38 protein-coding genes and 1 riboswitch (2 of these 39 cut by a window edge) are annotated in these 57,671 nt (G+C 71.4%); of the genes, 18 read left to right on the forward strand and 20 right to left on the reverse strand.

Annotation, left to right across the window (positions count from 1 at the left end; all coding sequences use genetic code 11):
* Both ACZ402_RS11740 and ACZ402_RS11745 read right to left on the reverse strand, forming a co-directional pair.
* Positions 1–1,185 carry the 5' portion of a glycerophosphodiester phosphodiesterase family protein gene (locus ACZ402_RS11740; RefSeq protein ID WP_375825003.1) on the reverse strand. Its footprint begins 705 nt before the window's first position, so 1,185 of the gene's 1,890 nt are visible here — the first part of the coding sequence; it begins with the start codon at positions 1,183–1,185; its stop codon lies off the left edge, out of view.
* Positions 1,186–1,312: 127 nt separating this feature from the next.
* The gene (locus ACZ402_RS11745) at positions 1,313–2,116 is read right to left on the reverse strand and encodes a MerR family transcriptional regulator (RefSeq protein ID WP_375825004.1); all 804 of its coding nucleotides are present in this window, start codon (positions 2,114–2,116) and stop codon (positions 1,313–1,315) included.
* 36 nt (positions 2,117–2,152) lie between these two features.
* Here ACZ402_RS11745 and ACZ402_RS11750 point away from each other — a divergent pair, with 36 nt between their 5' ends.
* A complete protein-coding gene (locus tag ACZ402_RS11750) occupies positions 2,153–2,611 on the forward strand; it encodes a DUF6194 family protein (RefSeq protein WP_375825005.1) in 459 nt (152 codons plus the stop codon).
* 102 nt (positions 2,612–2,713) lie between these two features.
* Here the strand turns inward: ACZ402_RS11750 and ACZ402_RS11755 are convergent, their stop codons facing one another.
* Positions 2,714–3,388 carry a histidine phosphatase family protein gene (locus tag ACZ402_RS11755; RefSeq protein ID WP_375825006.1) on the reverse strand — a complete coding sequence of 225 codons (675 nt, stop codon included), beginning with the start codon at positions 3,386–3,388 and terminating at the stop codon, positions 2,714–2,716.
* 229 nt (positions 3,389–3,617) lie between these two features.
* A complete protein-coding gene (locus ACZ402_RS11760) occupies positions 3,618–4,883 on the reverse strand; it encodes a hypothetical protein (protein ID WP_375825007.1) in 1,266 nt (421 codons plus the stop codon).
* Between the two features lie 138 nt (positions 4,884–5,021).
* On the opposite strand from ACZ402_RS11760, the gene ACZ402_RS11765 reads away from it, so the two are divergent.
* The 6 genes from ACZ402_RS11765 (at position 5,022) to ACZ402_RS11790 (ending at position 16,274) form a co-directional block, all read left to right on the forward strand.
* The gene (locus ACZ402_RS11765) at positions 5,022–5,672 is read left to right on the forward strand and encodes an RNA polymerase sigma factor (RefSeq protein WP_375825008.1); all 651 of its coding nucleotides are present in this window, start codon (positions 5,022–5,024) and stop codon (positions 5,670–5,672) included.
* Positions 5,669–6,778 (forward strand): hypothetical protein, encoded by a 1,110-nt coding sequence (locus ACZ402_RS11770; protein ID WP_375825009.1) that lies wholly within the window; start codon positions 5,669–5,671, stop codon positions 6,776–6,778. Before ACZ402_RS11765 ends, ACZ402_RS11770 begins: the two co-directional genes overlap by 4 nt.
* A gap of 139 nt (positions 6,779–6,917) precedes the next feature.
* Positions 6,918–7,784 carry an alpha/beta fold hydrolase gene (locus ACZ402_RS11775; RefSeq protein ID WP_375825010.1) on the forward strand — a complete coding sequence of 289 codons (867 nt, stop codon included), beginning with the start codon at positions 6,918–6,920 and terminating at the stop codon, positions 7,782–7,784.
* Positions 7,785–8,355: 571 nt separating this feature from the next.
* Positions 8,356–9,519, forward strand: coding sequence for a multicopper oxidase domain-containing protein (locus ACZ402_RS11780; RefSeq protein ID WP_375825011.1), 1,164 nt, complete (start codon positions 8,356–8,358; stop codon positions 9,517–9,519).
* A gap of 182 nt (positions 9,520–9,701) precedes the next feature.
* Positions 9,702–13,634 carry a ThuA domain-containing protein gene (locus tag ACZ402_RS11785; protein WP_375825012.1) on the forward strand — a complete coding sequence of 1,311 codons (3,933 nt, stop codon included), beginning with the start codon at positions 9,702–9,704 and terminating at the stop codon, positions 13,632–13,634.
* A 168-nt stretch (positions 13,635–13,802) separates the two neighbouring features.
* A complete protein-coding gene (locus ACZ402_RS11790) occupies positions 13,803–16,274 on the forward strand; it encodes an OmpL47-type beta-barrel domain-containing protein (RefSeq protein ID WP_375825013.1) in 2,472 nt (823 codons plus the stop codon).
* A gap of 232 nt (positions 16,275–16,506) precedes the next feature.
* Here ACZ402_RS11790 and ACZ402_RS11795 read toward each other — a convergent pair whose 3' ends face one another.
* Entirely contained in the window at positions 16,507–17,142 is a 636-nt protein-coding gene (locus ACZ402_RS11795; RefSeq protein WP_375825014.1) for a glycosyltransferase, read from the reverse strand.
* A 51-nt stretch (positions 17,143–17,193) separates the two neighbouring features.
* Between ACZ402_RS11795 and ACZ402_RS11800 the strand changes: the two genes are divergently transcribed.
* From ACZ402_RS11800 to ACZ402_RS11830, 7 genes are all read left to right on the forward strand, one after another.
* Positions 17,194–17,712, forward strand: a complete 519-nt coding sequence (locus tag ACZ402_RS11800; RefSeq protein ID WP_375825015.1) for a hypothetical protein — start codon at positions 17,194–17,196, stop codon at positions 17,710–17,712.
* 47 nt (positions 17,713–17,759) lie between these two features.
* Positions 17,760–18,293: a nucleotidyltransferase family protein gene (locus ACZ402_RS11805; RefSeq protein WP_375825016.1), complete on the forward strand. Its 534-nt coding sequence runs from the start codon at positions 17,760–17,762 to the stop codon at positions 18,291–18,293.
* Positions 18,294–18,507: 214 nt separating this feature from the next.
* Positions 18,508–18,894, forward strand: a complete 387-nt coding sequence (locus ACZ402_RS11810; protein WP_375825017.1) for a hypothetical protein — start codon at positions 18,508–18,510, stop codon at positions 18,892–18,894.
* Between the two features lie 46 nt (positions 18,895–18,940).
* Positions 18,941–20,026 carry a hypothetical protein gene (locus ACZ402_RS11815; RefSeq protein ID WP_375825018.1) on the forward strand — a complete coding sequence of 362 codons (1,086 nt, stop codon included), beginning with the start codon at positions 18,941–18,943 and terminating at the stop codon, positions 20,024–20,026.
* 239 nt (positions 20,027–20,265) lie between these two features.
* Positions 20,266–21,120 (forward strand): hypothetical protein, encoded by an 855-nt coding sequence (locus ACZ402_RS11820; protein ID WP_375825019.1) that lies wholly within the window; start codon positions 20,266–20,268, stop codon positions 21,118–21,120.
* Positions 21,121–21,131: 11 nt separating this feature from the next.
* Positions 21,132–21,247: riboswitch (SAM riboswitch) on the forward strand.
* 66 nt (positions 21,248–21,313) lie between these two features.
* Positions 21,314–21,919, forward strand: a complete 606-nt coding sequence (locus tag ACZ402_RS11825; RefSeq protein WP_375825020.1) for a hypothetical protein — start codon at positions 21,314–21,316, stop codon at positions 21,917–21,919.
* A 62-nt stretch (positions 21,920–21,981) separates the two neighbouring features.
* Positions 21,982–23,667, forward strand: coding sequence for a nuclease-related domain-containing DEAD/DEAH box helicase (locus ACZ402_RS11830; protein ID WP_465272289.1), 1,686 nt, complete (start codon positions 21,982–21,984; stop codon positions 23,665–23,667).
* Between the two features lie 27 nt (positions 23,668–23,694).
* Here ACZ402_RS11830 and ACZ402_RS11835 read toward each other — a convergent pair whose 3' ends face one another.
* Both ACZ402_RS11835 and ACZ402_RS11840 read right to left on the reverse strand, forming a co-directional pair.
* Complete coding sequence (locus tag ACZ402_RS11835) at positions 23,695–25,965, reverse strand: 3'-5' exonuclease (protein ID WP_375825022.1); 2,271 nt, start codon at positions 25,963–25,965, stop codon at positions 23,695–23,697.
* Positions 25,966–26,030: 65 nt separating this feature from the next.
* Complete coding sequence (locus ACZ402_RS11840) at positions 26,031–32,528, reverse strand: DEAD/DEAH box helicase (protein WP_375825023.1); 6,498 nt, start codon at positions 32,526–32,528, stop codon at positions 26,031–26,033.
* A 178-nt stretch (positions 32,529–32,706) separates the two neighbouring features.
* Between ACZ402_RS11840 and ACZ402_RS11845 the strand changes: the two genes are divergently transcribed.
* The gene (locus ACZ402_RS11845) at positions 32,707–33,966 is read left to right on the forward strand and encodes a GTPase (RefSeq protein ID WP_375825024.1); all 1,260 of its coding nucleotides are present in this window, start codon (positions 32,707–32,709) and stop codon (positions 33,964–33,966) included.
* Positions 33,967–33,979: 13 nt separating this feature from the next.
* Here ACZ402_RS11845 and ACZ402_RS11850 read toward each other — a convergent pair whose 3' ends face one another.
* The 10 genes from ACZ402_RS11850 to ACZ402_RS11895 all read right to left on the reverse strand — a co-directional run bounded on the left by ACZ402_RS11850 (position 33,980) and on the right by ACZ402_RS11895 (position 51,124).
* The gene (locus ACZ402_RS11850) at positions 33,980–34,396 is read right to left on the reverse strand and encodes a hypothetical protein (RefSeq protein ID WP_154797648.1); all 417 of its coding nucleotides are present in this window, start codon (positions 34,394–34,396) and stop codon (positions 33,980–33,982) included.
* Positions 34,383–34,889, reverse strand: coding sequence for a helix-turn-helix domain-containing protein (locus ACZ402_RS11855; RefSeq protein ID WP_216609982.1), 507 nt, complete (start codon positions 34,887–34,889; stop codon positions 34,383–34,385). The genes ACZ402_RS11850 and ACZ402_RS11855 overlap by 14 nt, the downstream gene beginning before the upstream one ends.
* A 52-nt stretch (positions 34,890–34,941) precedes the next feature.
* Positions 34,942–35,436, reverse strand: coding sequence for a hypothetical protein (locus tag ACZ402_RS11860; RefSeq protein ID WP_154797649.1), 495 nt, complete (start codon positions 35,434–35,436; stop codon positions 34,942–34,944).
* Between the two features lie 91 nt (positions 35,437–35,527).
* A complete protein-coding gene (locus tag ACZ402_RS11865; RefSeq protein WP_375825060.1) occupies positions 35,528–36,277 on the reverse strand; it encodes a PP2C family serine/threonine-protein phosphatase in 750 nt (249 codons plus the stop codon).
* 24 nt (positions 36,278–36,301) lie between these two features.
* Positions 36,302–36,985: a vWA domain-containing protein gene (locus tag ACZ402_RS11870; protein WP_375825025.1), complete on the reverse strand. Its 684-nt coding sequence runs from the start codon at positions 36,983–36,985 to the stop codon at positions 36,302–36,304.
* Positions 36,966–39,644 carry a CFI-box-CTERM domain-containing protein gene (locus tag ACZ402_RS11875; RefSeq protein ID WP_375825026.1) on the reverse strand — a complete coding sequence of 893 codons (2,679 nt, stop codon included), beginning with the start codon at positions 39,642–39,644 and terminating at the stop codon, positions 36,966–36,968. The genes ACZ402_RS11870 and ACZ402_RS11875 overlap by 20 nt, the downstream gene beginning before the upstream one ends.
* Positions 39,637–40,014, reverse strand: a complete 378-nt coding sequence (locus ACZ402_RS11880) for a hypothetical protein (RefSeq protein ID WP_375825027.1) — start codon at positions 40,012–40,014, stop codon at positions 39,637–39,639. Before ACZ402_RS11880 ends, ACZ402_RS11875 begins: the two co-directional genes overlap by 8 nt.
* Before the next feature lie 267 nt (positions 40,015–40,281).
* On the reverse strand, positions 40,282–43,047 hold the full coding sequence (locus tag ACZ402_RS11885) for a GmrSD restriction endonuclease domain-containing protein (protein ID WP_375825028.1): 2,766 nt from the start codon (positions 43,045–43,047) through the stop codon (positions 40,282–40,284).
* Positions 43,048–43,139: 92 nt separating this feature from the next.
* Entirely contained in the window at positions 43,140–48,086 is a 4,947-nt protein-coding gene (locus tag ACZ402_RS11890; protein ID WP_375825029.1) for a class I SAM-dependent DNA methyltransferase, read from the reverse strand.
* Positions 48,086–51,124 carry a helicase-related protein gene (locus ACZ402_RS11895; protein ID WP_375825030.1) on the reverse strand — a complete coding sequence of 1,013 codons (3,039 nt, stop codon included), beginning with the start codon at positions 51,122–51,124 and terminating at the stop codon, positions 48,086–48,088. The genes ACZ402_RS11890 and ACZ402_RS11895 overlap by 1 nt, the downstream gene beginning before the upstream one ends.
* A gap of 257 nt (positions 51,125–51,381) precedes the next feature.
* Here ACZ402_RS11895 and ACZ402_RS11900 point away from each other — a divergent pair, with 257 nt between their 5' ends.
* Entirely contained in the window at positions 51,382–51,768 is a 387-nt protein-coding gene (locus ACZ402_RS11900; RefSeq protein ID WP_375825031.1) for a hypothetical protein, read from the forward strand.
* Between the two features lie 41 nt (positions 51,769–51,809).
* Entirely contained in the window at positions 51,810–52,361 is a 552-nt protein-coding gene (locus ACZ402_RS11905) for a hypothetical protein (protein WP_375825032.1), read from the forward strand.
* Positions 52,362–52,449: 88 nt separating this feature from the next.
* On the opposite strand, the gene ACZ402_RS11910 is transcribed toward ACZ402_RS11905, so the two are convergent.
* On the reverse strand, positions 52,450–54,846 hold the full coding sequence (locus tag ACZ402_RS11910) for a HelD family protein (protein WP_375825033.1): 2,397 nt from the start codon (positions 54,844–54,846) through the stop codon (positions 52,450–52,452).
* Positions 54,847–54,956: 110 nt separating this feature from the next.
* Complete coding sequence (locus tag ACZ402_RS11915; RefSeq protein ID WP_375825034.1) at positions 54,957–55,796, reverse strand: HNH endonuclease; 840 nt, start codon at positions 55,794–55,796, stop codon at positions 54,957–54,959.
* Positions 55,797–56,024: 228 nt separating this feature from the next.
* Between ACZ402_RS11915 and ACZ402_RS11920 the strand changes: the two genes are divergently transcribed.
* Positions 56,025–57,272, forward strand: a complete 1,248-nt coding sequence (locus ACZ402_RS11920) for an ATP-binding protein (RefSeq protein WP_375825035.1) — start codon at positions 56,025–56,027, stop codon at positions 57,270–57,272.
* 18 nt (positions 57,273–57,290) lie between these two features.
* Here ACZ402_RS11920 and ACZ402_RS11925 read toward each other — a convergent pair whose 3' ends face one another.
* Positions 57,291–57,671: the 3' end of an FAD-dependent monooxygenase gene (locus ACZ402_RS11925; RefSeq protein ID WP_375825036.1), read on the reverse strand. 930 nt of this gene lie beyond the right edge of the window; the window shows 381 of its 1,311 coding nt (coding positions 931–1,311); its start codon lies off the right edge, out of view — the gene reads right to left on this strand; the stop codon is at positions 57,291–57,293.

The raw sequence follows: 57,671 nt of genomic DNA on the forward strand, positions 1-57,671 counted from the left end.
GCGCGGGATCTGCGGCGCGTGCTCGCGCGCGGACCGCAGCGCGGCGACGTCGAACGACTGCAGGACCACGCGGTCCTCGAGCCCGGCCTCGACGACCATGTCCACGACCCGCTCGACCTCGGCGGACGTCTCCGGCCCCTTGATCTCCAGCAGGAGGGTCGACGAGCCGGTCTCCAGGAGGTCGAGCACCTGCGCGAACGTCGGCAGGTGCTGACCGGCGAACGCGGGGGAGAACCACGACCCGGCGTCGAGCGCGCTGACCTGCGCCCCGGGCAGCACGGCGACGTCGCCCGAGCCCTCGGTCGTGCGGTCCACGGTCTGGTCGTGGAGCACCACGGGCAGGCCGTCCGCGGTGGTGTGCACGTCGATCTCGACGTACTCGGCGCCGCTGCGCATGCCCGCTGCCACCGCGGCGAGCGTGTTCTCCGGCGCGACCGACGAGTACCCGCGGTGCGCGACCGTGACGGGGAGCTCCCCGTCGCCGCCGACGTAGGACGCGGGCTCGATCTCGGTGACGGTGACGTCGTCGACGCTCACGGTCGCGCCCGCGGTCACGAAGCCGAGCGCGCCGTCGCGGGACCGGTCGATCCGCCCCTCCAGCAGGGTCTTCCCGTCGAGCGCGTAGGTGACCGAGGTGCCTTGCACCTCGACGGAGAGGTGCACGTCGCGACCCGTTGCCGCGTCCGCCGGGGCGGACGCCGTGTACGGGACGTTCCACGCGTCCGCGGCCGTCCGCTGCGCGATCTCGACGCCGTTGTGCGCGGTCGTCGTGCTGCGCAGGACCGCCTGCCACCACGGGACCGCGCCGTCGGGCGCGACGTCGAGGATCGCGCCCGCCCAGCGCGACGCGTTGTCCACGCTCTCGAAGCGCAGCGTCGCGTCGAGGCGGTAGTTCTCCGCCGACCGTCCGAAGACGATGCGCGCGGGCGACGACCCGTCGGGCGCGTCGCCGACGAGCCGGCCGTCCCGCACCTGCCAGTCGCCCAGCACGGGTGTCCAGCCCTTCGGGAGGGTGTCGCCGTCGAACGACTCGGTGAGCAGCACGTCGCCCGGCTCGGCGGCGGCCGGGGCGGCGAACGGGACGGTCGCGGTCGTGGCCGCCGCGGCGACGAGCGTGCTCGCGAGCAGGGTTCCTGCCAGCGCGGCGGCGGTACCGCGCACGGCGCGGCGTCGGGTGGTCGTCATCGGTTCCTCCGAACGTCGGGACGGTTGCCCCGGCGACGCTAGGAATGCCGCGTGACGGTCCGGTGGACTCCGGGCGACGCCGGAGGGACGGGCAGGTGTCGGGTGCCCGTGGGGGCCGCCGCGAGGGTCACGCGGGCGGCGGCGTGCCCGTCAGCAGGCGCGCGACGTCGTGCCCGGCCTCGAGGAGCGCGACGGTCCGGCGCGCGATCGTGTCGAGACGGCCGTCCAGCGCGGCGAGCGGGTCGGCCACGTCGACCGGGCCGGTCGTCCGCCGCAGCGCGTCGATCGCGCGGCGGACGTCCGGGACCCGGTACCCGGCCGCCCGCAGAGCCGCGACGACGCGGGCCTCACGGACCGCGGCGGGCGGGTAGCGGCGGGCCGAGACCGACCCCGCGCGCGACGCGACGCGGTCCGGCGCGAGGAGCCCCTCGCGCTCCCAGAACCGGAGCGTCGACGCGTGCACCCCGAGCGCGGCCGCGAGCTGCGTGATCGTGAGGACGGACGCGTGGGCGTCGCCCGGTCCCGCGGTCGGGTCGCCGCCGGCCGGGGCGTCGTGCTCCGCCCGGATGGCGAGGAGCGCGTGCCGGGCGGCGAGCGCCTCGTCGCGCTCCCTCGCGAGGGTCACGTGCAGCGCGCCGACGAGCGCCGTCGCCTCGTCCCGGGGCAGCGCGCGCACGGTGCGCAGCACCTGCCGCGCCTCGACCGGCCCGACGGCGGCCGCGAGACCGCGGTACGCGCGCAGGGCCAGGACGTGCTCGTCGCCGAAGGTGCGGTAGCCGTTCGCGGACCGGCCCGCGGGCGGCAGGACGCCGAGCGCCTCCAGGTCCCGCACCTGCTGGACGGACCACCCGGTCGCGCGCGCGACGTCGGACGTCCGCAGCGGGGCACCACCCACCCCGCCGGACGGATCGCTCCGCGACTCCTCCGTCACAACCCTCCACATGGACTTCAAGCCCACACTCGAACCATGAGTATGGAGCAGATCCTCGACACGGTCCGGTCCCTCGACGGCGTCCTCGTGCTCTCGCCCGGCCCCGGCAGCGAGTTCCCCGAGCTGGCGTGGGGCGACCACTTCTTCTACCACGCCCCCGACGGCGTGATCCCGCACGGGCAGCCGTACGGCACGGTCGTGACGAAGGACTACCCCGACGACACCACGTCGCGCCTCGACGAGGAGGGCCGGTGGAGGGTCAACGTGCACGTGGGCCGCGACCGGTTCCGCGAGCTCGTGGGCGACGACCCGCGCGACGGCGAGCCGACGGAGACGAGGGCGACCGACGTCGTCGTGCCGCACCCCGTCTACGGCGCGCTCGGCTGGGTGTGCGTCGTCAACCCGGGCGAGCGCACGACCGCGCTCGTCCTCGACCTGCTGCGCGCCGCCCACGACGACGCCCGCGCCCGCGCCGCCCGCCGCACCGCGCGGTAGCGACGAGCGTCGGTCGACCACGAGGTCGCACCGTGCCGACCACGGGGTTGCTGTCGTTCTCGACCGGATATCGACAGCAACCCCGTGCTCGGCGGGAATGGCTCAGACGGGGACGGCGGCGCCCGACGGCGCGGGGCGTGCGGCGACGCGGCCGTGCCCGGCGACGTCGACGCCGACCGCGAGGACGCGCGGGACGCCGTCGGTCACCTCGACGGTGGACACCGACGCGTTGGGCAGCGCCGCGAGGCCGGACGGGTCGAGCGTCGCGAGCCACGCGCCGAGCGTGAGACCGTGCCCGACGACGAGCACGTGCCGGTCGAGCACCGCACCGGGGCGGGACGCGTCGTCGTGCGCGGCGACGACCCGTGCGAAGACGTCGCGCACCCGGGTCATGAAGTCCCTGCCGGGCTCGCCGCCGCCGACGCCGGGGTGCGTGCCGGCGAGCATGCGCGGCACGAGCTCGGCCCACGGCTCGACCGCGTCGAGGTGGGACTCCGGGCGCCGCTCGTACGAGCCGAACGACAGCTCGCGCAGGTCGTGGTCGACGGTCAGCGGGAGGTCGGGGTGGTGGCGCAGGATCTCCATCGCCGTGAGGACCGCGCGGCCCTGCGGCGAGGAGTACGCGGCCGCGAAGTCGTGCCGCGCGAGGTGCTGCGCGGTGACGCGCACGCCTGCGCGCCCCGTGCGGGTCAGGGGGGAGTCGCACGACCCCTGCAGGTGGCGCCGTGCGTTGAGGTAGGTCTGCCCGTGTCGTACGAGCGTGATCGTCAGGGTCATCGTCGCTGTGCCCCTCTCCGGTCGTCCCGGTCTGCTGGTCACGGCCGACGCTAGGTGGTCCCGGTGTCGTGACGACGACGTCCCGGTGACGAACGCGTGGCCGACGCCGGAACGCCGCGGGCCGGACGCGCCGCGGCACGGTGGCGCAGCGGCGCACCGGCACCGCCGCACGGCGGCCTTGAGGACCGGCGGCTGGGCGGACTGGGCGAGCCTCGCGACCCGGCGACCGTCACACGGACGCGGGGACCTCGTCGCGCTCGGGGCGCGCCGCCCGCTCGCGATCCGAGCCGTCGGAGCCGTCCGAGCCGTCCGAGCCGTCCGAGTCGGTCGAGCCGTCGGAGCGGTCGGCCGCGTCCGCGGGCTCCGTCGACGACCCGCCCGCGCCCGGTGCGGCGCCGTGCTCCTCCGAGTGGGCCGCGGGCGTCGCGGCGGGTGCGGGCCACGGCTCCTCGGCGTCCCCGGCGGCGTCCGGCACCGCGCCGGCCGCCCGGTGGACGACGACCGCGAGCGGCGCGACGAGCACCCCGCACACCAGGCCCCACGCCAGGCCCGCCTGCAGGACGGGGAGGACGCGCCCGGCGTCGGGCAGGACGCCGCCGGAGGTGACGGTCGAGACGACGACGGGCACCGCTGCGGCGAGCGCCGCGCCCGCGACGCACGCGAACCAGGCGGAGAGCAGGAGCGCCCAGCGGCCCTCCGCCGGGGGCAGGCGGCGCGCGGCGAGCGCGGTGAGCAGGCCCACGGCCAGCCCGACCCCGAGCGGCAGCACGAGGTGCACCGGGTCGGCGAGGAGCGCGTCCCGGTCGACGGCGAGCCGTGCGGAGGGCAGCAGCACGACGTCCCGGGCGACGCCCCACGGGGACTGCGGGTCGGACGCCCCGGGGAGCAGGGTCCGCCCGACGCCGGCGGCCGCCCAGAGCACGCCCGTCGCCGTGCCTGCCGCGAGGGCGGCGGGCCAGGCGCGCACCGTCGCGGGGGCGCGGGTGTGCCGCGTGCCCGCCGGGTCGTCGCGGCGGTCGGTCAGCGCGCGCGTCACGACGACCGCGAGCCCGACGAGCAGGCCGTTCACGAGGCCCCACCACCCGCCGAGCGCGGTGGCGACGAGCTCCGTGATCGTGTCGGCGCGCCACGGCAGCGTCACCCCGGCGAACCACGCGGCCGTCGCGGCGAGCGCCGACGCGGCGACGACGGTGAACCAGACGCCGAGGAACGTCGCCCAGCGGCCGGTGCCCGACGGCAGGCGCCGCAGCACGAGCTGCGTGCCGGCGGCGACGATCGCCCCCGCGAGCGCCGCCGTGAGCAGCGTGCTCCCGGACACGGGTGCACCGCCCGCGACGGACGCGGTCGGGTGGGGGAGCAGCGCGCGGACGACGGCGCCGGGGACGGGGAGCGACGCCCCGGACAGCCAGTCCCCGAGGCGGCCCGTGACCACCCAGAGGACGGCGGTGAGCGTTCCGGCGACGACGACGGCGGGGACGGTCCTCGATGACGGCATCCTGCGAGGGTAGTGGCACCGTGCCGCCGGCCGCACCGACCGGTTCGTCCCGGCTGTCATCCTGGGCAGCCTGCCGGACATCCCCTTGCGGAGCGCCGCGCGGGGCGGCGTCGAGGACGACGACAGGAGCGAGGGCGGATGTCCCCACCCCCCGAGGCGGAGGCGCGCGAGCGCCTCGACCGCCTCTACCGCGACCATGCGCGGTCCGTGTACCGGTGCGCGGCGACGCGGCTGTCCCCGCAGGACGCGGAGGACGTCGTGTGCGAGGTCTTCGTGGTGGCCTGGCGCCGGATCACGGAGGTGCCGCCGTACGAGCTCGGGTGGCTCCTGCGGGTCACGCGCAACGTCATGGCGAACCACCTGCGCGCGGGCTCGCGCCGGGCCGCGCTCGCCCGCCGCGTCACCGGTGTCCTCCCGGCGAGCGTCCCGGACCATGCGGGCGACGTCGTCGGGCAGGACGCCGCCGAGCGGCTGCTCGCGCAGCTGCCCGTGCGCGACCAGGAGGTCCTCCGGCTCCTCGTGCTCGAGGACCTGTCCGTCCCCGAGCTCGCCGAGGCTCTCGGGTGCCGGCCCAACACCGCGTCCGTGCGGGTGCGGCGCGCCAAGGAGCGCCTCGCGCGCCTCTACGCCGAGCTCGACCGGTCCGCGGCCACGCCGAGCCGGTCACCGAGCCGGACCCCGAGCCGGTCCGTGCCGCGACCGTCACCGGCCGCGCCGTCGTACGCCACCGCGACGGCGGCCACGGCCGGCACCACCGTCGACTCACCCCGAGAAGGGACGACCCCGTGAACGACCCGATCCACCGCCTGCGCACCGAGAGCGCCCGCCCCGACGCGGACGTCCCGTTCGACGCCGTCCTCGCCGCCGTCCACGCCCGCACCGCGGGCGAGCGCCCCGGGGCGCTGAGCCGGAGGCGCCGGACCGTCCGTGTCGCGGCGGTCGGTGCCGTGGGTGCCGGCGCCGTCCTCGCGGGCGCGCTCGCCCTGCCCGGCCTCACCCCGGGGTCCGGGCCCGACGCCGAGCCCGTGGCCGCGCCGTCGCCGACCGCGGAGGTGCGGGACGGCGTCGTCGGGGAGGACCCGGGCACCGACGGCACCGTGGTGGCCGCCGTCGCGTACGTCGAGAGGGCGCGCACCGCCGTCCAGGACGTCGACCTCTCGACCCTCGTGCTGGAGGTCGGGTCGACGTTCGGCGTCCAGCACCCCGGGGAGAGCGAGCTCGACACGTCCGCGGACCGGACCTTCACGGCCGGCGACGGGAGCGCGACCCGCTGGGTCTCCGAGCAGGACTCCGCGGCGTCGGTCGCCGCCCCCATGGTGGGCGTCGAGGAGGTCAAGCACGCCGACCCGGCCGGGCCGGAGGGGCAGATGACGTACTGGTGGGTGAGCCCCGCGGCCGGTGTCTACACGCGGTTCACGCTGCCGGTCGAGAACTGGGACGACATCCAGGAGGGCACCATCCGGGAGCAGCTCACCGCGCAGATGACGGACCTGGCTGCGCAGATGGACGCGATCCAGGCGCTCGCCGACCAGCCGGGCGTCGTCACGAGCGGCCCCGAGGCGCGGACGGTCGGTGGGCGCGCGGCGACGTGCTTCGAGCTCTCCGGTCCCGGGTCGGCGGCTCCCGCGGGCGAGGCGTCGATGTGGGTCGACGGCGCGCCGGGCACCGTCGACTGGACGCGGGCCGCGTGCTTCGACGACGAGACGCACCTGCCGCTGTCCGACGAGCGGACCGAGCACTACCTCCTCGACGGCGCCACGGAGCCGAGCCTGTCGGTCACGACGTCGGACTACACCTGGCACCCGCGGGACGACGCGTCGCTCGCCCTCCTCGAGCCGTCGGTCGCGGGCCTGCGCGAGGTCTCGCAGGACGAGTTCGCGCGCCTGACGAGCTGAGCAGCGACGGCTGAGGAGTCGGCGGCGGCGACGGCCCGAGCGGTCGGGCGCCGCCGCCGATGAGTTCTCGGTGCGGCGGTCGTCAGAAGGCACGGGAGCCCCGGTGCACGGCCGCGGGCGCGACGACACGGAGGACGCCATGAGCGAGCGCACGACCTACACCCTGGACGTGCCCGGAGCCGTCGTCGCCTACGACGTCTGGACGCCGGACGTCGCGGGCGACCGGCGCCCGGTCGTCGTCATGGGGTCGCCCATGGCGGCGTCCGGGTTCGAGCAGCTCGCCGGGCTCCTCGACGACCGGGTGGTCGTCACGTACGACCCGCGCGGCACCGAGCGCAGCACGCTCGCGTCCGACGGGGAGGTCCCGGTCGAGGCGCACGCCGACGACCTGCACGCGGTGGTGACGGCGGCCGGCCTGGGCACGGTGGACGTCTTCGGGTCGAGCGGGGGCGGCGTGGTCGGGCTGTCGTGGGTCGAGCGGTACCCGGGGGACGTGCGGACGTTCGTGTCGCACGAGCCGCCGATCACGCCGCTCCTCGAGGACGCCGCGCTCGCGACCACGGTCCAGGCGGACATCGTCGCGACGTACGGCCGGGACGGCTTCGGTCCCGCGATGGCGAAGTTCGTCGCGCTCGTCAGCCACGTGGGCCCGCTGCCGGCCGACTACCTCGGCCGGCCGGCGCCGGACCCGGCGATGTTCGGCTTCCCCACGGCCGACGACGGGTCGCGGGACGACCTGCTCCTCGGCAGGAACCTCGCGACGATGCCCGCCTGGGCACCGGACGGCGCGGTGCTGCGGGCGTCGGGGACGCGGGTCGTGCCGGCGGTCAGCGCGCAGGGCGAGGGCACGCTCGCCTGGCGGGGCGGCGCGGCGCTCGCGGAGCTGCTGGGCGTCGAGGCGGTGACCTTCCCCGGCGACCACGGCGGTTTCATGGTCAGCGAGTGGTCGCCGCACAACGACCCGGCGGCGTTCGCCGCTGCCCTGCGCGAGGTGCTCGACGCCTGACCCGCGCGCGTCGCGCGCCCCGAACGACCCCCGAGCACGGGGTGGTCGACCGCCTCCCCGAGGCGCGGTCGGCTGCCCCGTGCTCGGTATGTCTCCGGCCGGTGTCACCGAGAAGTGTCGACTGACTCGGGACTTTTGCTTGTTGTCGACACAACTTTCGACCAACTGTTGACATCCACCCCTGACTGCGGTGTCATAAACCTCGTTGCCCCTGGAACCGACCAGGGGACCGGACGTCGGGCAGGGGAGCGCGGCGTCCGGACCGACAGCCGACGGCGCGCACCGACGCGTGCCCCGGCGGGACCACGGCGGTCCCGGACCTCGCCCCACGGTCGGTCTCCCACCGGCTGCGAGACGAGCCCCGCACGACCGAGCACCTCACTCGACCCTCTGCGACGCGGGACACCCCCGCACGACCCAGTCCTGCCCACAGTGCACCCCCCCACAGCACCACCCGGGGAGACTCCGCGCGCCCACGTGGCGCCGGTCAGCGTGACGGCGAGCGCCGGCACGCCGGTCCGGCGCGCCCGCGAGCCGCCCGGACGACCCCGTACGCCCGGAAGGAGTCCCCATGCCCGACCAGACGACCGAGACCGAGACGCCCGCCAGGCCGCTCTCGCGACGGGCGCTTCTCGCGGGGGCAGGCGTCGTCGCCGCGAGCCCCGCGGCCGCTCTGCTGCTGGGCGCCGGCGGCAGCGTCGCCGCGGCACCCCCCGCCGCCGCCGCGACGACGACCGGCGCGGCCACCGGTGCGGTGGCCACCGCCGTGGGCGACGTCCGCAAGATCACCATGTACGCCGAGCGGATCTCCGACACGCTCGTCGGCTACGGCCTCGAGCGCGGCAAGGCCACGGTCCCCGGCCCGATCCTCGAGATGTGGGAGGGCGAGACCCTCGAGATCACGCTCGTCAACACGACGGACAAGCGCCTGTCGATCCACCCGCACGGCGTGAACTACGACGTCAACAGCGACGGCAGCGCCTTCAACAACTCCTTCAACGAGCCGGGCGAGACGCGGACGTACACCTGGTCGACCGTCAAGATGGCGCGCGACCGCGGTATCTGGATGCCGGGCAGCGCGGGCTACTGGCACTACCACGACCACGCGTGGGGCGACCACGGCACGCAGGGGATCGCCGCCGGGCTCTACGGTGCGCTCGTCGTGCGCCGCATCGGGGACGTCCTGCCGCAGAAGCAGTTCACGATGGTCTTCAACGACATGACCATCAACAACAAGGTCGCCCCGGACACGCCGATGTACGAGGCCAAGCTCGGCGAGCGCGTCGAGTTCATCTGCATCGGCCACGGGAACCAGCTCCACACCTTCCACCTGCACGCGCACCGCTGGGCGAACAACCGCACCGGCCTGCTCGCGGACCAGTACGACACGAGCCAGGTCGTGGACAACCGGGACCTCAACCCGGGCGACGCGTTCGGGTTCCAGGTCGTCGCCGGTCTGGGCGTCGGCCCGGGGGCGTGGATGTACCACTGCCACGTCCAGTTCCACTCCGACGGCGGGATGGCCGGCATCTTCCTCGTGCGCAACGCCGACGGCTCCATGCCGCCGGGGGCGCAGGAATCCATCGACCGGTTCCAGGGTCACGGCAGCCACACCATGTCCGCGCCGTCGGGCGGGACCGCCACGACCGACGGCGCGGCGGCCACCACCGGTGGTGCCGCGGCCGGAGGGACCGGGCCGGCCGTCGTCGACCTCACGGGGCACGCCGGCCACTGAGCCGTCGGCTGATCCAGCACCGACGGGTCGCGGGCTCGCCCCGCACCAGCACCACCCGCCAGCACGACCCGCTCCCGGCCCGGCCGGGAGCGCCGCACCGATGACGAAGGAGTTGGAGAGTGCTGTCCAGACGATCGACATCCCCCACGAGGGGACGCTCCCGACCAGGAGCACTATTGGCCATGACCGTGGGCCTCACGAGCGTCGCGCTCGTCGCGAGCGCCGCCGTGATCCCGGCGTCCGCCCAGCCCGTCGCGACGGCGCCGAGCAGCGCCGTCGCCTCGAGCGGCGCGCTCGCCACGGCTCCGGTCGCCACCGCCGCGGCCACGACGGCCGTGCGCGTCCTCGTGTTCCACGGCGCGCCCGACGAGCAGACCGACCCGGTCGTCGCCGCGACCGCGGCGCTGACCGAGCTGGGTGCCGCGAACGGGTTCGACGTCGAGGCGACGTCCGACCCCGCGATGCTCAGCGAGGCGACGCTCGGCGAGTACCGCGGCGTCGTCATGCTCTCCTCGGAGGGCATCGAGCTGAGCGGCGAGCAGGAGGCCGCGCTCCAGGCGTACATCAACAAGGGCGGTGGCTTCCTCGGCGTGCGCGACGCCGCGCGCGCCCAGTCCGCGTCGAAGTGGTTCGAGGGCCTCGTCGGCGCCCGGATCCAGGGCGCGACGATGACGTCGGAGAAGGTCGCCGAGGCGACCGGCACCGGCCGCAGCCCGGCCGCCGAGACGCCGGCCAAGGCCGTCGACGGCGACCCCAACACCAAGTGGCTGACGTTCGCCCGCACGGGCCAGCTCACGCTGCGCATGGAGCAGCCCGTCGCGCTCGTGAAGTACGGCATCACGTCGGCGAACGACTCCGCGGGCCGCGACCCGAAGAACTGGAAGGTCCAGGGCTCGACCGACGGGCAGACGTGGGTCGACCTCGACACGCGCACCGACGAGGACTTCCCGCAGCGCTTCCAGCCGCGCACGTTCGACGTCGGGAACGAGACCGAGTACGGCTGGTACCGCCTGGACGTCACCGCGAACTCGGGCGACGCCGAGGTCCAGCTCGCCGAGTTCTCGATCTTCGGCCCCGACTCCGTCGAGCAGCCCGACCCGGAGATCCCGCTCGAGGAGCGCACGGTCGACCTGGTCGACCGCCAGCACCCCGCGACGGCGGACCTCCCGCTCACGTGGGACCGCGAGGACCGGTGGCTCGACTGGGCCGACGACCCGACCGGTGACGTGCACACGGTCGCGACGCTCGAGCCCGGCCCCGAGGCCGGCCCGACGACGAACCCGTTCCAGCCCCTCTCCTGGTGCCGTGACTACGACGGCGGCCGGTCGTTCTTCACCGGCATGGGCGGCACGCCGGAGAGCTGGCAGGACGCGACGTTCCGCGAGCACCTGCTCGGCGCGCTGCAGTGGACGACGGGCGTCGTGCGCGGCGACTGCCAGGCCACGATCGCGTCGAACTACAAGGCCGAGCGCCTGTCGAAGGTGAACACGGCGGGCACGCTCGACCAGAACGGCGAGCAGCACGGCCTGACGATCGCGCCCGACGGCACGGTCTTCTACATCGGCCGCGGCGCCTGCGCGACCGGCCCGATCGTCCCGTGGAGCGACCCGAACGTGGGCCTCGGCTGCGGCACGATCCACCAGTGGGACCCGGAGACGGGCGAGGCGAAGCTGCTCACGACGCTCGACGTCATGGGCAACCGCGGCAGCGGCGACGAGCTCGTGAAGAACGAGGAGGGCCTGCTCGGCATCGTGCCCGACCCCGACTTCGCGACGAACCACTGGCTGTACGTGTACTGGATGCCGCACGAGAACATCGACCGTGAGCGTCGCGTCGGCTACCGCACGGTCTCGCGGTTCACCTACGACCCGGCGACCCCGACGATCGACCAGAGCACGCGGGTCGACCTGCTCGAGTGGGAGACGCAGATCCACAGCTGCTGCCACGCGGGCGGCGGCATGGCGTTCGACAGCAAGGGCAACCTCTACGTCGGCTCGGGCGACAACAACTCGTCCGGCGGCTCGAGCGGGTACTCCGGCAACAACTGGACGCAGGAGTACGCGGGCCTGAGCTTCCAGGACGCGCGCCGCACGGCGGGCAACACGAACGACCTCAACGGCAAGATCCTGCGGATCCACCCCGAGGACGACGGCACGTACACGATCCCCGAGGACAACCTGTTCCCGGTGGGCGAGTACCCCGCGGACAAGACGCGTCCGGAGATCTACGTCATGGGCGTGCGCAACATCTCGCGCCTGCAGATCGACCCCGACACGGACTGGCTGACCGCGGCCTGGGTCGGCCCGGACGCGACCCTCCCGAACCCGGACCTCGGCCCGGCCAAGTACGAGACCGCGACGATCATCACGTCCGCGGGCAACCAGGGCTGGCCGTACTGCATGGGCAACGGGCAGCCGTACCGTGACCGGAGCAACGAGGACGCGAGCGTCCTCACCGACTGGTACGACTGCGACAACCTGAAGAACACGTCGCCGCGCAACACGGGCCTCGTGGACCTCCCGCCGGTGCGCGACAACATGATCTGGTACTCGCCCTCGGGCGGCGGGCCGGTGTTCCCGGACCGCGGCAACGGCATCCCGTCGTACGTCGACAGCGAGGCCACCTACACCATCCCGTGGCTGCGGGGTGGCGGCCAGGCCGTCATGTCCGGCCCGACCTACCGCCAGTCGCAGGTCGACCCCGACTCGGACGTCGCGTGGCCGTCGTACTGGGAGGGCAAGTGGTTCATCGGCGACCAGTCGAACTCGAACAACCGCGTCGCGGTGACGGTCGACCCGGAGAACCTGGACGCCCCCGTGTTCATGGAGGACCTGCGCCAGATCATCCCGGGCGGTCGTGGTGACGGGCTGCTGCAGAGCTGGATGGACGCGAAGTTCGGTCCGGACGGCGCGCTGTACCTGGTCGACTACGCGGGGGGCTTCTTCAGCCTCGACCCGAACCAGAAGCTCATGCGGATCACGTACCAGGGCGGGGCTCCGACCCCGGCTCCGGCGGCGTCCGCGACGAGCATCCAGGGCGACCCGCTGACGGTGCAGTTCACCGGTGCGCGTTCCGGTGGCGTCTCCTACCTCTGGGAGTTCGGCGACGGCTCGACCTCGCGTCAGGCCAACCCGAAGCACAAGTACCCGCGCGTCAAGAACTACGAGGCCAAGCTCACCGTCACGTACGCGGACGGGACGACGGCCACCGTCACGACCGACGGCTCGCCGTCGTGCACCCTGCCCGACGACCGCGAGACCGTGTTCTTCGGCGAGGTCGACTCCACGGTCGAGAACCGCGACCTGGGCGCCTGCAACATCGCCGACCTGTTCCAGGACGAGAAGGAGTGGCGCTCCCACGCCCGGTTCCTGGCGCACGTCGAGTCGGTGGCGAAGAGCCTGTACGACGACAGCCGCATCAGCGACCGCGAGCGTGCTCGCCTCGTCGACGCGGCGGCCCGGTCGCAGATCGGCGCGTACCCCGGCGGGTACCGCACGATCTTCGACGGCACCGAGGCGTCGCTGTACGACTGGTTCCAGGCTCCGGGCGGCAAGTTCACGCTCGAGCCGGGCGGCTCGCTCAAGTCGAGCGGCGGCCTGGGGATGCTCTGGTACGCGGGCGAGGAGCTCGGGGACTTCTCCGTGAAGCTCCTGTACCGCGACGTCTCGGCGGGTGACCACTACGCCAACACCGGCGTGTTCACCCGGTTCCCGAACCCGAACGACCCGGGTGACGCGCAGTGCGCGAACAACCAGTCACCCGCGTGGGTCGCGATCTACTGCGGCCACGAGATCCAGATCTACGACGGACCCACGGGCGAGCCGCAGAAGACGGGCTCGGTCTACAACTTCGACCCGGTCGGCCTGAACACCGGCGGGGAGAAGCCCAAGGGCGAGTGGAACGAGTACGAGATCCGGGTCGTGGGCCAGCACTACACGATCATCCGCAACGGCGTCGTGATCAACGAGTTCGAGAACGCGCCGGGGATCCAGTCGTCCCGTGCGGGCGACCCGCCCACGGACCTGCGCCAGTTCGACAGCGGGTTCATCGGGCTGCAGAACCACGGGAACTCGGACCTCATCGAGTTCCGTGACGTCCGGGTGGCGGACCTGTAGCACCGCCCGGCGGGGACGGCCCAGCCGGCCGTCCCCGCCGACCCGGGGCCGCCGTCGTCCCGCACGACGGCGGCCCCGGGGCAGGCCGCACGGCCCGCCCGACCCGCGCCCGACCAGCCCGAACCCAGCCTGACAGAACCCCAGACACCCCCGGAGGAGTGCACCCTCATGGAACGACGTACCAGTCCCGGCGGCTCCCGCCGCCGCGGCCCGCGGCGGCTCCTCGCCGCCACGGTCGCCGGACTCACCGCGACGACGGTCCTCACCGTCGCCCCGGCCTCGGCGACCCCCACCGCACCGGCGACGGCGTCGTCCGCCGTCGTGTCCGCCGCCGACGCCACCGTCGCCGCCGAGCAGGTCCTCACCTGGACCGCGGACAACAGCGTGACCGACTACAAGACCTTCCCGGCCACGGCCGAGGCCGGCCCTGCGACTCTCGTCTTCGAGAACAGCATGGCGACCGGCAGCACGTTCGGCATGAGCCACACGCTCACGTTCGACACGGGGACGGCCGGCTACAACCACGACGTCGACGTCAACATCCTCGCGAGCCCGTTCGACGCCAACGGCGGGCGCCACGAGGTCCAGGTGAACCTCACGCCGGGCACGTACCGCTACTTCTGCGCCATCCCCGGGCACGGGGAGATGTGGGGCGAGCTCGTCGTCACCGACGGCGGCGGGGGCGACGACACGACGGCCCCGTCCGTGACCGCCCAGGTCACCGGCGAGCAGGACGGCGACGGCGCCTACGTGGGCGGCGCGACCGTCACCCTCGCCGCGACCGACGACGACTCGGGCGTGGCCGGGGTCGAGTACGACCTCGACGGCGCGGGCTGGCAGGCGTACACCGAGCCGTTCCTCGTCGACGCCGTCGGCGCGCACACCCTGCAGTTCCGCGCGACCGACACGGCGGGCAACACGTCCGAGGCCCAGACCGCGGAGTTCACCGTCGTCGAGGGCGACGTCGAGGAGGACACGACCGCGCCGACCGTCGAGCCCATGGTCATGGGCCAGCAGGACGAGAACGGCGCGTACATCGGCACGGCCGCGTTCATGCTCCACGCCTCGGACGAGGGGTCGGGCGTCGCGTCGGTCGAGTACCAGGTCGACGGCGGCGCGTGGCTGCCCTACACGACGACGGTGCCCTTCACCGACCTCGGTGAGCACACCGTCTCCTTCCGCGCGACCGACGTCGCCGGCAACGTGTCCGAGGTCGGCTCGGTGACCTTCACGGTCGTCGAGGACGGCGAGCAGGACACGACCGCCCCGACCGTGACCGCGGAGGTCACGGGAGAGCAGGACGACAACGGCGCGTTCGTCGGGTCCGCCACGGCGACGCTCACCGCGACGGACGACGCGTCCGGCGTGGAGAGCGTCGAGTACGACCTCGACGGCGCCGGCTGGGCCCCGTACACCGAGCCGCTCGTCGTCGACGAGCCCGGCGAGCACACGCTCGTCTACCGGGCGACCGACGCCGCGGGCAACGTGTCCGAGGAGTCCGTCACGGAGTTCGTCGTCGTCGCCGACGCCGGCGAGGACACGACGGCCCCGGTCGTCGAGACGCAGCTCAGCGGCGCGCAGGACGAGGACGGCGCCTACGTCGGCTCCGCGTCCGTGCAGCTCACCGCGACCGACGACGGCTCCGGCGTCGCGTCCGTCGAGTACGACCTGGACGGTGCGGGCTGGACCGAGTACACCGAGGCAGTCGTCGTCGACGAGCCCGGTCGGCACACGCTCGCCTACCGCGCGACCGACGTGGCGGGCAACGTCACGGAGCCCGCGAGCCTCACGTTCGACGTCGTGGCCGGCCAGGGCGGCGACACCGTCGCCCCCACGGTCGACCACCGCGTGATGGGCGGGGCGAAGAACGAGGCCGGCGAGTACCTCTCGACCGTCTTCCTGCGCCTCCTCGCGACGGACGCCGACTCCGGCGTCGCCTCGGTCGAGTACCAGGTCGACGGCGGGGAGTGGCTCCCGTACGCGAAGCAGATCTCCGTGCGGACTCCGGGCGCGCACACCGTCACGTACCGCGCGACGGACGTCGCGGGCAACGTCTCCGCCCTGAAGACGGCGACGTTCGTCATCGCGGGCGGCGAGGAGCCGGGCGACACCGACGGCCCCGTCGTCACGGCCGCCGTCAGCGGCAGCCGGACCCGTGACGGCGACTTCGTCGCCAGCGCCCGGGTCACGCTCACCGCGGTGGACGAGGAGTCGGGCGTCGACCGCATCGAGTTCCAGGCCGACGGCGGTTCCTGGCAGCGCTACGCGGCCCCGGTCGCGTTCGCGGCCGACGGCCAGCACGTGGTCCGCTACCGCGCCGTCGACGGCGTCGGCAACGTCACGACCGGCGAGGTGACCTTCACGGTCCTGCAGCTCGTCCGCGACCGCTGCGTGGGCTCGGACGTCCGTCCGACCGTCGTCATCGACGGCCACGACAGCACCGTCCAGAACTACGACGACGGCACGGGCTGCACCGTGAACGACTACGTCGCCGAGACCGACGAGTACTCGACCCACCGCGAGTTCGTCGACCACGTGAGCCTCGTGACCGAGGACCTCGTGTGGGACGGCGTGCTCGACGACGCCGAGCGTGAGCTCATCATCGCCGCGGCCGAGCTGTCCGACATCGGTCGCCGCTGACCGACGCCTGACAGTCCGACCGAACCAGTCCGATCGACGACGGCCCGACCCCGCACCCCCCCAGGTGCGGGCTCGGGCCGTCGTCGTACCCGGACCACCCCAGCTGCCGCCCTCCCGTTCCCGCGCCGAACACGACATGAAGGTCGTTATCGGTCGTCTGGCGACTCTCATGTCGTGCTCGACGGCGGGTGAGGTCGTGTTCGGCGCGTGGCTGCCGACGTCGGCGGCCGGGTCAGGCGGGCGGGTCGCCGTAGACCGGGCGCGCGAACGCGAGGACGATGCCCACCCCGCCGCGCTGCGCGAGGCGCGCGCGGTCCTCGGGGTGGTCCAGCAGGTGCCGCAGGACGCGGGCGACCGCCTCGGCGTCCGCGACGTCGACCGTGTCCGGGTCCGGCCCGTTCGCCGGGCGGACCTGGAGCAGGTCCTCGCCCTCGGCGTGCCGGGCCCGCGCGCCGTCGTGCAGCTCGACCCGCAGCGTCGGGCGCCGCTCGCCCGGCTCGACCCGCACGGCCGCGACGTCCTCCCACCGCACGACGACCCGGACCACCTCCGCACCGCCCACCGGCAGCTCGACCTCGTGCGGCCGCAGCACGACCGCCGCCTTCGACGGCCCGCGCACGTAGGCCACCAGCCCGCCGCCGAAGGCGACGGCGACGATGCCGATCAACGCCGCCGCGAACCCCTCGTCGTTCCGCAGGAGCCACACGGCGAACCACACCGCGCCACCGCACAGCGCGATCAGGATCAGCAGCACCGCGAGGTAGTCGACGACCGGCGTCAGGCGCTCGCGCCCGCGCACCCCGCCGCGCACCGCCGTCCACACCATGCTCGGCCGGTACGGCTGCCGGGGTCGGCGGTCGCTGCTCACGGTGGACAGTCTGCCGGACCGACGGTCGGAAGCACGTGGCAGGGTGGCGGCATGACGACGCTCACCCAGGTCCGTGCGGCCGCGCTCGCCCTGCCCGAGACGGCGGAGGGTTCGAACGCCGGGACGGTCGCCTTCGCCGTGCGCGGGCGGCGGTTCGTGGCGGTGACGAGGGCCGCCGTCGTGCAGCTCCGGCTGGTGGATGACGACGTCGCACGGCTGCTCGCCGAGCACCCGACGGCCTCGCGGGTGACGCGCGGCGACCACCTGCTCGGCGCGGGCGTGCCCCTCGCCGACGTCGACGGTCTGCAGGCCAACCACTGGGTGCGGCGCGCGTGGCTCGCCCGTGCGCCCCGGCGCCTGGCCGCGACCCTCCTCGCGGCCGACGGCGCGGAGCCCGGCACGGTCGGCGACCTCCCCGCCGCCATCGGACGGCCCGCCACGCGCGCGCTCGCCGGGGCGGGCATCACCACGTTGTCCGACGTCGCCCGGATCGCCGACGCGGACCTGCTCGCCCTGCACGGGGTCGGGCCCCGGGCCGTGCGGATCCTGCGCGAGGCCGCGAACGGGTGACGAGCGGGCAATGGTGCCGATAGCATCTGATATCGGAGGTGGGGATGGTGGAAGGGTCGTCGGTCGAGGCCGCGTTCGAGGCGTATCTCGGTGGGCTCGCGACGAGGGCGCGCGCCCTGCGGGACGAGGCGAGCGCGACGCTCGAGCGGGGTGCGCGACAGGCGGCTGAGCTCGGATGGAGCCAGCGGCGCATCGCCGCAGGCCTCGGGAGGAGTCAGCCGGAGATCAAGCGACTGCTCGATCGGTCTGCCGAGCCCGGTGCCGCGGCGAAGGTCGAGGCGAGCGCGGGGCCGACGACGGTGCTCGACACCGTGCTGCGCGGGAAGCGCGACGCGGTGGTCTCTGCGGCTGCTCGGCACGGAGCAGGGAACGTCCGTGTGTTCGGGTCGGTCGCGACGGGCACCGACACGCCCGAGTCGGACGTTGACCTCCTCGTCGACGTGGACGACACGGTGGGCCTCATGGGGCTGGCCGCCCTCCAGCTCGAGCTCGAGGAGATCCTGGGTCGCGCGGTGGACGTCGTGCCGGAGCGATCGCTCCGGCCGGAGGTGCGCGCCACCGTCCAGGCGATCCCCCTGTGAGGCGGACCGACGCCGACCCTGCGCGACCGTCGAGAACGATCTCGTCGAGTACGCCGCAGCCCTGAGGAGCGTCGCGGCGAGGAGTGGCTGAGCGCTCGAACCTCGCTGGCTGAGCCTGGAACTCCGGCGCCGGGCTACGTCTCCCGCGGTGGGTGCGAGCACGATGTGCGCGCACCTCTTGCGCATGTGCAGTTACTGCACGTAGGGTCACTGCATGGCCACGGACCCGTCGCGACACCCTCGACCTCGCCTCGACGCCGCACGCGCAGCGCTCGACGAGGCGTCGACCGCCGCGCCGGGCGAGGCCGTCGAGCCGCTGTCGCGGGCACGCGCGCTCCTCGACGTCGCGCTCGACGAGGCGATGGCCGAGGCGCTGCTCGCCGGGTCGTCCATGCGTTCCGTCGCCGAGTCGGCCGGCGTCGCGCCCAACACCGTGCCGCCCCGCATCGCGCGGACCCCGGCGCTCGCGGGCTACTCCGGCCCCGACGGCCGCGTCTCCGCCGAGGGCGTCACGCGCGCCCGCTACGACCGCGAGCGGGGAACCCCGCCGCCCGAGCCGACGACCGCCGTCGAACCGCTGAGGTTCCGCCGCCGCACCTAACCGTCCACAGCACCGTCCGTCCAGCAGCACGACGAAGGGAACCGCCATGCCTGACCAGACCCTCACCCACCTCGCCATGCTGCTCGACCGGTCCGGCTCGATGCAGTCGATCAAGCAGGCCACCGAGCAGGGCTTCGACCTGTTCCTCACCGAGCAGCGCGACGCACCCGGCCGCTGCACGGTCACGCTCGCGCAGTTCGACAACGAGTACGAGGAGGTCTACACGGACCTCGACGTGCGCGAGGTCCCCCCGCTGGACCTGCACCCGCGTGGCATGACCGCGCTGCTCGACTCCATCGGGCGCCTCGTGCAGACCACGGCGCTGCGCATCGCCCAGCTCCCCGAGGAGCAGCGGCCCGGCGCCGTGATCGTCGGGATCATGACCGACGGCCTCGAGAACGACTCCAAGGAGTACACGCACGCCGCGATCAAGGCGCTCGTCACCGAGCGCGAGGAGCAGTTCGGATGGACGTTCCTCTACATGGGCGCCAACCAGGACGCGATCGAGGTCGGCGCGTCGCTCGGCGTGAAGCGCGAGCGGTCGCTCACGTACGACACGGCGAACGTCGACCAGGCGTACGCCGCGACGTCGCGCAGCATGGCCGCGATGCGTGGAGCCGTGTGGGCCGGCGCGGCGCCCGCTGCCGCGCGCGACCAGCACGCCGCGTACACCGAGGCGGACCGTGCGGCGGCAGGTGGCTCCGCGCCGGGGCGCGCGAGCACTCCGACCGGTCGTCGCAGCCCTGTGCCCGCACCGGTGCGGCCCGCCCCGCGCGGGACGAAGGACGACCCGTTCGACGAGCCGCACCTGCTGGAGCACGTGCGGTCGGTGCTCGCGACGGGCGCGCCGACGCTGGCCGACGTGGGGACGTTCGGTGGACGCGCCGTCGTCTGGGCGACCGTGCGCGGCGTGCCGGTCTACCTCAACGCGGACTCGTCGCGCGCGGCGCTGCAGCAGCTCGTGGATGCGGCCGCGGGTGGACCTCTCCCGTGGACCGTCATCGCGAGCCAGAGTGGCCAGCTCAACAAGGTGACGTTCCGGTCCGGAGCGCGCGTGCCCGGGTTCTACTGCTACGCGCGCGAGATCCAGCCCACGGCAGGCCCGCTGGGAGGCGCCGTCGTCGCGCGCTGAAGGTCCGACGCCGTGGGACGGGCCGCGAGGTGCGGCCCGTCCTGCGGTGCAGCTCCGGCTGTGGGCCGCCGAGGCGAGACGACGCGGTCGTCGACTCCCTGCCTTCAGAGAGTCGACTACCGTGCCTCCAGAGACGGCGGGTGAGTACCCGACGCACGACGTGAGCAGGGGGCTGCTTCATGGAGGATCCGCGCGCGGCGGCGAGGGCGGGACGAGTCCGGCGGCACGCACGATGGGTCGTGCCGCTCGTCGCCGCACCCGCCGTGTTCCTCGCTTGCGTCCTCGCCCTCGACGCGCTCAACCGGCACGAGCTCTACCACGGGGCGTGGGCGTTCCTCGTGCTCCTGGTGGTCGCCGTGGCGTTCCTCGGGCCGGTCGCCCTGCTCGCTGTCGCGATCGCAAAGGGCGCCAGGACATTCCGGGAGCACCGGCGCAGCCGCGGTCGGTTCTCTGCGACCGAGCGTGCCGAGATCGGCCGGCGCGACGCCGCCGCGCACGCGTGGGCGAACGCCCAGGGCCTGCACCGGCATCTCCTCGCGCGGGAGGTTCCGCCCACGCTGCGGGTGTGGGACGTCGTCCCGTACGCGGGCGAGGAGTTCTTCTGCGACGTGCCCGCCGGGTACGCGCGCTACTACGGGACGACTGTCAGCTACACGCAGACGTCGGGGTTCTACTACGGGCGGCCGTCGTTCGTCCTCACCGGCCTTGCCGTGACGGCGATCGCCAACGCCGCCGAGCGCAGCGCCGCCCAGGCGCAGGCCCGAGAGCAGTGGCGTGAGCGCTGCGTCTCCCGGCTCGTCGTGAGCAACCACCGGCTGCTGGTCCAGGTGCATGGGCGATGGCTGTCGTTCGACTACTCCGCGATGACGGCGGTGTTCCCCGAACCCGGCGGGTGGGCCCTCGTCTGCCAGTTCTCCTCGACCGAGCCGCTCTTGCTCACCGGCGACCACGCCCCCTTCGCCGCGGTGATGACCCTGTACAGGACGCACGGTGAGCAGGCGCTGAGAGATCACCCCGGTCTGGAGCCGCTCCGGCCGGTGCACGGCCCGGCCAGCCCGGGGAGCGAGGTTGCGTCCGATCAGCGGGTGAGGTAGACATCTGCCCAGGTCACGAGTGACCGGCGAGACGCCCTCCGCGTGCCGGTCCGGCAACCGCGCCCCTCGCGCACGGTGCCCCAGGAGGAAGACCGGCCCTGGCCGAACGGTCAGGGAAGTGCGAGGTCGACGTCCGCCTCGGTGCGTTGCTGCGCGCCCGGGTGCCGTCGGCCCTGACCGAAGGGCTGCTCCGATGAACCCGACCCCGACCATGACCCTGTGGGTCCGTACCGACGACCCGTGCCAGCTGCTCGTGAGCGACGAGGGGCACCTCGTGTGCCCGGTCCACACCGGGCACCCGCGCCCGGTCCCGTCGCGCGGGTGCTCGTTCAACCCGTTCCTGCGTCTCTGCCACGTCTGCCTGAGCGAACGCGTCCAGATGACGAGCCGCTTCCACATCGAGCGGCGCGTGTGCGACGCGTGCCAGAAGATCGACGCCGCGATCGCCACGTCGCTCGGTGCCGAACCCCTGACCGGGATCACGCAGGACCACCAGACGCTGCGGCGCATGGAGGCCTACGTCACGCTCGTGTTCCCGACGCGGTGGCGGCGCGCGCGCGAGAGCGGCCTCGGCGTCGTCGAGCTCGACACGAACGCACCGTTCTGGGACAGGAAGCCCGACCGCCGGGTCGAGCCCCAGCCACCCATGACGGTGCGGCACTTTGCGCGACTCGACCACTGGCGCACCCGCGGTGGCGGCGGGCCGGACTCCGTGTCCCGCCGCGCCGCGTTCCTCGCGTGGGCACGGGCCGTGCACCCCGCGAGCCCCGTGGCCGTCGCAGCGGGTGAAATCCCGTGACGCGGGAGACCGCAGGTCGTCAGACCCGTGACGTCGTCGGCACGGTGCGGTACGAACGGCACATGCCGCTCGCGTTCCCGCCCGACCCGACGTTCCCCGACGACGGCGGCGCCGAGCGCGCCGTGTGGGACGCGCTGCGCGAACAGCTCCCCGACGACGTCGTGCTGTTCCACGGGGTGCACGTGCAGGAGGACGAGCAGGAGTACGAGATCGACGTCCTCGTCGCCTGGCCAGGGGTCGGGCTCGCCGCGATCGAGGTCAAGGGCGGGCACATCGACCGGGTCGACGGCACCTGGTTCCAGGGCAACGGTCCCCGGCGGCACCGCATCGACCCGGTGCGCCAGGTCCAGGGTGCTCGGCACGCGCTGCAGGCCCTGCTGCGCCGTCGCGACCTGTGGGCCGCAGAGGCGCGCACCGCGCACCTCGTGGCGTTCCCGCACCGGTACGTCCCGCGCGACTGGGAGACGGTCGACCTTCCGCGGGACATGCTCGTGGACCGCGGCGACCTGGAGCGGTCGGGCGGCGTCGCCGAGCGGGTGAAGCGCGCCGTCGAGCGGCACGGCCAGGGCCATGCCGGGCTCGCGGTCGACGACGTCCCCGCCCTCGTGGACTCGCTCGCCGGTGGCTTCCCCAGCCAGACGGAGCACCTGTCGCTCGCCCTGGAGCACGAGACGCGCCTGGAGCAGATGACCCGCGACCAGGCCCGCGTGCTCGACGCGCTCTCCGAGGTGCGCCGGATGAGGGTCGTCGGCGGCGCGGGGGCGGGCAAGACGTGGCTCGCGCTCGAGCAGGCGCGCCGGCGTGCGCGGGCGGGTGAGCGCGTCGCCCTGCTCTGCTACTCGCGGGGGCTCGGGCGCTACCTCGAACGCGTCACCCAGACGTGGCCGGCGCGCGACCGTCCCGCCTACGTGGGACTGTTCCACGACCTGCCGCTGAGCTGGGGCGCCGAGCGCGGCGCCGACGACGACCCGGACTACTGGGAGCGGCACCTGCCGACCGAGCTCGGCCGGCTCGCGGGCGAGCGTCCGTCGACGGACCTGTTCGACGCCGTCGTCGTGGACGAGGCGCAGGACTTCGGCGACCTCTGGTGGCCGTCGCTCCTGCGGTGCCTGCGCGACCCGGACGAGGGAGGCCTCTACGTCTTCCTCGACGACGCGCAACGGGTCTTCCCCCGCGCCGCCGACGTACCGCTCCAGCTCGTCCCCGTGACACTGCGCGAGAACCTGCGCTCCACGAAGCAGATCGCCCAGGTGTTCGGCGCGCTCTCACCCGACACCCTCACCCCACGAGGGATGAACGGCCCCCGCGTACGGATCGTCGACGTGCCCGCCGCCGCAGCCGTGGAAGCCGCCGACGACGCCGTCGAAGCGCTGCTCGACGAAGGGTGGAACCCCGGCCAGGTCGCGCTCCTGGCCACGGGCCGGCGCCACCCCGCCCAGGTCAACGAGGTCACCCTCGGCGGGTACGCCGCCTACTGGGACGCGTTCTTCGCGGAGGACGACGTGTTCTTCGGGCACGTCCTCGGGTTCAAGGGCCTCGAACGCCCTGCGGTCGTCCTGTCCGTCAACGGCGTGCGGGACGAGGCGCGAGCCCGCGAGATGCTCTACACCGGCCTGTCACGCGCCCGCTCGCTGCTCGTCGTCGTCGGCGACCGGTCGTGGATCGAGGGCGTCGGGGGAGAGGCCGTGCGACGACGGCTCACGGAAGCGGAGGCCTGGGCACCCGTCGGGTCGGGGGCGGACGCCTGACGGCGCCCGCCCCCGGCCGGGAAACGGTCAGGAGACGGTTGCCGCCTCGGCGTGGGCGGGGAGCAGGTCGCTGCGGCGACCGTTCCACAGGACTACCAGCTCGTCGCGTGCACGGGTCGCCGCGACGTAGAGCAGGGACCTCTCGCGCAGCTCGCCGTCGGCGCGATCGGCCTCCGGCAGGGCCGACAACCCGTAGCCCCAGCCCTGCTCGTCCGACGAGACGCCGAACAGGATGACGCGCTTGAACTCCATGCCCTTGGAGCGGTGCATGGTCATGACGAGCACGCTCCCGGTCCCGGTCGCGGCGTCGTCCTGGATGAACTTCGCCTTGACGCCGCGCTCGCTCAGCGCGTGGACGACCTTGTCGCCGGTGTTCTTGGTGCGGACGAGCACGCCGATCGTCTCGGGGGCGTCCCCGGCGTCGCGCCAGCCGCGGACGAGCTCGGCAGCCTGTTCGTACTCGTCGAGGAGCGAGGACGCCCGGACCTCTCGGGGCGCGGGCCCGGACCGCGCGGATCGGTAGCCGGTGGCGGCCGCGTCTCCCGCCTCCATGTCGATCCAGTCCTCCCCGGCCAGCACGCCGACGGCGTAGCGCAGCACCTGTGCGGTCGTGCGGTAGTTGAGGGTGAGGCGCCGGGACCTGCCGACGATGTTGATCCCGTACCGGGACAGCACGACCTTCTGCCCGTAGATGCGCTGCTGCGAGTCCTCGGCGAGGAAGAGGTCGTCCGGTCCCTGGGCGACGAGTGCCCGCAGGAAGACGAGGCGGGCGGGTGCGAGGTCCTGCGCCTCGTCGACGAGGACGTGGTCCGCGACGCGCGGCACCCCGGCCGCGGCCTGGGCGTCGAGGTGCGTCGCGGCGACCATCGCCTTCTCGTCCCAGTCGGTCGATCCCGCGGCGTCCGCGGACGCGCGGTAGGCCTCGACGACGCGCCACACGGCCATGCGCTGGACCCTGCTCAGCGCGACGCCGCGTCCCGGGCGACGGACGCGCAGGTACTCGTCCCGTGTCGTGATGCGGTGGGGGACGACGATCGTCGTGTACTCGGCCTGGAGGAACGCCTGGCTCCGCAGCTCAGGTGCGAGGTCGGCGCCGACGGACGCGAGTGCCGCCTCCCACCGGGCGGCCGGGGTGAGGTCGAGGACGTAGGGCGAGCGCGGGCCGAGGACGGACGCGACCGTCTCGCCCCAGGCGGCCGACGCGACGTGGACGTCCTCGGCCTTCGCGATCACGCGGCGGGAGAGCGCGTCGACACCGGCGACGTACACCCCGGGGTCCCCGAGGTTCTTCGCGATCGGGAGCGTCGGGTCGAGGAGCCGGAGGGTCTCCTCCAGTGACGACGCCAGGGTCCGGTTGTACGTGGTGAGGACGACGCGGGCCGCCGGGTTCTTCCTCGCGAGGTGTCGTGCGCGGTGGAGGAGGACCACCGTCTTCCCGGTTCCGGCTCCGCCCGAGAGCCGGAACGAGCCGGACCGGTTCTTGAAGGCGTGGTCGCGCTGCTCGGGGTGGAGGAAGACGCGCCAGCGGCCGAAGTTGTCGTCCTCGATCGCTGCACGCAGGGCCGCGTCGTCCTCGATGAACGCGAAGTCCATCTGCGCCGCAGGCTGCTTGAGGGCGTCGAGAAGCTGGTCGTCGCTCTCGGGGTCGGGCTCGACGGCGGGGACTGTCAGGCCGAGCTTGTCCCGCACGGTCGCGAGGCCTGCACCGGTGGCGAGGTCGAGCAGGGCGTCCCCCTGCCAGGTCGCGGGCGCCCGTCCCGCGAGCGCGAGCAGCTCGTCCTCGGTCTCGACCGTCAGGGCGGCGTCCGCGATCGTGGCGTCGATCCCGAGGTCGACGAGGTCGGCGACGGACACGCCCTGCGTCTGGAGGAGCGGGTACGTGGTGAGGTCGACGTCCTCGGGTTGGGGCCGGGCGCGTCCGGTCCGGGGCGCGGCGGGATCCGTCGCTGCGGTCGTGGTGTCGGCCGCGGCGGCCTCGACCAGCTCGGCGATGCCGTTGCGCGGGTTGACGCGGACCACGGCGGTCTTGGCGCGGGCGATCGCCTCGTCGTGCGGATACGTGCCGAGGTAGACGTAGTGCGCCTCCGCGGCCTGACCCTGGACCTTGACGAGCAGGGCACGCCAGAAGTCGTTGACCCGTCCGGTGCGGACTCGAGGGTCGGCCGAACCGTTGATCGGCTCGATGTGCAGGCCCGGGGTGGCGTCGCTCTCCTGGAGCTTCTCGAGGAACGCGTACGCGGCCTTGCGCACGGCGCCGTCGAGCTTGCCGAACGACGGTCCGAGGATGATCTGCGGCATCGGTGCTGTTCTCCGGGGTCGGTGGGTCGGGTGTCGCTGGCAGTGCGGTCGAAGCAGGCTGCCGGTCAGCCGGTCAGGGCGGTGCGGATGACGTCGGCGTCGGGCCCGAGCACCGTCCACCCCTCGGCGTCGAGCTGGGTGAGCGTCGCGGCGTCCAGTGCGTCCGTCTGCACGGTCACCTTACGGTCCGGCCACGACAACGACAGGGGTACGCCGTCGCCGAACTCGTCGCCGATGGTCGGGGCCTCCACGCCGTCGGCCGCGAGCGGCAGGAGCTGCTGGAGCAGCTCCCGTTCGACGGCGGTCGCGATCGTGTGGGCCGTCTGCCAGGCCGGGTGGGCTTCGAGGACGACGGCGAGTGCGGACTCGACCCGGCTGCTCGCCTCCGCATCGGCTGCGGACGGTGGGGCGATGGACTGCCCGGTGAGCGTGGACCGGGTGACGACCCGCAGCGGGAGGTCTTCGCGGAAGTTCAACAGGTTGGCGAGTCGCAGCCACTCACGCCATGCCGGCTGGTGCTCGTGCCCGAGGGCGTCGTCGGCGTCGTCCAGGACGACGGCGATCTCGTACGTGCCGAGGGTGAACTCCCGGACGCCGATCGCGATCGACCCCTGGTGCCACACCCCGCCGAACTTCGTCCCGCTCGGAAGGGCGGAACCGTCGAGCACGTCGAGCGCGATCGTGTCGATACCGACCTCGGTGGAGATCACCCCGCCGATCAAGGAAGGCGCGACGAGGAGCGGCATCCACCGGGCGAGCTGTGCGCGGCCCGTCGGGTCGGGGCGTTCGATCCAGTCGAGCAGGAGGTCGATCGCGGGCCGCGTGACCAGCCCGACCGTGGTGGGGGAGAGCGCGTCCTTCGCCCCGGCCAGCACTGCCGCCACGGCCTGCGGGTGCAGCCAGGGCACGGCGACGGAGGCGGACGGACTCCCGTCGAGGTCTCCCCACGTGAAAGCGAGCACCTGGTACCCGAGGTCGCGCAGGGCCTGGCGCTTGGTGGCGTCGTCGGCGAGGCGGTTGACGGCGGGGGAGGCGTGGAACTGCCAGCCGTCGGTGTAGATCGCGGTCGGCGGCACACCGGCCCGGTCGCTGCGCAGGACGAAGTCGGGCTTGGTCCCGGCGTCGTGGACGAGCACCTGTGGTTCGAGCCGCCAGTGTGCGCCGCCGGGCATGGTGACCGACCAGGTGTTGCCCTGGGGCCCCGGCTTCTCCGTGATGGTCGCGCCCATCTTTTCCAGGCGCTCGCGGAGCACCTTGCGGAAGAGCAGCTCGATGTGGGACTCGGGGTCGGTGACGTCGGGCTCGTCCACCGTGACCGTCCACGGGCTCGTCGCGGGGACCTCGTCGTCGCCGACCTGCGACGTGCCGAGCAGGATCGACCTGAGGTGGCGCGCGGCCGTGGCCCGGGAGACGTGCCCGACCTGGTGCGGCGCGGCGTGCGGCAGGAGGCACCGGTCGCACGCGAGCCTGCCGTCGTGCTGGCACGGGCAGTCCTCGAGGTGTCGCCAGGCGTCGCGCAGCATGGTCCACACGGCGTCGTGGTCGGAGAGTTCGGCGAGGTAGCCGGTGCCGCCGCGCACGACGTCGTGCAGGAGCAGGGCCTCGGCCGGGCTGCCGGCCGCAGGGCTGGGGTCGACGACGTCCGTGACCTCCAGGTGGTTCGGGTCGCCGCCGATCCGGATCCGCAGCGCGAGGAGCAGGGCTGCGCGCAACGACGGGAGCGAGAAGTCGTCCCCCAGGGTCACGGACTCGGGGAGCCGCAGCACCAGGCCCTCGGTGGTGAGCGACCGCGACAGGGCGACGGTGCGGACACTCTCGTCTCGTGCCCGTCGCAGGGGGCACCAGGGGCGGTGCTCCGACGCGCGGTTGGCACCGGTGGAGGTGTCGAGCTTGCCGCACCGTTCGCAGACGCGGAACAGTGCGACGTCGTGGGGCTGCCCTGCGAGCTCGAGGGTCGCGCCCTGCGCGGAGGACCGGCCGAGGTTGAGCCAGCGGATGGTCATCTGGCGCTGGTAGCGCGCGCCGAAGCCGTAGCCCTCGACGAACCACTGCCGGGTGACGGCGGCGGGGTCGACGTCGGCGAGGGTGCGGATGGTGAACCGCTCGCGCTCGCGCTCGTCGCTCCGGTCGTCGATCGTCGCCTCCTCGCGCCGGATCACGGACGAGACCCGCTTGAGCTCGACGACCTCGATCTGCTGGGCCACATCAGCGAGGGCCGGACTGCCGCAGCGCGGGCAGGCCGCGAGCGCGGCCGTGCCGCCCGGTGCCGAGGCGTCCGTGACGTCGTGCGTGAACCCGCAGTGCGGGCAGCAGGCCCAGGTGCGGACGGCGTCGTCGTCCCGCCCGAGGTCGAGCGCGTCGACCGCGATGGCGTACCCGCGCGCGTAGAAGGTGGAGCCGGGCGCGAAGTCGCGCAGCGCCTGGGCGGATCCGCGGCCCAGCTCCATGAGCTCGGTGCGGAACTCCTGGGAGTCGGGGTCCACCCAGGACAGGGAGACTTCGAGCGCGACGGAGTCGTCGAGCAGTGTGTAGTTGGGGAGCAGCCCGTGCTCCTCGAGCACGCCTACCCAGTGCTCGGTCGCGGCCCGCGCCTGCTGGTACTGGGTGAGCTTGAGCGCGGCCTGCGCGGTGCGCAGCGCGCGTTCGTCGTCGCTGGTCGCGGCGGGAGACTCGGCCTTGATGCGCAGCCCGTCCGCGGCGTTGATCGCGGTCTGGATCTCCTTCTCGCGGTGCGCGAGGGTCTCCATCCGTCCCCGCCATGCGAGGGAGGCGGTGTGCGCGCGCCGGGCGAGCTCGGACGGGACGCTCTCGCCGGATGCGGTCACCGTGGGCAGCGCCCACGCGCGCAGCGTCTCCTTCACCGGGTCGGAGACGTCGGTGAAGCCGCCCAGGAAGCGGCCGAGCAGGGCGGGTCCCTCCGCCTCGGACAGCGCGACGAGCTCGCCGAGGAACGAGCCCGGTTCGCTGCTGCCGAGCGCGTCGGACGCGGTGCGCGGGTGCGGTGCGTCGGCACGGCGGGCGAGCTCGTCGGCGACGGAGGCCACGTACTGGCGGCGCAGGATCTCCTCGGCGTCGAGGTAGGTGGCAGGCGGTCGTACGGCACCGTTGATGACGCTGCCGGGGTCGGCGAACCGTGGCAGCTGGTCGCCGCGGGCGGTGACGAATGCGATCGCGAGGGCGTTGCCGGTCGCGCGCCCGGCGCGGCCGACGCGCTGCAGGTACGACGCGACGGTACGGGGCAGGGAGGACAGCATGACGGCGGACAGCTCGCCGATGTCGATCCCCATCTCGAGCGTCGGGGTGGCGACGAGGACGTTCGGGGCGTCGGGCTTGGGATCCTTCGCCTTGAACGCGTTCTCGTACGCGAGGCGGACCTCGTCCTCGAGCATGCTGGTGTGCTCTCGCGCGACGACGCGTGCCGGGTCCGCGTCCTCGTACATGCGGCGGTAGAAGTTGTCCGCGACGGCGTGCCGGCGCAGACGCCCGGTGCAGCGGGCGACCAGGCACGGTGCCCCATCGAGCTGGTCGACGACCGTGGACGTCGCCGGGACGGCCGACCCGCAGTCGCTGCACTCGAGGCACAGGGCACCGTCGCGGAGGGCGTCCGTCGTCGCGACCTGGACGATGACGTCCCGGGGCGCGAGGTGGTACGTCGTGGCGCCGGACGACGAGAGGAGACCGGCGACGACGTCGAGCCGCGCGAGGTGCTTCATCAGCAGGCGCGCGAGCGTCGCCGCCTCCGTCTTGTCGACGTGCAGGCACTTGGCCGTCCAGGCCGCGTACCAGCCGCGTGCGGAGCCGACGGGTTCCAGGTCGTCCCCGGCGGCCTTCGTGCCGGCTCCGGTGGTGACGGAGCCGCCGACGCGCGGGTAGCCCGGTGCGCTGGCTCCCTTGCCGAAGCCGGGCATCCCTTCGTGACGTCGGCGGCCGCCGGTGATCCACCACCGGTTGCCGTCCTCCTGCCGGAACGTGTGGAACCACTCGTGCTCGATCGCCCCCCGGGTACGCATGTGCTCGAGGACACCGCGCACCCAGGCGCGCAGCTCCGCGTCGGTGGGGGAGAAGCCGTCGAGCACCTCCTGACGGTCGACCTCGTCGAGCGTGGCCCGTGCCGCGCCGAGCAGGGGGCGTGGGTCGACGCGCACCTCGGCGACGAGCGTCCCAGTGGCCTCGAGCGTCCGGCCGACGGCGGAGCGCAGACCGTGCTCGAGGAGGACGTCGAGCAGGAGCCGACGCCGCACCCGGTCCCGGACCTTGTCCTGGCCCTTGGCCCGCGGGCCCTTCTTCCAGAACGGCGCGAACGGCTCACGCTCCGCGAGGTCTGGCGGGAGCAGCCGGTACCGCTTCTTCCCGTCGTCGCCGGCGGCCGCGATCATCTTGTCCACGAGGGTGGCGAGGTCGACCGGGTCGTCACCGACGGCGTGGCGCATGACCGCACGCAGGGTCAGTGCGTGCGAACGGGACTGCACGAACCCGGCGCGGTGCGCGGCGTCCTGCACCGAGTCGGTGAAGACGAGGGCCCGCTTCTCCCGCGGGTCGAGCCCGGCTGTGCCGAACAGGCTGGACAGCGACACGGACAGCAGCGTCGCGATCGCGGACCCGAGGAACCGGATGCCGTCCTTCTGCCCGCACGACGGGCAGTCGTCGTCCTTCGAGGGCTTCGCGCCGACGTCGTCCAGCGGGTGCACGAGGACGGGAAGGACCCCGGCGTCCGTGTCGTCCCCCTCCGGCAGGGATGAGACGAGGCGGCGCTGGCCGACGAGGAACCACCGCAGTCCCTCGACCTTCTCGCCGTCCTCGGCCCGCTCGCCCTCGGCGGGGGCGTGGACGAGGGCCCGGAACCGGTCGTCGCCGCGCAGGTGCCGGCCGCGGATGTCGTCGTCGTGCGTGTCCAGGTCCGTGCCGGTCGGGGCGAGGGCGACGCCCCAGCCCGAGCGGCCGCAGTGCCGGCAGTACAGGGCGGGGAACGCGTGCGTCCCGCCGCCCGGGCCGTCCTCGTCCGCGTCCTGCACGACGACGCCGTCGTCCTGCCAGCGGAACTGTGCCACTCCCGCGGTGGTCCTGTTGAGCCGAGTCAGCTCGCGCGTCCACAGGTGGACGTCGACGGACAGAGCGCCGCGACCGGTCCTCGCGCGCAGGTGCGACAAGGCGGAGAGCAGCGCGGTGAGGGTCTGTTCCGCGCGGACCGGCCACGACGGGTCGGACGACGGCGGGAACGCATCCCGGACGAGCACCGACAGGTCCACCGCCTGTGCGGCGAGCCGGACCAGACCACGTTCCCCGGAGACGATCGGGTGCGCCTTCGCGAGCCAGAGGAGGGCGTCGTGCGAGTCGCCCGAGAGATCGGGTCGGTCGGACGTCGGGTCGACGAACTCGGCGTCTCCGGTGTCCGTGCGGAACAGGTTGCGCAGCACCGTGCGCGTGAGGGCGCCGACGTCGGTCGGGTCGACCGCAGCGAGGTCGTCGAGGAGGAGCCGAGCGACGACGTCGTCCACCTCCACCGCCCGCAACCCGCGGGCAGCGGCGCGCTCCACAGCGTCGCCCACCCACTCGTCGAGCGGCAGGCGCGACTCCGTGACGACCGAGTCGGGCCCGAACTCCTCGCCGAACACGGTCCGCGCGAAGTCGAGCATCGCCGACGGGTCACCCTTGTCGCCCAACGTCGCGGACGTCGCGACGGGTGTGACGATCCCCAGCGGGCGCGCGACGTCCGCGTCCGTGAGTCCTGCTGCCGCGCGGTCGCCGGGATCCGTCGGCCAGTACGACTTCAGCGCGAGGCCGAGCCGCCGGATCAGCATCGCGACGTCCGTGCCCTGCGCGCCGTCGTACGTGTGGAACTCGTCGAGCACCAGGTATTGCAGGGACCGGGCGCTCGCGGACCACAGCTTCGCGTCGTCCCGGCGCAGCAGCAGCTGGTCGAGCATCTTGTAGTTCGTCAGGAGGATGTCGGGCGGCGAGTCCCGGATCACCGGGCGATCCGTGATCAGCCCAGCCGTCGTCACCTTCGTCCGCGTGGGGCCCTCCTCGCCCGTGTACAGGGCCGCGGTGATACCGCGCAGCTCCGAGTTCGACGGCGACGTCAACAGCTCGGTCAGGCGCTTGGCCTGGTCGTTGGCGAGCGCGTTCATCGGGTAGAGGATGACCGCCTTGATACCGCCGAGCCCCGCCCTCTTCGCGCGCAGAGCGTGGTCGAGGATCGGGTACAGGAACGACTCTGTCTTGCCCGACCCCGTGCCCGTCGTGACCAAGGTGGGCTGGGGGCGGCGCAGCCCACCGTCCGGTGCGAGCGAGGAGAGCCGCCGGAACGCGTCCGCCTGGTGCCCGTACGGCTGCGGGTACCCGCCGTACCAGTCCAACGACTCACGCCAGCCGGGCTCGGCCGGCCGAAAAGGCAGCCGGAGTCGCACGTACGGACCGCGGAACAGGCCGGTGCTCGGTGAACGGAGAAAGTCCTCCAACGACGCCCGCGTGCTCGCGTCGGCGAGGGCGAACGTCGTGCCCAGGTACTCCAGCAGCGCAGCGCGCAGGGACTCGGCCTGGGACACGGGGAGGAGCTCACTCACGGAGGCATGCTGTCAGATTCTCGGTCATCGCGAGTCGTTCCTTCGCGGAGGCGATCGCATGCCTGCTCGGGCGGAGCGGCGAGAGAGCTGTTGTCTGCACTTCTGCGTTCGGTCCGGGCGCGTGGATTTCACCCGTTCGGGGAGAATGTGCTGCGCGGTCGACCGGTAGCCTCCGGGCATGAGTGAGAGCGACATCCCCGATGAGTTCCTCCGCCAGTGGCAGGAAGCGCAGGAGCAGTACGCGGAGATGGGCGATCCCACCACGGCTCGCGCCCACGAAGCGTTTCGCCTCGACGACGTTGCGTACCTGACCGAGGACGAGGCTGCTGAACACCTTGCGGACGGGTGGGAGTCGCTCCACGAAGTCGTCCCGCGCTTCAACCTCGCGGTCCTGGGAAACACCGGGGCGGGCAAGTCCAGCCTTGTCAACGCGATCTTCGGCGAAGTCCGTGCCGAGGTCGGCGTCGGTGCTCCCGTGACACAGGAGGTCAAGCCTCATGACAACGACGCCGGCACGCTCCGACTCTACGACTTCCCCGGTTTCGAGCTGGGCAAGCATGGCCGCGACCCAGTCTCGATCATCAAGGATGATCTGACCGCGATCCAGAAGGGGCCCGAAGAGGATCGCATCCATCTCGCCTGGTTCTGCTGGGACCAGGGGACACGCCGAGTCGAGGATGCGCACCGCAAGGCGATCGCGGAGCTCGCGTCGCGGAACATCCCGGTCATCGGTGTGGTGACCAAGGTGCGCGAAGACGAGATGGAGGAAATCCTCGAGTTCGGCCGGTGGATCTGGAACAACGTCGACGGCCTGTGGACGCGTCACGACGGGCAGCCGGCCCTCTGCTTCACCCGTTCGAGGACTCCGTCCGAGGGGTTGCTCAAGCTCCTGGACGAGACGCGTGCCGCCGCTGATGCGACGTTTCGAGACGCGATCGACGCCGCGCAGAAGCTGGATGCGGAGAAGAAGCGTCGCGCGGCGCGCGGGCTGATCGCTGCCGCAGCTGCCTCGGCCGCAGGCGCAGCAGCCATCCCGGTGCCCGTCGCCACCGCCGCCGTCCTGGCGCCGATCCAACTCGGCATGATGGGGCAGGTCGCCCGCATGTACGGGCTGAGCCTCAAGGGCGTGCTCGGTGGAGGTACGGCGCTCTTCCAGCTGGCTCTGCAGCTGACGGGTCGTGCCGCGGCCGCGAGCCTGGTCAAGGCCATCCCGGGCGTGGGATCGGTGATCAATGCAGCTGTCGCGAGCGCCTGGACCTACGCGGCCGGTGAGGCGTGGCTCTTCCTGTGCGACCGAATCGCGTCGGGAAAGATCGACCCCGACAAGATCGGGCCTCTGCTCAGCTACCTGAAGCCCATCATCATGGTCGTGCTCGAGTCGAAGCTCAAGGGCATGAGATCAACGGCTTCGGGGGCCTCCGCTGCGAGCTCGAAGTAGCTCGAAGCGCGCCTCACTCGCCAGCCATGCGGTCTGCTTCCACCGCCGCGAGGTCCAAGGACATCGGCAGGCCAAGGCTCTTGCCGGCGACGGGTGGGATGAGGTTGATCAGTTCTGCTCGGGCGTGCGGCCAGAGCGCGCTGACGAGCGATCCGTGGTCGTCCAGCTCGACATCCGGTGAGAGTGCCACCGCGTAGGCAGCGTGCACTCCGAACACGCCACGGTCGGGGGAGTCGTCCTCGACGCGCTGGTCGCGGACGTCTACCCGGTAGTCGACCCGCCAGAGCACGGTCTGCTCGATCGGGTTGATCTCCATCCCGATCGAGATGTCGAGGGTCTCGGGGTCCGGGCCGATCCGACGCCGTTCGGCACCGAGGGCAAGCGTGAAGATGGCTTCGATGCCACCGAAGCCGCGTTCAGACAGTCGCACGTGTCGCGCCTGCGTAGGCCGCCAGGTCAGTGCCGCGCGCATCGCCAAGCGACACGCGCATCTGGCGGGTAGTGCCGGTCCGATGGTCTCGCGAGACTGCGTGCAAGATCTCGGATTCGTGCGGCGCGTTCTCTGTGTAGAAGCGAGAACTGCCCACGCCGGAGTCTCCGGCGACGACGAGGCGAACTTCGTGTCGGCCCGTCGACCAGCACCCCGGATCGGAGACGTCCGTGACCGTGTGCCGGACGACCTTTCCGACGGCGACGGCGTATCGGCGCAATGTCGACAGTCGGGGATCACGGTTCGCGGCCTCGATCCGTGCGACCGCTGCCTGCGAAATTCCCATGAGGTCGGCGACGTCGCGCTGCGTCGACGTCGCCCGCCGATGGCTGACGAGAGCATCGATCATCGCCTGGTCCTCTGCGACCTGTGCGGCAGCCCGCTCCTGGATGGGGTCGGTCGTGTCGATGCCGAGCATTGCTGCGAGATCCACTGCACACCTCCTATTACCTTTGAGTAATACTCCCACCCGGCGGCTGCTGTGCCTAGACCTGTTGCCGTGTGATCTCCCACGCTTCTGCTCGGGATCGCGCCTCGAGTGCGTGCCGCGTCTGCTCGTCGAGACCGATGCGACCCGGTGACTTCGAAGCGACCTTCAGACCGAGGAGCAGGCGGTCGTGCCGCGACGGCTCGATGAAGTAGAACCGCACGTGGCGTCTCCCGTTCGAGGCGCCGGTCCGGGTGGTGAGCCGGAGCTCCAGGACGCAGCCCGTGGTCTCCATCAGGTCCACGTCACCCGAGCGATCACGTCCCGTCCCGCGGACGAACTCGAGCTCGCCGCTCTCGGCACGGTTGAGCAGGTGTGTCACCTCGGCGAAGAGCACTGCCCTGTCGACCGGTGCGCATGCCGTGATGACGTCGCGCAGCTCAGCGATAGGGGTCGGCAAGGAAGGGTCGCCGACGTGCTTCCATGAGCCGCCGACACCTGGTCCGTCGCCGGAGCGACAGGAACGCGCGCCTGGAGGTTGGGCGATCTGCATGGAGCGAACCTAGACCTGCCCACCGACAGGCTCTTGGCGGTCTGACCAGCACAGAAGCACGCACATGAACCACGTCGCACGTGGTGCATCGTCACGGTGTGTCAAGGTGCCCGGCATTCGAGGCTCGTGCCAGGATCGCCAGCGAACAGTCGTCCTTCGTCCGGTTCCGGATGGTGGTGTCGACGACCCGCCGCAGCTGCTTCTTGAAGGTGGGGTTGCGTACCTGAGCGGTGGGAGCCCTGCCCACAACTGAGATGAGCGTGGAGCAGGCTCGTGCGAGCGTCGCCGAGCGCGAGTCGTACAGGCTGGCTCCGGTGCCGTCACTCATCACGATGAAACCAGAGATCCCGTCGGTCTCACCGCGAAACAGGCGCGTGCTCGTGACCGCTCCTCGCGTGGTGACGAAGGTCGTCTGGTTCGCGAACTCGGAGTTGTCGGGTGAGGACATCAAACGCAGCGCGCCGTCCTTCACGTATCCGATCACACCGTCCCCGGTGTGCACGGCGATGAACCTGTCGCCCGAGACGGCCACCGCGAGAAACGTGGCTGCGAGGTCCGCGACCTGGCAGCCAAGGCGGTCCGCGGTTCGTGCGAGTACGCCCAGGAGGTGCTGGCAGACCGCCTCCTTGACGGCACGGCCGTCGTCGTTCGCGAGGAGCTCCTCGAAGTTGTCGACGAGGAAGCGAGTACCTGCATCGGTGATCGCCTGTGCCCCGTACTCCGACCGGGGCGCCGTTCCCGCGCCGTCGGACAGGCAGATCGCCTGAACCCCTCCCCGCGACACGTACTGGGTGCGGTCCTGGCACACGGTCCCGTCCTCGGCGTGACCCCGCCCCCGCACCTGGTGGTGAAACTCTTTGAACAACTACAGCTCCGCCCATCCGGCGAGGCCCGCGAGGTCCAGCTTGACGGTGTCGCCAGGGCTCGACTGAGAGACGCGTGCCACGGATTTGGAGAGCCACTCGAAGAACTCCTTGAAGTGGAGACCCTGGAGGCGGAGTGGCGGACGCGTCGGGCTGAACCGTGCCAGGACGTCCATGTCGGCGCCAGCCCCGATACCGATCGCGAAGACGGTGAGCTTCTTGTTCCCGGCGAGGTCCGTCACGCGCTGCACTGCGCGATCGAGCGCGGCGCGGTCACCGTTCGGTCCACCGTCGGTCATGAGGACGAGCCATGGCTGGTAGTAGAGGACGCCGTTGTCCGAGTAGAGCCGCTTTCGCGCATCGAGCGTGTCCAGGGCGAGGTTGACCCCTTCACCCATGTAGGTGAGACCTGTCGGCGCGATGGTCGTGATCCGCTGAAGACGTTCGACGCTCGCGAACTCCTGGATGACCTTCGCCCCCGAGTTGAACTCGACGATGCACACCTCGGCGGCGTCGTGGGCGTCGTCGTCCTCATCGATCGCGTCGTAGAACTGGTTGACACCGGCCACGAGCTCGCGGATCGGGTCACCGGACATCGAGCCGCTGGTGTCGATGCAGATAGCGACCGGCACGCGGGGCGTCGGGTTCTCGACCAGGTCCTCTGTCTCAATATTGAGCTGCGCCACGTACGTCTCCCTCGGTCGGGTTGCCACCGGGTCGTCGGACTTCCGACCCGATGGGATCAGTGTCTTGGTAGGGCTCGTCACCGAACCCGGATCGCTTGAGCGTCCTGACGACGCGGTTCAGCAGGTGGAGGACGGGGGTCGTGAACCACGGCTTCTCCCCGACATGAGCCACCAGAGGCGGGCTCCACCGGTAGTAGCAGCGGACGAACAGTCGTCCAGGAGCGGTCGTTCGGAGGCGAGTGTCCCTCCAGCGCCTCAGGACCCAGACCTCGGGGCAGTCGTATGAGCCGTAGACAGCTGTCGCCACGAAGCACCCGCCGGAGCCCCCTGCCTTGCCGTCTGTCGACGGCTTCGGGGCCCCGGTGCCCGGACGCGACTGGACCGGTACGCACGCAGGGGCGTCGCGCCGGTGGGCAGTCGGTACGGGCTTGTTGTTCGTCTGATGCCACTCGACGTTGCCGTGGGTGATGAACGTCTTGCCGCAACGTGTGCACAGGCGGGTCGGATCGATGGTTCGTCCCCTCTTCTGCTGCTCCGCTCGGCGAGCGGCGTCCGCGGCCCGACAGCGGGCACAACGGCCGGAAGAGAGCGTCGACCTCTCGGACTCGAGGCCGCAGCCCTTGCAGGCGATCGGTTGACACGCGTTGCACCGACCGCGGACGAGGTACTGCTTGCGGATGCCGCGGCCGCAGGACGCGCAGGTGCCCTGGTTGCAGTCGTAGCACCGCCCGTCCTTGAGCGACGATCGGCGCCGTCCGCAATCGGCGCACGCAGGTTGATGCGCCTTGCACTTGAGGCAGAGGGAGGGGGTCGCGTAGGACTTGGTGGTGTCGCTCCAGATGCCGGCCATCGACGCCCCGCACCCGGAGCACTCGTACAGGGGTGTATCCGGAGACATCGCCTTGAACCGCGTCGGGTAGACGTCGTTCGACAGCGGATCGAAGTTCGCGGGGCTGCCGAGATATCTCCTGTAACCACGGAAGGCCGCGAGCCACTCCTGATCCGTGGGGCGGTCGTCGTAGCGGTCGCCGTCACGGTGGAAGGTGTGCCAGAACAGCCCTTTGAGGCCGACCTGGAGGTGGCTCCACATGAAGCGCCAGTTCCCTGCGGGCTGGTCCTGGTTCGAGTTCTCCTTGTACTGGAAGGCAAAGCTGCCCTCCTTGATGAGCCTGACGATGTCGCCGTCCGATCCGGACCTGGCGTACGGGAATTGCCCCGTGATGAGGATCATGAAGAGCATCGTCGCGACGGCGAAGCGCTCGTCCTCGATGGTGCGCAGGAAGTCCGGGTAGCGCCTCCCGATCACCGATGGCGCGCTGAACATCTCGGTTCCGACGGGGCACGGGTATCCCTCGAGCTGCCACGAGTCGGCATCGATGACCCAGACGTCCTTGTTGGCGTCGACGAGGAGGTTCTTGGGGTTGATGTCGCCGAGGAGGATGTTCTGGGAGTGCAGGTAGTCAACCTTCTCCAGGAAGGAGATCGCGACATCGACCAGATCCGACTTGGTCCAGCCGGGATACTCGTTCCGGAACCGTCTCGGGTTGAACAGGGACTTGGAGAACTCTCGTCCGCTCGCTCTCGGCATGAGGTAGCCGACGAACGAGCCGTCCAGGTCGGTGACGAACGCCTGGGGGAAGCAGATGCCCGGTTCGTCCAGCTGCCGACCGACGAGCAGCCGGATCTTCTCCTCGCGATGGACCGTGATGTGGTCGCCGTCGAAGATCTTCACGACGTGGGTGTCAGACACCGCGTAGACGCTGCCCTCGCCTCCCTCACCGAGCCTGCCGAGTAGCGTGCACTCGTACGTGTTCCCCGGCGACACCACGCAGACACGGTCGCCCTCGCTCGGGATGTGGCGGACGGGCAGCACCTCGTCGGGACCCTGGTACGCGGCGTCGGCAGCGAAGGGTGCGGGTCGGGGCCGCGGTGGGACGTCGCTGCTGGTGCCGTGGGACGTTCTCGGGCGACCGTCCCGCGAGTCCTCTTCCGCAGACAGGTCGAACGCGTCGCCGTACGCGAGGAGCACGGACTTCAGCGATGCCGCCTCGAGGTGGTCCTTGCGGGCTCCCTCTCCAGTCTCCAGGGCGGTGCTGATGCGGCGGAGCTTGCGCTGCCCGCGCCCGTAGAGGACCCGAGGGTCTTCGCACTCCATCAGACCGTCGGGGGTGAGACTCCCCGCGCGCACCGGGTGTGCGCTGCTACGGCCCAGAAGGTTGATCCGGAGGAGCAGCGTGACATCGTTCGTGATCAGGAACATCGCGTACTTCGGCGAGTACGCCTCGAACAGATTGACGAACAGGTCGTCGGCGTAGGGGTTGGATCCGTCGCCGAGATCGTTGCGGACGAGTCCGGCGGCCTCCGCCGAACGGAGGAAGACGAGCGCGTTCTTCGCCTTCCGGGTTGCAGCGGCGCCGGGCTCGTCGAGATCGGCGGTGCTTGCACGGCTCTTCGCCGTGAGCTCGTCGATGACCTTCGTGGGGACGATCACCGGCCGGTCGTGCTGCAGGATCGCTGGTGCGATCCGCTCGAGGAGACTTCGGAGGCCGCCCTCGCGTCGTGGGTCGGTGTCCATGAAGACGTTGGTGTCGACGAAGAGCCGTGACTCTGCCCCCACGAGCTCGACGGGGTCGATCCGCGTGGCCCCGGGACTAGTCATCGAACTCGACACCACTCATGAACTGAGGCGCGGAGGATCCTTGTCGGGACGCGATCCCCTTGGCGAACCGGACGTTGCTCATGAACCGGACGTCAAGGACCGCAGCCTCCGACCACTCGGAATTTCTCACGACGGTCGACTCGAACGTGATGCGGGGTTCGGTCGGCGTGGACTCATCCGGGACGACCGTGATCTCGATGGATTCGACGGGGTCACAATCGGTCGTGGAGCGGCTCGACAAGTCCGGCCCCTGGGCAGCCCCGATGAGCGCGTCGAACTCGTTCGGCACTTGCAGGAGATCCGCGAGGAGCCGCGCGGTGGAAGTCGGGAATGCCGGAGCGTCCCAGGAGCGCCGGGTGGAGGTGCTCACGCCCGACGAACCGCGGACCGATCGGCCGATCGTCTGGCTCGCTCGGCCTACCGAGTAGTACTTGCCGTCGTAGTTCCCGTGCGCCTTCAGCGCTGCGATCTGACGGCCTGTAGCGGGGCGCGACCAGCTGCTCGTGACGGACCGACGTGCCATGTGGCTCCTTCTTCCCGGACGCGCCCAGCCTCGTCCACCGACGACGGGTCGAACCTACACACGACGCCTTCCGATATGAGAGGTGCGAGACGATTTTCACCCGCTATGAAGCCGTCATCTCGACGTGGCGGCGAGAACGGCCGCCTTGACCGCCCGCTCCACGGCATCGGCGTCGAACGGGATCAGGACCCATCCGGACGACTCGATCAGATCCCGGTCGGCGGCGGCGAGGGTGTCGACGGTGGCCGTCAGCCTGAGATTCGGCCACGAGAGCGACACGGGAATGCCCTCGACGAGCTCGTCGCCGACCGCCGGTACGGGCATGCCGTCGATCTCGGACAGGACGCGGAGGAGTGCTGCCTCGTCTTCCGTGCCGGATCGGATCGCCTCGGCCCAGTCATCGGAGAGCTCGGGCAGCTCCGCGCGCTCCTCCTCCACCACATTGATGACAGCCGCGAAGGTCTCGGCCGTCGACTCGTCCATCCAGTACGAGCTCGGGTTGCCTTCGACGAAGCGTGACGGCATGCGGTGCCCGCGCTTCGCCGCCGCACGGTCCGTGAACGCGAGCGCGCCGGCCAGGGATCGGACGCTCTCCTCTCCCACCCGTTCGGCGAGGACGGGCGCGGGGACCGGCTCGGGAGCGGCGGCGACCAGTGCGGCGAAGATGCTCCGTGCCCGGTCGCCGATCTCCGCCCAGTACTCCGACGCGTCGTCGAGGTCGGTCTCGGGGTCCCAGTGGCGGGCGGCCTCGTCGGGTGCCGACGGCGCCTCTGGTCGAAACTGCTGCCGGACGTCCGCGAGCCGACGCCCGTCCTCCAGCGACCAGAACGTCCAGCCGTTGGTGACCCCGCCGCGCACGTAGCGGCCGGCGCGTGACGGGGTGTCGAACGTCTGATCGTCCACGACGATCAGGCCGGCCTCGGTCACGACGGCGGTCTTGGCGCCCCAGGTCCCGGACCGCGGCCGCAGGATGGTGCCGGCTGCGATCATCCCAGCATGGACGAGCTCGGCCACCGTGACGCTCACCTGACCGCTCGTCCGGGCGTCCGTGACCTCACCTGTATGGGCGTCTGGTACCGGCCACACCGCGAGCATCCCGTCGAGGAGGATCTGGGTCCGGACGTCGATGTGCTCCTCGTCCCAGCCGGTCTCGCTCATCGTCAGCAGGCGACTGTTCAGCAGCAGGACGTCGTGCTGCGCGATCTTCGCGCGCTTGCCGCCGCGGCCGAGCCACGCGGCGTTCGACGCGGACGAGTTGAGCTTGCCCGTCAGGAGGGTGAGGTTGCCCAGCCGGTGCACGTGGGAGTTGCGCGCGATCTCGTCCTGAAGGTTGTCGACGGGCCACTTCCTCTCCCAGGACTGCGGGAGCAGGTGCTCGATCGGGTACGCGCCGCGTGGTACCTGCTGCGCGTCGTACTCGCCCCGGAGCTGGTTCTCGGCGGCCTCGAGGAACATTCGCAGCCGGGTCCGCGAGAAGCGTCGGTAGGCTCGCTCCTCCTCGAACACCTGGCGGATCTCGGCGTCGCCCGGCCAGTAGGTGGAGGTGACGCGGAAGGACCGCAGGGTGTCCTCGACGCGCTCGACGAGACCCTCCGCCGGGACGCCTCGCATCGCTCGGAGGACCTCGGCGACGGCGCGGCCCAGGGATGTCGAGGTGAGCCGCAGCAGGGTGCGACGCACGAGCCAGCTCTCGACGAGGCGCACGACGCCGAACACGACGTCGTCGGGCAGGGTGTCGTCCGCCGGGTGCAGCCTGAGCAGGATCGGCGTCAGCGCCGCCGATCCGATCGCGCGCGACCGGTACATGCACATCTCGACCGGGTCGAGGCTCCGGCGGGTGTCCCCGACGGCGCGGGTCCAGCGCTCGTAGAGCTCGGCCTGCGCGCGCATGTCCATGAGGACGTCGAGCATCGGGCGTCCGGCCTCGTGCTCCATGTAGTGCTTGAACCGCGTGAAGGTCGCTCTGGGGCGCACCTCCTCGGTGACCGTCGCCGCGAGCCACTGGTTGATGAACAGGGCTGCGTGCGTCGACGTCGCACGCCCGACCGTGATCTCGGAGTCCCAGAACGCGGAGTCGAAGGGCCACACGTCCCGGTACGCCGATCGTGCGTCCGCACCCTCCTTCGCGAGGCGCTGGAAGACGAGGTTCTTGACCAGGTCGGCGGCCGTCAGGGGAGTACCGCGAGCGTTGAGGGTCTCGAAGATGGCCTGGGAGTCCTCGTTCGCCTGCAGGTCGATGACGACGAACTGGATGCCGTTCGACAGCACGCCGGCCAGGAGCTCCGCCCGCTGCGTGACGTCGTCCGGCCGTACCCCGGCACTGACGTCGCCCTCCCCGTCCAGCCACTCGCCGACGCAGCGGGCGAAGTACGCGTGCGCCGCCGTGATGCGGGACGTCGAGTGCGGCAGGTCGTCGTGGGTGACCGGCGGTTCCGCGTTCATGACGTCGTCGAACGCCGCACGGTCGCGGTTGGTGTGCCGCACCTTGAGGCGCTGCTCCTCGTCGTCCACGAACGCAGGGTTGTTGTGCGTCAGGGCTTCGAGCTGGGTGCTGTACCGGTCGAGCCCGCGCTCCTCGAACGCGGCGCCCGCGGCATCCATGAGGAGCTGAAGCGTGGTCAGCCGCTGCTGACCGTCGATGACGTTCCGCACGATGAGGTTCCCCATTGCGGACTCCTCCGCCTGGACGACGACGGCCCCCAGAAAGTGGCTCGCCCCGATCGAGCCGCTGTGCCGGATCGACGCGATCCGGACCACGTCCTGCCACAGCGGCTCCCACTGGTCCTCCTCCTCCCACACGTAGGGGCGTTGGAAGAGTGGGACCACGATCTGCTGCGGCTGGATGAAGATCTGCTGCGGGGTCCGGACGTTCGTTTCCACTCGAGCGTTCCTCGTCCTTCGTGGTCTCGCGGGGGCGGATGGTGTCACTGGCGTGCGGAACTGCTGACTCGCTCGTGCGAGTCAGCAGGCGTCTACGCTGGCATGGCGGGCTCGGCTCGTGCCGCGAGGCGGCGCTCGAACTCGGCGTAGGCCTGGCGCATATGGGCCTCGCGGTCGAGGGTCTGGAACGGGAGCTCGTAGGTGTAGGCGACGCCGCTGCCCGGGTGGACGGCGGTGAGGTCGTCCTCCGAGAAGCGGCCGTCGTTGCCGCCCTTCTTGCGCCACGTGGTCAGGACGGTGTTCGGGACGAGGCGGCCGTTGTCGTCGTAGTGGTCCCGGTTGCGGTCGTAGCCGTAGAGCACCGGGAACTGGGTGCGGTAGATGGTGCACAGCTCGTCCGCGGTCAGACCCAGCGACAGCGCCACCAGGGCGTCGATCTCCAGCAATGCCTGGCGGCGGTCCTCCGCCCGGCGCAGCGGCGTCTCCGGCGTCCACACCGGGTCGACGTCGCCGAGGTCCACCCAGCCCGTGCGCTCCGGCAGGCCGGTCCACAAGTCGTCGCGGAATGCCTCGTCGTAGCACTCGGCCCAGAGGTCGGCGTAGGCGTCGGTGACGCAGTTGAGGCGAAGGCCACGCAACAGGATCTCGTTCTGGAGGCGTTCGTCGACCATCGGGAGTCGTTCGACGGTCGTGGCGGAGATGGTCGACTTCGGTGCGGAGCGCACCGCGAAGTCATGAATCAGCGACCCTGCGATGGACCCGACGAGTGCGATGGTTCGCGACCCGGCGGCGGGTGCGCCCAGCGACGAGACCCCGTGGATGTGCGCGGTGCCCGGCGGGATGATCGCCGGGATGAACGTGCGCTCGCCGGTGTTTGCGGCCATGTTGCGCCAGGCGAGGCGGTAAAAGGCGCGGGCGGAGACGGTCTCGGTGCGGACGGTGGTGCCGTCGGCGCGGGAAGCCGTCTCCACGTGGCGGATGAACTTCGGATCCACGGCGGGGGAGTCGTCGATGGGCTTGCCGTCCGGGCCGACGACGACGTCGCGGGTCCAGTGCGTGTACGCCGCGTCGTAGGCCTTGCGGTCGCCGCGCGGCTTGTACGACGTCGCCGGGATCGTGGTTGCGCCGAGATCTTCCAGGTCAACGGCGGTCCAGTCCCGTTGATTTGCCATTGTCGGGTTCGGGTTCTTGTTGGCGGGATTGCCGACACCGACGTGCGAACCCTGAAGGATCGCGTCTCGCCAGGCTCCGGGTTTACCCCAATCGGACTCGAAAAGGCCTCTTGTGCGGTCGTTCTTCTCGTGCCATCCCGCTGAGAACTGGAGGCCGAGCGACCCGATTCGCGGCGCGGAAGCAAGAGTACCGAGTACCCCAGCCGTCGCCCGGTTCACCGCGTAGACCATGCGACTCTGGCGCAGGGGAACATCGACACCTTCGAGAATTTCATTCCACGTGCCGAGTACTTCGTCGTCGACGTGGACGATTCGGGCGGCGTGAGGTCGTAGGTCCCACTGGCCATCCAAGTCCTTGATCCCAGGCTCCGCGCCTGTTCCGTCGTGGAGGAGTGACCTTTCTACCGTGTCGGGGTGGTAGAGGGACGCCGATTGGAGGAAGCGGGGGCGGCCGGTATCGCCGTAGATGTTGATGCCGTATAGCTTCTGGTTTTGGATCTCGAAGAGTTGGAGCTCATTGATGAATTGCCAGTGGCGACGCAGGCGTTCGTAAGTTGCGGCACGGAGGAGACCCGCTCGTTCGTCCGTGAAATGGGACTCGAGGTGGATGAGGGCGGTCGTTCCGGCCGTGGACTGATGCCGCCAGGTCTGCTCCATGAAGCAGCGATACAGGTCGGGCTGTAGCCCGGCCAAGTGTGGGTAGTCCTGAACGGAGCTGACGAACTCCTTGGTCACTTCGACGTCACCGACCGCGCCGACGACGAAGTCGACCATGCCCTCGGTGGCGAGGGCAGACTCACGGTGAGCAGCGAGCTCCGACTGTGTCGCCTTGTTCTTGAGTTGCCACCACGGGTCGGCCTCGGCGAGCAGGGCTTCAAGGTCTACCATCGGCCGGACCCACGGCGGGTTACCCACCTGAAGGTCGAACCCACCGCAAGCGGCGAACACCGCGGCAAAGTCGAGCTCCCAGTGGAAGAACCCCTGCTGAGCGGCAACCCGTTGGCACACGACGAGCCACGGGTGCTCGCGCAGCACTCGTTCCGGCGATGCGACACCGGCGAACGAGAGCTCGAGCTCTTCGGCCTCGTTGAGCTCGTCCCAGTCGGCAGTCGACGCAAGGGTCTGGTCGCCGCCGGTCCACTTCCGTCCACGCCCCGAGGCTCCGGTCTCGGCGTGGACGCCGAGTACGGCGCGCAGGCCGGCGATCCACTCGTCCAGGGTCGGCGGTTCGACGCTCTCCTCGGAACCGTCGTCAGACTTGACCCGGGTTAACCCATCAGTCAGCGGCCAGAACCACAGCGCCGACCACGCGTCCATGACGAGTCGGAGCCGCTGGTACGCGCCCTTCGCGTCGGCCAGTGCCTCTTCGATCTGCTTGCGCGTGACGGCGCCGCCGACGGGCAGGTCGTCGGCCCCCCACACGTCGATGGACCGGCGGATCTGGTCCTCGGCGATGCGGAGCCGCTGGTGCGCGAGGTCCCACAGCGTCTCGACCCGGTGCGCGAGGTTGACCAGCTCGTCAGCCTGCTTCTTCGACGGCGTCACGAGCATCGACTTGCGCCAGGCCTTGAGGCGGGCCAGCGCCTCGGGGGCGAGTTCCTTGGCTTCCTTCGCCTCGACGGCCGAGCCCCAGCCAGCGGCGGGGAGCAGGAAGTGGTGGATCCTCCCGCCCACGTCGCCGAGCGAGCTGGACCGCCCGGCGGAGCGGTCGGCGTCTGACGGCGCGAGCGGCACGTCCGTGGGTACCGCGGTGAGCCACGCCCGCTTGGCGAGCTGGTCGCGGCGGTACACCGCACGTCGGGCACCGATGAGGGAGTTGCCGCGCTTGAGGTGCAGGCCGAACCACGGCGCCTGCAGACCCTCGCCCATCGTGTCGAGCCACAGGGAGATCTCGGCGAGCTCGACGGCGGTCCCGTTGAGGTCCACCCCGTACACGTTGTGCAGGGCGATGTACGCCTTGACCTTCTGGAGCTCGGCGGCGTAGCGGTCGGGGTCGATCCGCTCGCCCGTCTCCGCCTGCTTGCGCCGCAGGTACGCGGCGGCGAGCTGGCGCACCGCCTCGATGGCGAACGCGCCGGAGCCGAGGGCCGGCTCGCACACCGTGAGGTCGAGGATCTCGCGCGCCGACATCGTGCGGGGGACCTCGCGGCCCTCCCACTCGACGGAGCCCTCCTTGACCTCGTCCGGCCCGATGAGCTCGACAAGCGCCTGCGACACCGTGAACCGGGTCAGCACCTCCGGCGTGTAGTACGACGCCGACTGCTGCCGCTCCCGGCCCGCGAGCCGGAACACGAACGTGCCCTGCTCGTGCACCACCGGCTTCTGCTCGCCCGTGACCGGGTCCGGCGCGGTGACGAAGTCCTTCGATGCGATCGACTGCGACCGCACGACCGGCACCACCCACGAGCCCTTCTCGGCGTTGCCGTCCTTGGCGACCTCGTGCAGGTCCTCGGTGGCGAAGAAGCCCGTGTAGCTCATGAGCCCCTCGTACACGGCGCCGAGCTGGTTGATGCCGAGCTCGGCGTACGAGATGAACCCGCGGTCCTTGCCCTTCGACTCCTTGCTCAGCAGCAGGTGCCGCAGCACCTGCTGCAGCGCCGCGTTCCCCAGCCCGACGGCGTCGATGTGCGCGGTCTTCGCCGGCAGGAACAGGTCCGCCTTGAGCGGCTGGAACGTCAGGCCGTCCGCCCCGTCGTCCACCCGGCGCACCTCGCCGCCGACCCGCTCGTCCCGCGCCGCTCCTGCCGCGCCGTCGTGCCCGGCGTCGACGAGCCGGAACAGCGTGCCCAGCGACTGGTAGAGGTGCGTGCCGTCCTCCGCACGCGGGCCGGAGATCTCCACGAGCGTCAGCTCGCGCAGCCGGTCCAGGCTGTAGCCCTGCTCGTACGTCGGGTCGCCGACGGGCAGCACGCCCAGCTCCGGGGACGCCTCCGCGAACAGCAGGAACAGGATCCGGTACAGGAAGCGCAGCGACTGCCCGGCGAGCTCCTGCGCCTCGGCCTGCGGCAGCGGGTCCCGACCCTGCGCGGCACGGCGCCGCACCACCTCGTTCGCGATGATCTCGATGGACAGCCGCACGCCCTCGCGCAGGTCCTTCGACACCCCCACGGTGTGCTTCACCGACTCGTCCAGCACGCCCGGCCACCACAGGTTGCCTTCGGGGTCGGGGGCGAGCGACGCCGCCTCGACGCACGTCAGCGCCGTGTCCGTCTCCCCGCCGCGCTTGTCGTCCGCCCGCTCGGCCACGAGCTGCAGGTCGACGGCGAGGTAGCGGCCCTCCGCCCAGCGCGCCTTCTCCGCGACGAGCATCCACCCGCCCGCCAGCACGAGCGCGAACTCGGGCGCGTCGTCCTGCACGAACAGGTACGACAGCAGCCGCGCCACCGAGTGGATCTGCGTCGTGTCGTCGACGGCGTACGGCTCGAGCAGCGTCCGGTCGCGGGGCGACGGCTTGTCCCGGTCACCCTTGGCGAGCAGGGACTCGACGTCCTTGACCGCCACCGCCTCGACGATCACGAGAGGAGCCGCGGCTTCCAAGCCGGTCGCGTGGACCCGGACCACCGGGCCATCCTGCTTCGACTGCAGCGCGACCGACGTGTAGCCGAGCACCCTGCGTAGCTCTGCGTAGAGCTCGGGCAGCACGGCGAACCGGCCGCCCTCCTCGCCCAGCCCCGCCAGCGTCGACAGCAGGCTCGCCCGCGCACCCACGAACCGGGCACGCGTCGTCTGCTCGCCCTCCTTCTCGGCGTCGTCCCACGCCTTGCGGCGCTCCAGCACCCGCGTCCGGAAGGACTGCTTGCCGTCCGACCCGACGTAGTGCTCGCTGATCCAGTCCTCGCCGACGACGATCGCGTCGCTCGCGGCCATCAGTGGTTCTCCTCGGTGTCGGGCTGGTCGACGGGGACGACGACGAGCAGGGGTCGCAGCAGGGTGCGGTGCGGCACCATCTCCCGCGCGAGGCGGGTCTCCTCGTCGACGTCGGACTGGCGGCTCGCGATGCCGGACCTCGCGGCCGCGGCCTCGCGGCCGATGAGCGCCGACGCCTCCATGCGCCAGTGCTGGCTGCGTCGCAGCCACGCCTCGACGCGCTCCTGCGTCTCGGCGCGGATCGACTCGATCTGGTCGCCCACCGACGCCTCCGCGGACGCGACGGCCTGGCGGACGAACGGCTGGAGCGCCTCCGCACCCGGGATCGCTCCCGTGTTGGTGGTGCCCACGCGCAGGTGCGCGACGGCGTCGGCGGACGACGCGTGCTGCGACGCGAGGCCGAATGACGGGCTGTCCGGGTTGGGGAACGCGACCGTCTGGTACGACGTCGCGACGACCTGACCCCGGACGTTGTACAACGCCGCCTGCACCAGCACCGTGAGGTCCTCGACGCCGCCGCGCACGGCGAACACCTGGCGGCGCTGCAACGTCGAGAGCACACGGTCGGACGCCCAGTCCACCACCGGGTGCAGCGGCCCGAGGAAGTGCGCCTCCGGCCAGGTGGAGCGCGACTCCGCGCTCTTCGCGTTCACCAGCTCCTGGGTGCCGCGCGCGGTCGCCGTCGCGAGCCGCAGCGTCTCGGTCACGTTCCGGTCCGTGAGGTACGACTGCGGCAGTACCTCCAGCCGCTGCTGCAGGTCGCGCGGCGGCTTGAGCGAGGCGAGGGACTGCTGGGGGTAGGTCTTCCACGCGACGCCGTTCGGAGGCTCCTGCCCCGGCGTCGTGCAGATCTGGGTGAGCGCGTCCTCCAGGAACGACAGCTCGTCGTCGTAGACGCCCGTGCTGCCGCCGGTCTCCACCGTCGAGGCGTAGGTCTCCGGCTCGGCGGGAGCCGCGGCGCCCATGCCCATCAGACGCGCCAGGAGGCCGGCGGGACCGTCGTCGGCGACGACCTCCTCGACCTCCTTCACGACGCTCTCCAGCGACCTCGCTCGGCGGAGAACGTCCGCGATCGCCTTCTCCTCGGCCTTCACCGAGTACTCGCCCATGAGCGACGCCGTGTCGCCGAGCGCGGTGTGCGCGTGGTGCTCGCGCTTCATCAGACGGGTCAGCACGCGGAGGTCGCCGCCGAACTGTCGGGTCGTCTGCGGGTCCAGCAGGAGGCTGGTGATCTGCGGGGCGTGCTTCTGCCCGTAGCGGTCGATGCGGCCGTTGCGCTGCTCGATGCGGATCAGCGACCACGGGATGTCGTAGTGCACCAGGTGGTGGCAGTGGCTGTGCAGGTTCACGCCCTCGGACGCCACGTCGCCCGTCACCAGCACGCGGATCGGCGACGACGCGAGCTTGAACGACTCGACGATCGCCTGCTGGTCGACGTCGGACAGGCCGCCGTGCAGCACGACGACGTTCTCGTCCGTCAGCCCGAGGTCCTGCACGAGCTTCTTCCGGAGCCAGCCCAGGGTCGCGACACGCTCCGCGAAGACCACCGCGCGCATCTCCGCACCCTTGCGGACGCCGATGCCTCGCAGGTGGTCGAGCAGCGCGTCGTACTTCGCCGACGGCTCGGTGAGCGAGCGCCGGGCGAGGCCGTGCAGGCGCGTGAGCGCGGCACGCTCGGCGTCTCGCGTGCCGGTGCCCGACGCCGCTCCCGGGCCGGGCGAGGCCAGGCCGGGAAGGTGCGCCTCGCCGTCGGGCACGGGGCTTGTGTCCGTGGTGTCCGGGGCGACGAGCGAGTCCTCGTCGTCGGACTCCTGCCGGCCGCCCTCCAGGACGCGCAGCCGCTTGCGGATCGACTCCTCCAGCGCGGCGGGGGAGGACAGGAACGCTTTGGCGAGCGTCCACGGGAAGAGCGTGGCACCACCCTTGCCGGAGTACGGGCTCGCACCACCGGCAGGCCAGAGCCACGTGCGCTCCAGCTCGACCGCGATCTCCTCCTCGACCGGCGACGCCGGGACGAGCACGTTCCGCGGTTCCCTGCGCTCCGCCCAGTCCGCCCCCACGACCGACGCGACCTCGGGCGAGTGCCGGTGCCGACGGACGATCAGCCGCTCCACCTGCTTCTCGTCCAGTTCCACGCCGTCGGGCTTGACGGCGGACGGCTCCAGCATCCGGACCAGCGCCGCGAACGACCTGGGGTCGCCGTTGTGCGGGGTGGCGCTGGCGAGGACGAGCGCGTCCGTCTGGCGGGAGAGCATCGTCGCGAGGCGGAAGTTCTGCGTCGAGGAGTTCGTCACGTTGTGCGACTCGTCGATCACGACCGCGTCCCACCGGTGCTTGCGCAGGTGCGCCACGTACTTGTCGGACTTCAACGTGTCGATCGAGATGATGACCCGCTTGAAGAACGCGAACGGGTTGCGGTTCGCCGGCAGCTTCTGCCGGATGCGCTGGATGCCCGTGCTGTCCAGGCGGACGAACGGCAGGGCGAAACGCGTCCACAGCTCGAACTGCATCTGCTCCAGCACATGCTTCGGCGTCACGACGAGGATCCGCTCGCCGCGCCCCCGCCGCGCGAGCTCCGACAGGATCATGCCGATCTCGAGGGTCTTACCCAGGCCCACCGCGTCCGCCAGCAAGATGCGGGGACGCAGGTTGTCCGGGTCCAGAGCCTTGCGCACCGCCGCGAACTGGTACGGCAGCGGGTCCGCCAGCGCCCGGTGCGCCGTCGTGAGCGCCGGGTCCGCGATCGGGACCGGCGTCTTGCGCAGCATCGCCTCGAGCCACAGGCGCGACGTGCGGTACCTGGGCGAACCGTCGGCCACTACCGTCGTCTCCGCCGGGTCCGCGACCGCGACGTCGTCGAGCGCGGTCGAGAAGACCGCCTCCGTGTCACGCACCAGCTCCGACAACCCCACGACGTGGACGAAGTGCCCGTCCGTCGTCGGCTCGATCTGGGTGACCAGCCACTCCTCGTCCCGGACGACAACCGTCGACCCCGGGGCCGCGGTGAACTCTGTTCGTGACTCCGCCGTCGCTGTCACGTGCCTGCTCCTTGCGTGGTGCCATGTCTGTTCGAGTGAGGGTCTGCGCCCGCACGTTGCTCGGGTCATCTTCTCCCGGAACGCGGCCCGTGCGTTCCGTTGGAAAGTCGACGATCGGGATGCCCTGAGGGTATCCGCGAGGTGTGTCGAGGATGTCCGGGTTGCGGGTGAAGTTCTGTGCTGGCCGTATCACCGGCCGTCGCGGCCCAGTAGCGTCTGCGCCTGCGTGCTCATCGGGGAAAGAGGGGACTCGGCCCATGGCTCAGAGCGACACCGTTCCACCTTCGATCTGGCGGACATGGAAGCCCTACGCGGCCATCGCTGTCGGCATCGTGGGTGTCATCTGGTGGTACAACAGCCAGTCCTCGATCGCCGACCTCAAGGACGGGTCATACGCCTGCCAGGCGGTGTACGTCAACGAGTCCGGCAAGTACGAGCTGCTTGTCGACGCCGCGGGGAACGGCTTCGCCGGCCAGGCGACGGTACGCGCTGGGGAGGTCGTCGAGATGACTGGAGACGCGAGCTTCTCGTCGACAGAACTGGGCTCCGTCACCATCCGGAAGAGTGGAAGCTCGCACTTCCACGCGACCGACGACCCCGCGGTCCACAGCTACAACGCCGTCGCTTGCGACCTCGCACGATGAGGGAACGCCAGCCGAGCCCCAGAACTGCCGTGGGCGGGGTCGTGGGTCTCGCCGTACTTCTCGGCGGTTGCACCGCGCCGTACGCGCCGCAGAGCGACGACCACGGCTCGTACGGGACCGGTGGTGGCGAGGCAGTGGCGGCGTCGTGCAGTTCGCTCCTTGAGCGTGTGATCTCTCGTCTGCGAGCCGGTGACACAGACGGCGCGATCAACGGCGAGCTGGACGCGTTGGGGGCTGAGTGCCCGACGGAGTACGACGTCTTCGTCGACTACGTCACGCTCACCTCGTTTGCCGAGGTCGCGGGCAACGACTCCTGCGCCGAGATCGCAGCGCACGACGTCATGCCCGCCGCCCTCGACTTTGCCGTTCAAGAAGGACTCTGCTCGGCTGGCCCGGTAGACGACCTGACGGTGGCCCCGACCTGGTCCTGCGGCTATTCGCCCACTTACAACGACGACTGGCACGACGACGTGGTCTGCACCAATGGTGCCGACGAGCAGCGTCCCTACCTTCGCGAATGGGACGATTTCATTTCGGAGGACGAGATCATGGAGTCGGCAAGGGAATACGAGGCGCAGTTGAACGCCGGATAGCGCTGCCGGGCCATGTGGTCAACACCTCGATCCGCGTGTGCAGGTCATTGACAGGAACGTCGTCGAAGGGCGCGTCGCGCTCCCGAAGTCAGGGCTGCTGCGGTCCGTTCCGGTCAAGGCGCTCGAGCGCAGCCGACAGGACGTGTCGCCACATGCGCGGGGGTGCGTTCTCCTCCAAGAGCTCCAGAACGTTCTGCGCGTGGAACTGCACCGTCTTCTGCTGAGCAGAGGTGAGGCCGACGAGCGCCGTGCCATGAGGAGTGCTTCCAGCTGCTTCGAAGTTCCCCGAAGGCGCCTGCGCCGGCTCTGGTTCGGGCTCGGGCTCGCTAGCTTTCGGTGAGAATGCAGTCGCAAGAGTTTCAACGGCTTCGGGCGCTGCCGACGGGACAGCCGGGCCCTGCGGTGAGCTGACCTGGTCCGACTCGGGCGCGAGTGCCTGCGGGAGAGTGCCCACGGGGTAGACGACGTCGAGGTACTTCGTCGTGCGGGTGAGCGCGATGTAGAGCATGCGCTCGCCGTGAGGCCCCGCACCGACGATCTCGGCGGGGTCCACGACGACGACAGCATCGAACTCGAGGCCCTTCGCGGCGACCGGGCTGACAAGGTTGATCGACGCACCGAGTGCGCCGTTGTCCGCGTCGTCCCAGTTGATGTCTTCGTCGCGCAGCGCGGCGACGATCTCTTCTCGCCGGGCGTCCGGGCAGACCACACCGAGGAACCTGCCCTTGCCGGAGTGCTCCTGGATCGCCTCGAGCACGGCGCGAGCGACCGATGCCGGCTCTTCCTCGCGGAGCTGGGGAGCGCGTGGTGCGTCGCGGACGACGAGAGGTGCTGTGACACCAGGTGCCGCCGTCGGCAGCAGCTTCGCGGCGAGATCCATGACCTGCCGCGGGACGCGGTACCCGTACTTCAGCTCGACGGACTCGTGCGGGAGCGGCGAGCGGAGAAGTGCGACGACATCGTCCCAGCTGTCGCGCGCCCAGAGGCCGGTCGACTGGGCGATGTCGCCGACGACGGTGAACGCGCCGTTCGCCGAGCGGCGTCGGATGGCCAACCACTGCATCGGGGAGAGGTCCTGAGCCTCGTCGACGACGATGTGCCGGTAGGACTCGTTCTCGCCGCCCATCTCCGCTGCCGCGTGGTCCAGCAGGACGACATCCTCACGTGACCAGGACTGCTCCGACATCCGCTGGGCCGACGCGCGGCGCAGCAGCTGGATCTCGCCGACGGTCAGTGACGTTCCCTGCGCTGCAGACGCCAGCCGCACGAGCGACCCGAAGAGGTCGCGCACGTACGACTGCGGTGACAGCTGAGGCCAGATGCGCTCCACGGCGTTGTCGATCTCGGTGGCGTCGAGAAGATCGCGGACGTCCCCCGTGAGTCGGTCGCCGTCGTCCTTGGCGCGCCGACGAGCCTTGACCGCGATCTCGGAAGCGAGGCGCTCGCGGAAGGCGCCTCGGCCGACGGAGTAGGGCTTGTCGCTCTCGTCGTCGATCAGGGCTGCCAGCTCGTTCGGTTCGAGGCGCACGCGCCACGAGACGCCGCGCACGGTGAACGGCTGGTCCTCCGTCGGGAAGCGCAGCCGGTCGCGCAGGCCCTTCGCCAGGACGTCGACCATGCGGTCGTCGCCCTTGAGTCGTGCTGCTGCCGGATCCTCCTTGACGTTGACCGTGACCGGCTTTCCGAGCAGCCCGGTGACGTCGGTCTGGCGTACGTGCTCGTCGCCCAGCTCGGGGAGCACCTTGCTGATGTACCGGGTAAACGTCGGGTTCGGGCCGATGACCAGGACCTCGTCAGGTGCGACGTCACCCTCGTAGAGGAGCGAGGACACGCGGTGGAGCGCGACCGCGGTCTTCCCCGTGCCGGGCCCGCCCTGGACGACGAGCAGCTGCTCGGCGTCGGCGCTGATGAGTGCCGCCTGCGCCGCCTGGATCGTCTCGACGATCTGGCGCATCTCCGGCTTGCGCTCCTGCTCGAGCGCATCGACCAGCAACGAGTCCTCGCCCATCACGTAGGCGACGGGATCCTGTCCGGGGTCGAGGTCCTCCAGCGCTGCGATGCGCCGGGCGAGCTCGGCAAAGACCGTGTCGCTCGTCTCCGTGATCGTGTTGACCGGCTGGACGTGGTAACGCCTCTGACGGAGGACGTCGCCCGGGTCGTGTGCGGTCGCCGAGGCGAGCCCCTGGACGAAGCGGGCCTTCCACGAGTAGACGAGGACGTCACCGGCGTCGTCCCGCACCCCAGCGCGCCCGACGTAGAACGTCTCGTCCTCCGTGTCGATCCGGAGGTACGCGGCGGCGTCCGAAGGATCTCCCAACGTGTCGTCGGCCTCGGCGTTCGCCTTGAGCCTGCTCGCGGCCTTGTTGTCCCCCGCAGCCGAAGGCGCCGCGCTGCGCGCGGCCCGCTTCGCTTCCCGGACGTCGCGGGCATGGGTGAAGTAGGCCTGCTCGTCAGCGAGCGACGCGGCGACCGGCGGAGTGTTCACACGTCTCCTTCGATGTGGTTGCGCGAACACTAACCCGTACCTCCGACACGGGGGCGAAACCACCTCGCGGTTTCACCCGCGCCGTGAAGCGAGTGACCTTCGTGAGCGGGTTACGGGCGTCCAAAGCGTTCGAAGCGCCATGCAAGGAGCTCTCGGTCGGGTCTGTCGGCACGACGGCGGGGGAGCGTGAGGTGGCGCCCGTGCATCTCCTGAAGGCCGTGCTTGAGCATCGGGCCGTCGATCTCCGCGAGCAGCTCGAGCGCGATGCGTACCTCGCCGTCAGGCGTCACGCCGAGCATGTTCTGGTCGTACGCAGCGTGATGGATCTTGCAGAGGGCGAGCCCGTTGTTCACGGTCGGCAGTCCACGCTCGTCGCTGTCCGGCACGATGTGCGCCGCGTCGAGCAGTGCGCCGTGCTTGAGCTCGCAGATCGCGCACCGGGTCTCGTAGGCGACGAGGACGCGGGTGCGGAACGCCGGCTGGTGCAGTCGCTGCTTGGCGAGCCGGAGCGCGTACTCGCGCTGCGGGGTCGTGAGGTGGGCCGGATCGGGGATGAACCGGAAGGCCTCGTCCAGGGCGATGAGGAACTGGCTGTTCTCCGGCTCGTCGTCCACGACGTACACCGGGGCGACCGGGGTGTAGATGTTCGGGACTTCCTTGCGGAACAGGATGAGCGGCATCCCGCTCGTCATCGCTTCGCGGAGCTTCCGGTTGTCGCCCGACCACGGGTCACCGGCGCGATACGCGTAGTGCAGGAGGCCGTCGTCGGACTCGGTGTCGTCGTACGGGCCGTGCGCCGAGCTCACGATGGACAGCGTCGACGAGAAGCTGTGCGGGTTCCGGATCCCGCGCGAGTAGTCGATCACCGGGAGCTTGCGGCCGTCGATGTGGAAATCCAGCAGCTCGTCGCGGTGGAGGAACCCTCCGTTCGCCTCAGCGCGCTCGTGCACCCACTGGATGATGCGCGTGCGAAGCGCAGTTTCAACGGCGGATTCCATGCCGGAAGCTCATCAGGCACTCTCGCGAAGAGCAAGCGTCCTTGGGGTGAATTGTCGAGTGTCAGCAACTCCGACCTGCTCTGTTGCCTCGGCCATGTGCAGCGTAGATGTCCTGCTAGACGTAGCGTAGAAAGTCTGCTAGAGGTAGCCTAGAGGCCCTGCTAGAGGTAGCGTAGCTGGGTGGATATCTACCGTCGACGTGTCATCGACACCGTCCTGGATGACGTGCAGCCGTCGTTGCGGGCGGTCGTCCTGCAAGGTGCCAAGGGCGTGGGAAAGACCGCGACGGCCAGCAGGCGTGCGCGAACCGTGATCCGCCTTGACCGGGAGGTCGAGCGGACGACGTTCGCCGCTCAGCCCGATATGCTCGCGGAGCTCCCCGGCCCGGTGCTCATCGACGAGTGGCAGCGTTGGCCGGAGTCCTGGGACGTCGTGCGTCGGGCTGTCGACGACGGATCACCTCGGGGACGGCTCCTCCTGGCGGGGAGCTCTGCGCCGCGGGGAGCGACCGTCCACTCGGGGGCGGGCCGCATCGTGCCGTTCCGGATGCGGCCGCTGAGCCTTGCGGAGCGCGGAGTCGCGGAGCCCACGGTGAGCCTCACCGCGCTGCTGCGTGGAGGTGCGACGATCACGGGCGACAGCGGCCTCCGGCTGACCGACTACGCGGAGCAGATCGTGGCGACCGGGTTCCCGGGAATCTACGACGAGCCAGCGCAGACGCGTCCCGCTCTCATCGACGCCTACCTGGAGAACCTCGTCCAGCGGGAGTTCCCCGAGCAGGGCTACCCGGTACGCAAGCCACAGGTCCTCGCCGCGTGGCTGGCTGGGTATGCCGCCGCGACCTCGACCACGACCCAGTACAGCCGCATCCTCGACGCGGCCACTCCGGGCGAGGCGAACAAGCCGGCACGGACCACGACGCTCGCGTACCGCGACGTCCTCAGTGGGCTGTGGGTGCTGGACCCGCTTCCCGCGTGGCTGCCCACGCGCAACGAGTTCGACCGGCTCGCGAGCACCCCGAAGCACCAGCTGGCAGATCCGGGGCTCGCGGCACGACTGCTGCGGGCCTCTGCGGCGTCGCTCGTCCGCGGTCGACGCGACCATCTTCTGGGGCCGTTGTTCGAGCATCTCGTGGCGATGTGCGTGCAGGTCTACGCCCTCGCCAGCGGCGCGGCCGTCTCTCATCTGCGGACCCGCAACGGTGACCACGAGGTGGACGTCGTCGTGGAAGGCCCCGAGGGGAGCGTCGTCGCGATCGAGGTGAAGCTAACGCCCACCCCGTCCGAGGCGGACCTCCGGCACCTGAAGTGGCTCCGGCAGCGGCTCGGTGACGACCTGGCCGACGCTGTTGTCGTCACGACCGGGCCCCGTGCGTACCGCCGCCCAGACGGGATCGCCGTCGTCCCGGCGGCGCTCCTGGGACCCTGACACCCTGCCAAGCCCTCTTCAGCTCGGTGGCCGCCAGCCCAGCACCCCGCGGAGCGCCCACGCTCCCAGTGCCGCGCTCCACGGGCCGGTGAGTTGTGCGCCCAGGTCGCGGACGGTGGTCACTGCCGGGGAGGTGGCGCGTGACATCGCCGCCGTCCGCGCGGACAGCGTCATGATCTTCTCGACGCGCGGGCGGCGCTCGTCCGACCACCGCTGCAGCGACGCGGGGACGTCGGCGCCGCCCGTGCCGCCGCCCGTCCGCACTCCCAGCACCACAGCGTCCTCGAGCGCCTGGCATCCGCCCTGACCGACGTTCGGCAGCATCGCGTGCGCGGCGTCGCCGACAAGCGCGACGCGGCCGGTGACCAGCGAGGCGGGGGGAGCGGGGAGGTGCCGCAG

Source organism: Cellulosimicrobium sp. NPDC030954 (assembly GCF_055571305.1).

Coding starts and splice junctions, on each gene's coding strand:
- ACZ402_RS11845 (WP_375825024.1), top strand. CDS start 32,707: ATGAGTGAGAGCGACATCCCCGATGAGTTCCTCCGCCAGTGGCAGGAA.
- ACZ402_RS11775 (WP_375825010.1), top strand. CDS start 6,918: ATGAGCGAGCGCACGACCTACACCCTGGACGTGCCCGGAGCCGTCGTC.
- ACZ402_RS11810 (WP_375825017.1), top strand. CDS start 18,508: ATGGCCACGGACCCGTCGCGACACCCTCGACCTCGCCTCGACGCCGCA.
- ACZ402_RS11830 (WP_465272289.1), top strand. CDS start 21,982: ATGCCGCTCGCGTTCCCGCCCGACCCGACGTTCCCCGACGACGGCGGC.
- ACZ402_RS11800 (WP_375825015.1), top strand. CDS start 17,194: ATGACGACGCTCACCCAGGTCCGTGCGGCCGCGCTCGCCCTGCCCGAG.
- ACZ402_RS11785 (WP_375825012.1), top strand. CDS start 9,702: ATGACCGTGGGCCTCACGAGCGTCGCGCTCGTCGCGAGCGCCGCCGTG.
- ACZ402_RS11790 (WP_375825013.1), top strand. CDS start 13,803: ATGGAACGACGTACCAGTCCCGGCGGCTCCCGCCGCCGCGGCCCGCGG.
- ACZ402_RS11780 (WP_375825011.1), top strand. CDS start 8,356: ATGCCCGACCAGACGACCGAGACCGAGACGCCCGCCAGGCCGCTCTCG.
- ACZ402_RS11875 (WP_375825026.1), bottom strand. CDS start 39,644: ATGACTAGTCCCGGGGCCACGCGGATCGACCCCGTCGAGCTCGTGGGG.
- ACZ402_RS11760 (WP_375825007.1), bottom strand. CDS start 4,883: ATGCCGTCATCGAGGACCGTCCCCGCCGTCGTCGTCGCCGGAACGCTC.
- ACZ402_RS11860 (WP_154797649.1), bottom strand. CDS start 35,436: ATGCAGATCGCCCAACCTCCAGGCGCGCGTTCCTGTCGCTCCGGCGAC.
- ACZ402_RS11750 (WP_375825005.1), top strand. CDS start 2,153: ATGAGTATGGAGCAGATCCTCGACACGGTCCGGTCCCTCGACGGCGTC.
- ACZ402_RS11755 (WP_375825006.1), bottom strand. CDS start 3,388: ATGACCCTGACGATCACGCTCGTACGACACGGGCAGACCTACCTCAAC.
- ACZ402_RS11835 (WP_375825022.1), bottom strand. CDS start 25,965: ATGCCGCAGATCATCCTCGGACCGTCGTTCGGCAAGCTCGACGGCGCC.
- ACZ402_RS11765 (WP_375825008.1), top strand. CDS start 5,022: ATGTCCCCACCCCCCGAGGCGGAGGCGCGCGAGCGCCTCGACCGCCTC.
- ACZ402_RS11825 (WP_375825020.1), top strand. CDS start 21,314: ATGAACCCGACCCCGACCATGACCCTGTGGGTCCGTACCGACGACCCG.
- ACZ402_RS11900 (WP_375825031.1), top strand. CDS start 51,382: ATGGCTCAGAGCGACACCGTTCCACCTTCGATCTGGCGGACATGGAAG.
- ACZ402_RS11815 (WP_375825018.1), top strand. CDS start 18,941: ATGCCTGACCAGACCCTCACCCACCTCGCCATGCTGCTCGACCGGTCC.
- ACZ402_RS11890 (WP_375825029.1), bottom strand. CDS start 48,086: ATGGCCGCGAGCGACGCGATCGTCGTCGGCGAGGACTGGATCAGCGAG.